The organism is Novosphingopyxis iocasae, assembly GCF_014334095.1.
Classification (GTDB): Bacteria; Pseudomonadota; Alphaproteobacteria; order Sphingomonadales; family Sphingomonadaceae; genus Novosphingopyxis; species Novosphingopyxis iocasae.
In genome coordinates this window covers 708,255-765,925 of record NZ_CP060495.1, presented here as the reverse complement: position 1 = coordinate 765,925, position 57,671 = coordinate 708,255, and the positions used below count along the sequence as shown (strand labels likewise).

The following is a 57,671-nucleotide window of genomic DNA, read 5'->3' as shown; positions in this document are numbered from 1 at the left end:
CAGCCAGGATTTCACCGTATTCGGTGGATCGCTGTCCGAACGTCATGCCGAGAAGATCTGCAAGATCATGGACATGGCGATGAAGGTCGGCGCGCCCGTCATCGGCCTGAACGACAGCGGCGGTGCGCGCATTCAGGAAGGCGTTGCGTCGCTGGGCGGTTATGCCGAGGTGTTCCAGCGCAATGTGCTGGCGAGCGGCGTGGTGCCGCAGCTTAGCCTCATCATGGGGCCATGCGCGGGCGGCGCGGTGTATTCGCCCGCGATGACCGACTTCATCTTCATGGTGAAGGATTCCAGCTACATGTTCGTCACCGGCCCGGACGTGGTGAAGACGGTGACGAACGAGGTGGTGACGCAGGAAGAGCTGGGCGGCGCCGTCACCCACACCACCAAGAGCTCGGTCGCCGATCTGGCATTCGAGAACGATATCGAGGCGCTGCTGTCCGCGCGCGACTTCATCGATTTCATGCCGCTATCGAACCGCGAGGAAGTGCCCGAGCGCCCCACCGCGGACCCGTTCGACCGTCTGGAGCCGAGCCTGGACCGGATCATCCCGGCCAATGCCAACCAGCCCTATGACATGCATGAAGTGATCCAGAAGACGCTCGACGAGGGCGATTTCTTTGAGGTGCAGCCCGCCCATGCCGGCAACATCATCTGCGGCTTCGGCCGGGTGGAGGGCCGCACGGTAGGCGTGGTCGCCAACCAGCCGATGGTGCTGGCCGGCGTGCTCGACATCGCCAGCGCCAAGAAGGCCGCGCGTTTCGTGCGCTATTGCGATGCCTTCAACATCCCGATCCTGACCTTCGTCGACGTCCCCGGATTCCTGCCCGGCGTGGCGCAGGAGCATAACGGCATCATCAAGCACGGTGCCAAGCTGCTCTTCGCTTATGCCGAAGCGACCGTGCCGAAGATCACCGTCATCACGCGCAAGGCCTATGGCGGCGCCTATGACGTGATGGCCTCCAAGCATCTGCGCGGCGATTTGAACTACGCCTGGCCCACCGCCGAGATCGCCGTGATGGGCGCCAAGGGCGCGGTGGAGATCATCTTCCGCAACCAGAGCGAAGAAGAAATCGCCGAGCGCACCAAGGAATATGAAGACCGCTTCGCCAACCCCTTCGTGGCGGCCAGCAAGGGCTTCATCGACGAGGTGATTATGCCGCACTCCACCCGCGTGCGCATCGCCATGGGCCTAAGGAAGCTGCGGACCAAGCAGCTCGAAAACCCGTGGAAGAAGCACGATAACATTCCGCTTTGATGCGCCTTCGCTGAAAAAATGAAGCGCCCCACCCACATCTTCTTCGACGTCAACGAGACGCTGATCGACATCGCGCCGCTGCGCGATGCGGTGGCGGAGCGGCTCGGCGGCGGGGCCGGGCAGGGGCGGCGCTGGTTCAATGCGCTTGTCAGCTATTCGCAGGCGGAGACGCTTGCGGGGGCCGAGCATGCCTTTTCCGATATTGCCGCGGCAGTGCTCGCGATGCTGGTAGCGGAAGATGGCGCTGCGCTGTCGCTGGATGAGGCCAAGGCGGTCGTTTCGGATGGACTCGGCGCATCCGATGCCTGGCCCGATGTCGCACCGGGGCTGGCGCGGCTGAAGCAGGCGGACTTCGAGCTCATCGCGCTCACCAATTCGGGCGAGGACGGTCTGGAGGACCGGCTCGCCAAGGCCGGGATTGCGCGGCATTTCGACGCGATGCTTAGCGTGCAGCCGTCCGGTGCCTATAAGCCCGATCGCCGCTGCTACCAACGCGGGCTCGCCGAGACCGGCGCATTGGCGGAACAATCGCTGATGGTCGCCTGCCATCCCTGGGATCTGATGGGCGCGCGCCACGCCGGCATGGACATTGGCTTCGTGCAGCGCCCCGGCTGCGCCTGGTATCCGCTGGAGCGTTCGGCCGCTTTCCACGTTCAAACCATCGAAAAGCTGGCCGATGCGCTGGCCCAAGGAGAGTCCTCATGAAACTCGGCCGCCTCAACCATGTCGGCGTTGCAACGCCCTCGATTGCGGACAGCATCGCTTATTATCGTGAAACGATGGGCGCGGTGGCGATTACCGAGCCGTTCGACCTGCCAGAACAGGGCGTAAAGGTGTGCTTCGTCGATACGCCGGACGGCACGGGCGAAGTGGGCAAGGGCACGCAGATCGAGCTGATCGAGCCTTGTGAAGATGCTTCGCCCATCAACGGTTTTCTCGCCAAAAATCCGCTCGGCGGGCAGCATCATGTCTGTTTCGAGGTGGAGGATATCGACACCGCCCGCGCTCATTTCGAAGGGCAGGGCAAGCGCATCCTCGGCCCCACGCGCATCGGCGCGCACGGCACGCCGATCTTTTTCCTGCATCCCAAGGACATGATGGGCCAGCTCACAGAGATCATGGAGACGCCGAAGGGCGATCATTGATCGGTCTGCGGAGGCGCGGCTTGATCCGATTATAGAACCGCGTCATTGCGAGGCGAAGCCGAAGCAATCCAGAGCCGCCCGCAGTGCTGCATCTGCTCTGGATTGCTTCGTCGCCTGGCGGCTCCTCGCAATGACGGAGCGTGCCGGGCGTAAGTAGTGCTGGTTTCGAGTAGCTCAGGACGAGCGGATAGGGTGATAGCATGACCGACAAACCGACCTATGCCGATTGGCAGGAACAGGCCTCCAAAGAGGTCAAGGGCCGCGATCTGACGCGCGAGACGCCCGAGGGCATCGTCGTGAAGCCGCTCTACACCAGCGAAGACGCGATCGATCCGGGCCTGCCGGGCTTCGAACCGTTCACCCGCGGGCCCTATGCCTCCATGTACACAGGGCGCCCCTGGACGATCCGGCAATATGCGGGCTTTTCCACTGCCGAGGAGTCCAACGCCTTCTATCGTCGCAACCTCGCGGCGGGTCAGAAAGGCCTTTCGGTCGCCTTCGATCTCGCCACGCACCGCGGCTATGACAGCGATCATCCGCGCGTGACCGGCGATGTCGGCAAGGCGGGCGTGGCGATCGACACGCTGGCGGACATGAAGATCCTGTTCAACGAGATCCCGCTCGACAAGATGTCGGTGTCGATGACCATGAACGGCGCGGTGTTGCCCGTGCTGGCTTTCTACATCGTTGCCGCCGAAGAGCAGGGCGTGGAGCAGAAGCAGCTCTCCGGGACCATTCAGAACGACATTCTGAAGGAGTTCATGGTCCGCAATACCTATATCTATCCGCCGCAGCCGAGCATGCGGATCGTCGCCGACATCATCGGCTATACCGCCGAGCATATGCCGCGCTTCAACTCGATCTCGATTTCGGGATATCACATGCACGAAGCCGGAGCGACGGCGGTGCAGGAGCTGGCCTATACCCTGGCCGACGGCATGGAATATGTCCGCGCGGCGATGGACAAGGGCCTGCCGGTGGACAGCTTCGCCCCGCGCCTCAGCTTCTTCTTCGGCATCGGCATGAACTTCTTCATGGAAGTCGCCAAGCTGCGCGCCGCGCGTACCCTGTGGCACGATATCATGGGCGATTTCGGGGCGGAAAATCCGAAGTCCAAGATGCTGCGCACCCATTGCCAGACCAGCGGCGTCTCGCTCACCGAGCAGGATCCATACAATAATGTCGTACGCACCACGATCGAGGCAATGGCCGCCACGCTCGGCGGCACGCAGAGCCTGCACACCAACAGCTTCGACGAGGCGGTGGCGCTGCCCACCGATCGCTCCGCCCGCATCGCGCGCAACACGCAGCTGATCCTGCAGGAAGAAGCCGGCATCACCGATGTCGCCGATCCGCTGGGCGGCAGCTATTATGTCGAAAGCCTCACCCAGGCGCTCGTCGACAAGGCCAAGGAGTTGATCGACGAAGTCGAGGCGGCAGGCGGCATGACCAAGGCAGTGGCCGAGGGCCTGCCCAAGCGCCATATCGAAGAGGCGGCCGCGGCCAAGGCGGCGGCGGTCGATCGCGGCGAGCAGGTGATCGTCGGCGTCAACAAATACCGCCTTCCCGAAGAAGAGGAGATGGAAATCCTCGACATCGACAATGCGCGTGTCCGCCGCGATCAGATCAAGCGGCTCGAGGAAACGAAGAACGAGCGCGACGAGGCGGCAGCCACCGAAGCTTTGGCAAACCTGCGCGCCGGGGCACAGGGCGATGCCAATCTGCTGGCGCTATGCGTCGAAGCGGCGCGCGCACGCTGCACGCTGGGTGAAATGTCGGCGGCGATGGAAGATGTGTTCGGCCGGTTCGATACCGTACCGCAGCCCGTGAGCGGCGTTTATGGCGGCGCCTATACCGGAGATCCGCGCTGGACCCGCGCTGGCGAGGGCGTCGAGGCGGTGGAGCGCCGCCTGGGCCGCAAACCGCGCATGATGGTCGCCAAAATGGGCCAGGACGGGCACGATCGCGGCGCCAATTTGGTCGCCTCCGCCTTTGCCGATCTGGGCTTCGAGATCGTCAGCGGTCCATTGTTTCAGACCCCCGGCGAGGCGGCGGATTGGGCTGTGGAAAAGGATGTGGATATCGTGGGGGCAAGTTCGCTCGCCGCTGGCCACAAGACGCTGATCCCGGAGCTGATCGAAAAGCTCGGTGAAGCGGGCCGTTCGGATATCAAGGTGATCGCCGGCGGCGTCATCCCGCCGCAGGATTACGAATATCTGCGCGACAAGGGCGTCCAGGCGATCTTCGGCCCCGGCACCAATCTGGTCGACGCCGCGGGCGAGGTTTTGCAGCTGCTGGGGCACAACCTGCCGCCGTTGGAGGAAGCTGCGGAATAGCCTTTCCTCCCGCAGCATATGCGGGTCAGGGAAAGTATGGAACAATACACAGACGGCATGGGTTGGATCATTACCGCCAAGGCGGAATTCTGGCGCGCTTTTCTCCGCGCCAGCCATCTCATCTGGAGACCTGTTCCATGTACGCTATTCAATGGCCGAAGGGCTTCGTGCCCGGTTTCGTCGATAATTTCGCCTCGAACGAGATGATCGTCGCCGGCCTCTCCGTCGCCGACATCTGGCCGCTGCTCAGCCAGCCCCACGAATGGCCGGGCTATTATGACAACGCCGCGGATGTTCGCATTCATGACGGGGGCGGTCCCGAACTCCAGCTGGGCGACAGCTTCCACTTCAAGACTTTCGGTTTCCCCGTCGAATGCAAAGTGGTGGAATGCGTCGAGGCTCATCAGGGAGAGCCCGCGCGGATCGCGTGGTACGGCGAATCCGGCGAAGGCGACGATCGACTTGAAGTGCACCACGCCTGGTTGATCGAGAACCTGGACGCGGACCGCGTACGGATTCTGACGCAGGAAACGCAGAACGGCAATCCCGCGAAAGAACTGGCAAGCTCCAAGCCCAATGAGATGATCGACGGGCATCAGAATTGGATCAACGGGCTGGTGGCCACCGCCAAGTCCAGAAAAAGCTGAGACACCATTGAACCCGGCGGGGTCGCGCGATGCGAGTACGCACGCGTGGCCTGCCAGCTTTGAAGAACTGCGCCCGAGCTGCGAGCCCGAACAGTGCGATGCAAAACCTCCTTCCAGAGGGGTTTTCGGAAGGCGAAGGCTTCGCTATCGCAAGCCCATGACCGATATCCGCACCGACTGGACTCGCGACGAGATCGCCGCGCTTTTTGACCTGCCGTTCACCGAGCTCCTCTATCAGGCCGCCACCGTTCACCGGGAAAACCATGCGCCGGGAGAGGTGCAGCTGTGCACGCTGCTTTCGATCAAGACCGGCGGTTGCCCGGAGGATTGCGGGTATTGCAGCCAGTCGGTCCATGCCGATAGCGGCGTGAAGGCCACCAAGCTGATGGAGCCGCAAGCGGTTCTCCAGCGCGCGGCGCAGGCGAAGGATCAGGGCTCGCAGCGCCTTTGCATGGGCGCGGCGTGGCGGAACCCCAAGGACCGGGACATGCCCAAGATCGTCGAGATCGTGAAGGGCGTGCGGGACATGGGCATGGAAACCTGCATGACGTTGGGCATGTTGACACCCAAACAGGCGGACATGCTCGCCGAGGCGGGGCTCGATTATTACAACCACAATATCGACAGCAGCCCGGAATATTATGAGACGGCGATCTCGACGCGCTCGATGGACGAGCGGCTCGAGACGCTGGACCATGTGCGCGGCGCCGGGATCAACGTCTGTTCGGGGGGTATTGTCGGCATGGGCGAGACCCGCGCCGACCGCGTGGGCTTCCTCCATACGCTGGCGACGCTGGAGCGGCATCCCGAAAGCGTGCCTGTGAATGCGCTGGTGCCGGTGAAAGGCACCGTGCTTGGCGATATGCTGGCCGACACGCCGCTCGCCAAGATCGACGACATCGAGTTCGTGCGCACCATCGCAGTGGCGCGCATCACCATGCCGCGCAGCATGGTACGCCTCAGTGCGGGCCGCGAGAGCATGTCCGAGGCAACGCAGGCTCTGTGCTTCACGGCCGGCGCGAACTCGATCTTTACCGGCGACAAGCTGCTGACGGCGGCCAATGCGGGCGACGATGCGGATGCCGCGATGCTCGCGAAACTGGGTCTGAAGGCGATGACGAGCGAGGAGCCGATGCGCGCGCAGCGTGCGTGCGGCAGCGTGGCGACGGAGGCGGCGGAGTAAAAATCGAGCTCCGTCCCAGGATGACGAAACAATAGGCCGCAAAGACGGTCCGAAAGAGGAAGCCTGATGTTTAAGAAAATCCTGATCGCCAATCGCGGCGAGATTGCCTGCCGCGTCATTCGCACTGCCAAGAAAATGGGCATCGCCACCGTCGCGGTCTATTCGGATGCGGACGCGCGCAGCCCGCATGTCGAGCTGGCGGACGAGGCGGTTCATCTGGGCCCGCCGCCCGCGGCCGAATCCTATCTGCTCGCCGACAAAATCATTCAGGCGGCCAAGGACACAGGCGCGGACGCGATCCATCCCGGCTACGGCTTTCTGTCCGAGCGTGAGAGCTTTGCAAAAGCTTGCGCGGAGGCGGACATCGCTTTCATTGGCCCGCCGGCGGGCGCCATTGCGGCGATGGGCGACAAAATCGAATCCAAGAAGCTCGCTCGCGAGGCCGGGGTGAACACCGTGCCCGGCTCCGAGGGCGCGATCGACACCACCGAAGACGCGCTGAAATGGGCGAACGACATCGGCTATCCGGTGATGATGAAGGCCAGCGCCGGCGGTGGCGGCAAAGGCATGCGCCTCGCCTGGAACGACACCGATGTGAAGGAAGGCTTCGAGGCGACCAAGCGCGAGGGGCTTGCCAGTTTCGGCGACGACCGCGTGTTCATCGAGAAATTCATCGAACAGCCGCGGCACATTGAAATTCAGGTGCTCGGCGATAAGCAGGGCAATATCGTTTACTTACACGAGCGCGAATGCTCGATCCAGCGCCGCCATCAGAAGGTGGTGGAAGAGGCCCCGTCGCCCTTCGTCTCGCCCGAAATGCGAAAGAAGATGGGCGAGCAGGCCGTGGCGCTCGCCAAGGCGGTAGATTATCACAGCGCGGGCACGGTGGAGCTGATCGTCTCCGGCGCCGACACCACGGGCGAGGGCTTCTACTTCCTGGAGATGAACACGCGGCTGCAGGTCGAGCATCCGGTGACCGAATATATCACCCACGTGGACCTTGTGGAGCAGATGATCCGTGTCGCCGCGGGCGAGAGCCTGCCGTTCACGCAGGACGAGATCCCGATGGATGGCTGGGCGATGGAAAGCCGCGTCTATGCGGAAGACCCCTATCGCGGCTTCCTGCCCTCGATCGGACGCCTCACCCGCTATGATCCGCCCGCCGCGGGCAAGCGCCAGGCGCCGTTCGTAACCGGGGACGAAGACGGCAGCGAAAATGTCCGCGTCGACGACGGCGTTGCCGAGGGCGGCGAGGTGTCGATGTTCTACGATCCGATGATCGCCAAGCTCATCACTTATGGCGATACGCGGATCGAGGCGATCGACCGCATGGTGGATGCGCTGGGCCGGTTCGAGATCAAGGGTCTTGGCCACAATATCGATTTTCTCTCCGCGCTTATGCAGCATGAGCGTTTCCGCTCCGGTGAGATCACCACCAATTTTATTGCCGAGGAATATCCGGACGGTTTCCAGGGCGCGCCGGCAAGCGAGGAACTGCTGCAGCGGCTTGCCGCCATTGCCGGTTTTGTCGCGACTGCCCATGCCGATCGCAATCTGCTGATCGACGGTCAGCTCGGCGCCAAGCAGCAGCCCCCCGCCGAATGGCAGGTACGCATCGGCGACGATTTTTACGATGTCGCCATGTCCGAGAACGAGGTGGCCGTGAACGGCGAGCCCACAGGGCTGTCCATGGCTTATGCGCCGGGCGACCGGATGGTGGAGGCCGAGTTCGGCGATGACTGCATCGTTGTATCGATCGAACCGACGCGCGCGGGCTTCCGTCTGAACACACTCGGCGCCAGCCACGATCTGCGCGTGCTGCCCGCTCATGCTGCGCAGCATGCACAGCACATGATCGACAAGGTGCCGCCGGATACGTCCAAACTGCTGCTGTGCCCGATGCCGGGCCTTCTGGTCTCGCTGCATGTGGCCGAGGGCGATGCCGTGGAACCTGGCCAGCCGCTGGCCACGGTGGAAGCGATGAAGATGGAAAACATCCTGCGCGCCGAAAAGTCCGGCACCATTGCCAAGATCAACGCGGGCGAAGGCGACAGCCTGGCGGTGGACGAGGTGATCCTGGAGCTGGAGTAAACTTCGCCCCGATTGCTGGCGCCCGCGACCGTTCCGGCTGAGTACGTCGATCACGCTTGGCCATGCTTGTCGAAGCCCGCTTTTCCGCTCTAATGGCGGCGGAGCGAAAACAGCCTTTGTCGACTGCCTACTCACAGCAATTGCTTGGGGCGGGCGCGGGGCGAACGGGTGAGGGGATTTGAGAGCGATGTCGAGCGTTGCAGAAGAAGCTGCGGGATCCGGCACCCCCGCAGAAGCCGATCCGAAAACCATCCGCCTGGTCATCGGTGCGTCCTCGGCGGGTACCATTTTCGAGTGGTATGATTTCTTCATCTACGGCACGCTCGCGGCCAGTGGCATCATCGGCCGCGTGTTCTTCCCAAGCGGCAATGAGACGTTGCAAACGCTGCTCGCCTGGGCGGGCTTTGCCGTCGGGTTCGGCTTTCGCCCGCTCGGCGCCATTCTGTTCGGCTTTCTCGGGGACCGGGTGGGACGCAAGGCCACTTTCCTTGTCACCATCACCGTCATGGGTCTGGCCACTGCGGGCGTCGGCCTGATCCCGTCCGCAGGCACCATCGGCTATGCCGCGCCGATCCTGATCATCCTGATGCGCATCGCGCAAGGCCTGGCGCTGGGCGGCGAATATGGCGGCGCGGCGGTTTATGTTGCCGAACACGCCCCGCCCGAACGGCGCGGCTTCTACACCAGCTTCATCCAGGCCAGCGTGCCGGGCGGCTTCATTCTCAGCCTGATCGTGGTGCTGGGCGTAAAGGCGGCCATGCCAGCGGAAATATGGGACGCTTGGGGCTGGCGCGTTCCTTTCATCCTCTCGCTGCTCCTGTTGGCAATTTCGTTGTGGATGCGGCTTAAACTGTCCGAAAGCCCGGTCTTTAAAAAAATGAAGGCCTCCAACGAACTGTCCGGCAATCCCTTCGTCGAAAGCTTCACTTATCCCGGCAACAAGCGCCGCATATTCGTGGCGCTGTTCGGGCTGTCCGCAGGGCTTACCGTCATCTGGTACACCGCCTATTTCTCCAGCCTGAGCTTCCTGAAAGGTCCGATGCGGATCGAGGGTACGGCAGCTGAAATCATTGTCGGTGTCGGCGCGACCCTTGGCCTCTTCTGGTTCCTTCTATTTGGGCGCCTGTCGGACCGGATCGGACGCAAGAAACCCATCGTTTGGGGCTTCGGACTGACGCTCATCCTGCTGTTCCCCATCTTCTGGGGTATCGGCGCTGTCGCCAACCCGCAGCTAAGCGACAGTTTCGACCGAGCACCGATCGTGGTGAGCGGCCCGGCCTGCGACTATAATGCGTTCGCGTCAGAGCAGGCCAGCCCATGCGGCCAGTTGCTGGCAGACCTATCGGCCCGCGGCGTGGAATATACGATCCAGCCCGCCGAAACTTTGTCGCTCGCCATCGGCGGTGAGCAGATCGTGTCGTTCGACAAGGCCAGCATCGATGCCGGACTGGCCGGTGCGGGCTATAATTTCGAGCCGGTTGTACCGGAACCGTTGGCGATCGTTGTCATCATCCTGATGCTCGTGCTGCTGGGCGGTCTGTCCGGCGCGACTTATGGTCCGATGGCAGCCCTGCTAAGCGAAATGTTTCCGCCGAAAATCCGCTACAGTTCGATGTCGATCCCCTATCATTTCGGCACCGGCTATTTCGGCGGTTTCCTGCCACTGATCGCCGCAGCCATTATCGCGACGACAGGCGATCCCTATTCCGGATTGTGGTACACCTGGGCTGTGGTGCTGATGGCGTTCCTCGTGACGCTCTTCGGACTGCCGAATGAACAACCCGATTGGTCAGCCGAGCGGAAAGCCTGACTAGCGACGGCTTCAGCGCCGTTCGCTGGCCAGCTTTTAAGAAGCGTTGTATTTTTGTCGCGACGATGCGCCAATTTTCTCAAAGCGGGCGCTATACGCTTTACACCGAAACCGCGCACCTCCAGGGGTGAACCATTGGTGAACGCTGGGTTCAGAATTCCCGCGCTCATCGGGTTTAGAGATAATTTGGGTCTCAGAGAGGAAAATTAAATGCGTATGAAGTCCGTGTTTAAGCTTGGTGCGGCTCCGCTCGTACTGAGCGTTGGATTGCTTGCCTCGCCGGCATTTGCACAGACTCAGGATGATGATCTTGCAGTCGAAACGGATGAGACGACGGTAACGCCCGCTGGGGAAAGCAACGGCGCCGGTCCCGTGGAAGCTATTGTTGTTACGGGTACGCGTATCGTGCGCCCGAACCTGGATAGCGCCAATCCGATCACTTCTTTGTCACTGGCGGATGTGCAGTCCACTGGCGAGGTCAATCTTGGTGACGCGCTGAACGATCTGCCTTCGCTGCGTTCGACCTTCAGCCAGCAGAACTCCACTCGTTTCATCGGCACGGTCGGTCTAAATCTTATCGATCTTCGCGGCCTCGGCACGAACCGCACCCTGGTGCTGGTAAACGGTCGCCGTCACATTACTTCGCAGCCTGGTGTTCCTACCAGCGTTGACATTAACACCATTCCGAGTGCGCTCGTTGAGCGTATCGACATTTCGACCGGTGGTAACAGCGCTGTTTACGGTGCCGATGCTGTCGCAGGCGTCGTGAACTTCGTCCTGAAGCAGGACTACGACGGCATCGAAGGTCGTGTGCAGGGTGGTGCGGCCGATTACGGTGGCCGCGGTACTTACGCAGCTTCGCTCATCGCCGGCAAGAATTTCGCAGACGGTCGCGGTAACATCGCTATCGCCGGTGAATATAGCTACACTGACGTACTTTATAACACCGATCGTAACGAACTGACCGGTGCGTTCACCGGCCGTCGCCAGTTTCAGCTCGTTGAGAACACCATCGGCGAGCCGGCTTCCGGCAACGGCGTGCCGGACCGGGTTTTTGTGACCGGCGTACGGAATAACAACGTCTCGGAAGGTGGTCTGTACACGTCGTTTTGCCCGCCCGGTTCTGGGGCTCGTCAGAGCTTCAACTGTACTGGCGGAACGGACGTAAACGGAAATCCCGTCGGTGCCACTTTCGTGTTCCTTCCGGGCGGCTCGCTGATCCGTAATCCTGTCACCACCGACTTCCGGAATGTTGGCTCGTCCAACTCAATCGGCGGACTTGGATCAACGCTTCTGCTGACCGGTATGCTCAATCCGCAGGTTGAGCGTAAGATCGTCAACGTTCTCGCTCATTATGAATTTTCGCCGGCGTTCCGACCGTTCGTCGAAGCGAAATATGTTCGGGTCGATGCGCTTCAGGAAGGTCAGCCGACCTTCCATTTCAACACCTTCTCGATCAACAACCCGTTCTTGAGCAACCAGGCGCGCACGGTGCTTCAGCAATCGCTGGCACCAGGGGCCACCAGCTTTAGCGCTTTCCGCTTCAACATCGATTTCGGTGGCCGCGGCGAGAAGCACAAGCGCGAGATTTACCGCGTCGTTACGGGTGTGAACGGCACCTTTAATGATGACTGGAATTATGAGGTTGCGTTCAACTACGGCCGTCTGGACACCTTCTATAAAACGGAAGGTAACATCATCAGCCAGAAGTTCGCTAACGCCAGAAATGCCGTGCGCGACGCGCAGGGTAACATCGTCTGTGCCATCAATCTTGATGCTTCTGCAGCCAATGATGATCCAGGCTGTGTGCCGGTCAATCTTTTCGGCTTTGGAGCGCCCTCGCAGGCAGCACTCGATTATTTCGGGTACACGTCCACGCGTGAGCAAAATGCCGAGCAATATCAGGTAACCGGTTATGTGAGCGGCGATCTTTCGCAGCTGTTCGAACTTCCCGGCGGCCCGATCGGCTTCGCTATTGGCGGTGAATATCGTAAAGAAACCGCTTATGCGGCTTACGATGAAGTTACCCGCAGCGGCGCGACCTTCCTCAACGCAATTCCGATCTTCGATCCCGCCGACCTCGAAGTGTACGAAGCTTACGGCGAAGTTCGCGTTCCCATTCTCGCAGACATGCCGTTTGCTCGTGAGCTGACGCTTGAGGGTGCGTTCCGAATTTCCGACTACAACCTCGGTACGGTTGGAACGGTTGAGACCTACAATGCTGGTGTCATCTATTCGCCGTTCCGTGGTCTGCGTTTGCGTGGTAGTTATGCACGTTCGGTGCGTGCTCCGACGCAAGACGATTTGCTGTCGGCACCCAGCCAGACCTTCCTTAACGGTCTGCAAGATCCGTGTGACTCGCGCTTCATCAATGATAATCCCAACCGCGTGGCAAACTGCGCCGCGGATGGAGTACCGACCACGGTCACTCTTCCGAATGGATCGGTTGTTCCGTTCACGAACATTCCCGCTTCGGGTGTTCGCGGACTGAGCGGCAGCAACCCCAATCTTGACGCGGAAGTTTCTGACAGCTTCACGGCCGGCTTCGTGTTCGTGCCAGATGCCGTTCCCGGCCTGTCACTTTCGGTGGATTATTATAATATCAAGATTGATAACGTGATTTTCTCGCTCGGCGCGCAGACAATCATTAATCAGTGCTACGACAATGCTAGCGGTATTAATAACCAGTATTGTGCATCGATTTTCCGTCGTGCGGATGGTACGTTCCAGGGTCAGTCTGATCGTCAGCTCGGCGGTCAAACCGTAAACTATACGCTCGCTCCCAGCGATCGTTCGTTCATCTCGGGACCGTTCAACTTCGCCAAGCAGAAGACGTCGGGCATCGATTTTGATCTGAACTACAACCGTGACTTGGGTGGTGTCGCCATCAGTGCTCGCGGCTTGCTGTCCTATGTCATCAATCGCGACAATTTCACCGACATTGATGATCCGAACTTCATCAATCAGCAGCTCCTCGAGCTGGGTGATCCGGAATTCGCCGGGAACCTTATTCTCGGACTCGATTTCGGCATGCCGCGTCTGACGTACAATATGCGTTACATTGGCGAGCAGTACGTAGCCTCGTACGAAACGTTCAATTCGCTGCAGGGTCGTCCTCCCGAGAATCCGGATTACTCCTATCCGAGCCAGTATCCTGAGACGTTTTACCACAATATCCGTCTCGATCTGGAAGTTGACGATACCTATGGCTTCTACATGGGCGTGGACAACTTGCTCGACACTCTGCCGCCGCTCGGCCTCGATGGCACGGGTAGTGGTAGCGGGCAGTATGACAATATCGGGCGCTTCCTCTACGCGGGTGCCCGGTTCAAGCTCTGATCTAATGGTTTAAAAAGGAAAAGGGCGGCTTCTAGCCGCCCTTTTTTTACGTTTTGTAGACTCTTTGAAAACGCCTCCCGAGCGATGTGAGAATCTCGTATGGGGAGCGACCCGATAGTTCGCTGATCGTTTCAAGCTCGAAGCAAACATCGAGATAATCGCCTTCTCGAAGAGTGTGATTTTCGGGAAGCTGGACGATCGTGAGGTCCATGGACACGCGTCCGATGACCGTCAGGGGCTCACCAGCCATCTGAAACTTGCCGGAATTCGACAATGATCGGGGGTATCCGTCAGCGTAGCCGATCTCGACGATCGCTGCACTCATGGGCTGTGAAGCGGTGAATGTCGCATTGTAACCAACGCGGTCCCCTGCAGCCAATGTTCTGATCTGGCAAACCCTGGCTTGGGGGAACACCACGTTGCGAATGGCAGAGACAAGCTCAGCGCGGGGAGTTCCTCCGTACAGGGCAATGCCAGGACGGGTCAGATCAAATTGAAATCTGCTTCCAAGCGCGATGGCAGCACTATTGGCCAAGCTTTTTCGAGAGGTGGGAAAAGAACTCGAAAACTCGAGAAAATTGGAAAGTTGGACGTCATTCTGTTGAGAGCGCTCGTCAGCAGAGGCCAAATGGCTCATGACTACATCGATCTGAAGGCCGAAAGAACGAATGGTTTCGATATCATGGGCCTCAATACCCAGCCGGTTCATTCCGGTGTCGATCATCAAATCGCACACGCCGCCGCCGCTCTCTTTCCAAAGTTTTGCCTGTTGAAGGCTGTTTAGGACCGGCTTCGCACCAAGCTGCTGTGCAAAAAGCACGTCTTGCTGCTGAACACCGTTCAAGACGGAAATTTGCTCCGCGGGAACGGTGCCCCTGAGCTCCAGCGCTTCCGCCCAGTGTGCAACGAAGAAATCTCGGCAGCCTGCACGATATAATCGGCTCGATACCTGGTTCGAACCTAGCCCGTACGCATCGGCTTTAACTGCCGCTCCAGTTTGTGACGTGCCGCACAGGCCGGAAAGCATCTGCCAATTATGTTCGATAGCACCGAGATCGATATTCAGTCGGAGAGGTGGAGAGAATTCGTTAACGCTAGTATTAGGCTTTTGCTTGGTTGATTGCTCACGATCCATATTTCTATGATGCCTTGTATACTTTCGCTACTTGGGGTGGTCGATCTGGAGCCGTCCCGACGTGCGGTCTATGCGACCGCCACAAACTGGGAATATCTCTCGTAGCCCAGATGCGCCAACGTTTGTTGCAGTGCATGACGATCTGGTGTTAGGTTTGGGTTTCAGTTTAAGGAGCGTTCGCGATGGCTCTCAAAAATTCCGATGGCCCAATCACCATCAAAAAGTACGCCAATCGGCGGCTATATGACACGTCCAGCTCCAAATATATCACGCTTGATCATCTTGCCGATCTGATCCGGCGGGACGTGGAGTTTGTGGTGATCGACGCAAAGTCTGGGGACGATATCACGCATACCGTGCTCACCCAGATTATCATGGAGGAGGAGAGCAGCGGGCAGGGGCTTTTGCCGACCAATTTTCTGAAGGAGATCATCTCCTTCTATGGCGGCTCCATGCAGGGGATGATCCCGGATTATCTGGAAAATTCCATGCGCCAGTTCCGCGAGAACCAGCGCCAGCTCGACGATGCGCTGGAGAGTGCGGTGGCTAAGGGGCCGTTCGGTGAGATCGCCCGCAAGAACCTGCAGATGATGAAGGCCGCGCGCGATGTGTTTGTGCCTGCACCGGGCGCTGCGGCGCCGACGGGGGAGAGCAGCCGCGGCGAGATGGATGAGCTGAAGCGGCAGGTGGCTGAACTTCAAGCCAAGCTCGACCGGCTTTCGCCCGAGGATTGATCGCACCGCCTTGGCCAACTCCAGAAAAAAGACATCGAAGCGCGCGGGCCTTCCCAGCCGCGAGCAGATCCTCGAATTTATCGAGAGCAGCGACACACCTGCGGGCAAGCGGGAGATCGTCAAGGCGTTCGGTCTCAGCGGTCAGGACAAGATCGCGTTGAAGACGCTGCTGAAGGATATGACCGACGAAGGGCTGGTGGCGATGGCACCCGGCCGCGCCTTCCACAAAATGGGCGGGCTACCCAAGGTGACCGTGCTGCGTGTTACCGATGTCGACGGCAATCAGCCGATCGGCGTGCCCGAAAGCTGGGAGGCGGACGGTGTTCCCGCACCGAAACTGCGCATTATCGAGCGTGGCCGTAACGGCGCGCTGGGCGTGGGCGACCGCGTTTTGGCGCGTACCGAGGCGCGCGGAAACGGCCATATCGCGCATGTCATGAAGAAATTGGCGCGCGGTAGTGAACAGCTATTGGGCGTGGTCGAGAAGGACGGCGAGCGCTTCATGCTGCGCAGCACGGACAAGAAGGCGCGCCGCGATACGCCGATCTCCGATCTCGGCAATGCCGAGCCCGGCCAGCTGGTGGTCGCGGAGAAAGGTGGGCGCGGCAACCGCATCACCGCGCGGGTGATCGAGGTGCTGGGCGATCCGTTCGCGCCCAAAAGCTTCAGCCTGATCGCGATCGCCAAATACGGCATTCCCAATGTGTTTCCGGACGCCGCGATCGAAGAGGCGCAGCGCGTTGCCGAACTGCCGGTGGCGGCAGAAGGGCGCGAAGATCTTCGTCACCTGCCCATCCTCGCCATCGATCCGCGCGACGCGCGCGATCATGACGATGCGCTATGGGCGGCGCCGGACGGCGATCCGGCGAACGAAGGGGGCTTCAAGGCAGTCGTCGCGATCGCCGATGTGTCCTTCTATGTGCGGCCCGGCGGCGAACTGGACCGCGAGGCGCGGCGGCGGGGCAACAGCGTCTATTTCCCGGACCGTGTGGTCCCGATGCTGCCGCACGAGCTGAGCTCGGACAAATGTTCGCTGAAGGCGGGCGAGGACCGCGCCGCCATGGCGTGCCACCTCGTCATCAACAGCAAGGGCGAGGTTACCGGCCACCGCTTCACACGCGCCACGGTTCGGCTTGCAGCGAACATCGCTTATGAGGATGCGCAGGCGATCGTCGACGGCAAGGATCGGCCGTCCGGCTCGCAGATATCCGAGGAGGACAAGCGTTCCTTCGACAAGCTGAAAGCGGACGGCGATCTGGCGAAGGCTCTGGAATCGCTCTGGGCCTGCTGGAAACTACTGTTCAAGGCGCGGGAAAAGCGCGCGCCGCTCGATCTCGATCTGCCCGAACGGCAGGTGCATCTGGACGATCGGGGGCGCATTGCCGAGGTGACGGTGCGTGAGCGTCTCGATGCCCACCGCCTTGTCGAGGATTATATGATCGCGGCCAATGTCGCGGCGGCCAAGGCGCTGGAGGCGAAAAAATCCCCGGTGATGTACCGCGCGCATCTTCCGCCATCGCGCGAAAAGCTGGTGGCGCTGAAGGATTATCTGAAAACGTTCGACATGGAGTTCGCCCTGGGTCAGGTGGTGACGCCGGGTGTATTCAATCGGCTGATCGAGCGCGTCGATAATGACGAAGTTCTGCCGCAGGTGATGGAGCAGATCCTGCGCACGCAGACGCAGGCTTATTATGGTGCGGAGAAGACCGGCCACTTTGGCTTGGCACTCGGCTCCTACGCGCACTTCACCTCGCCCATCCGGCGCTATGCGGATCTGCTTGTCCACCGCGCATTGGTGGATGCCTATGATCTGGAAATGCCGGCGCCGAACAACCGTTCGATCCAGCGCGGCACAGGCCTTACCGAAAAGGACGCCTCCGATCTCGGCCATATCGCCGAGGTCATCAGCCGCACCGAGCGGCGCGCGATGGAGGCGGAGCGCGATACCATGGACCGCTACGTCGCGGCCTATCTGGCGTCCCATGTCGGCGAACTCGTCGACGCGCGGATCACCGGCGTGCTCGATTTCGGCTTTTTCGCGATGGTCGAGGGGCTTGGCGGGGACGGGCTTGTTCCGGTTTCCACTCTGGGCGCGGAGCATTTCGCCTATGACGAGGCCGCGCGCACGCTGACCGGGCAGGACAGTGACACCGTCTACAAGAGCGGCATGAAATTGAAGCTGCGCCTTGCCGAGGCGAACCCAGTGTCGGGCGGGCTTCGGTTCGAGGTGCCGGACGTGGAAATCCCTGGGCGGGCGCCTGGCAAGCCGGTGCGTCGGGACCGGCGCGGACGTCCCTCCAGCGTGCCGCGCATGAGCAAGCGGCCGCAAAGCGGGCGGAAGAAAACGTCCGTTGGAAAGGGCGGCGCCAAGCCGAAAGGGAAGGGCAAAAAGAAGCGCTGATCGCTTTGGCCGGAACGGAGGCGGGTTCGTTGGGTTGATCGATGCAAAGGAGATTGCATGACCCATCCCGTTCCCGGCACCGCCGCCCCCAGCCTCGACCTGCCGCTGACCATCCAGGCGAAATTCGAACTTTCCGCCCAGACCCCGGATCGCTTCACGATGCTCGTCTTCTATCGCGGATCGCATTGCCCGATATGCAAGAAGCAGCTGGAAGAGCTCGGCAGCCGGTTAGACGAGTTCACCGAACGCGGCATTTCGCCTTTCGCCATCTCGATGGACGATGAAGAGCGCGCGATGAAGGTGGATGCCGATTGGGACACCGGCAACCTGCCGCTCGCTTATGATATGAGCGAAGAGAAAGCGCGCGAATGGGGGCTGTATATCAGCTCCGCGCGCGAAGGTTCGGAAGAGCCGGCGGTATTTTCCGAGCCCGGCATCGCGCTGATCCGGCCTGACGGCAGCATCTATATGATGCAGCATCAAAGCGTGCCATTCGCGCGCCCCAGCTTCGATGCGATCCTGAAGGGAATCGATTTCGTGATTGAAGAGAACTATCCGCCGCGCGGCACGAAAGCCTGACGAAGACGGGGGCGGCCGCTCAGCTCAGCCTGTCGATATCCTCATGGCTCAGTCCGCCTGGGATCACCATGACGGGGCAGGGCAGGCTGCCCATCGCGGCGCCGGTGAAGTGGCTTACGAGCGGCCCCGGCCCGCCATGCGCCGAAGCGCCGAGCACCAGGGCGGCAATGTCGCCGCGTTCGCTTAAAAGCTCCCGCACCACATCGGGCCCGCGGCCTTCCTTCACCGTGATCGAGGGGCGCAGGCCCGATTCCTCAAGGATGGTGCCTGCCGCGCTGACCACAAGCGCTTCGGCCCGGGCCTTGCTCTCTTCCTCGATGGTTTGCTGCACGCCAGCCCAAGCAACGAAGTCCTGCGGTTCGACCAGCGCAAGGATATGCACCGCGCCCCCGGTCTTTGCGGCGCGCCGCGTGGCGAAGCGCAGCGCGAGCAGCGCTTCATCCGTTTCATCGATCACCACCAGATAGGTGCGCATGGCGATGGTGCCCCTCCCATTTGTTGTCCGGAAAGCTGCGCCAAAATCCCGATCCATGCAAGCTCGGGCGGCTAAACCCTCTTGGACGCAGCGTCACCCTTTGGCATAGACCCTCCACACGCCAGCGATAGGAACGAATCTTCCATGCCCATCGAACTTAAAATGCCCGCTCTCTCGCCGACGATGGAAGAAGGCACGCTCGCCAAATGGCTGGTGAAAGAAGGCGACACTGTCAGCTCCGGCGACATCATGGCGGAGATCGAGACCGATAAGGCGACGATGGAGTTCGAGGCAGTGGACGAAGGCACCATTGCCAAGATTCTGATCGAGGAAGGGACCGACGAAGTGAAGGTCGGCGCGGTCATCGCGATCCTGGCCGAAGAAGGCGAAGATCTGGAAGAGGCGGCCAAGGCGGCTTCAGGCGGCGGCGCGGCGAAGAGCGAAGAAGCCAAGACCGCGCAGGAGCCCGGCAAGGAACCGTCCGACCCCAACAAGACCGGGGATGAGGATAAAAAGGCGGAGCGCTCCAAGACCCAGGCCGAGGATCACGGCAAGCCCACCGATCAGGCTGTAGCCGACGACGGCACCAAGGCTCCTGCTGCGCCGACCGATGACAGCGGAGAGCGGATCAAGGCGAGCCCACTCGCGCGCCGGATCGCCGCGCAAAAGGGCCTCGATCTGACCGCGATCGAAGGCAGCGGACCCAAGGGTCGTATCGTGAAGGCCGATGTGGCCGATGCCAAGCCGACGGCGAAATCCGCCGAGGCGCCCGCAGCGAAGGCCGAAGAAGCGAAGGTTGCTGCCGCCGCGGAAGGCGACTTCCAGACGGATATTCCGCACGAGGCGGAAAACCTGTCCAACATGCGCAAGACGATCGCGCGCCGCCTGACCGAGGCGAAGCAGACGATCCCGCACATCTACCTCACCGTCGACGTCCAGCTCGACAAGCTCCTGAAGCTGCGTTCCGATCTCAACAAGGCGCTCGAACCGCAGGGCATCAAGCTCTCTGTCAACGACATGCTGATCAAGGCGCTCGCAAAGGCGCTTATCCAGGTGCCCAAATGCAATGTCAGCTATGCCGGCAACCAGCTGATCAAATATAGCCGCGCAGACATCAGCGTCGCGGTCAGCACTCCCACAGGCCTCATCACGCCGATCGTAACGGGCGCGGAAACGAAGGCGCTCGGCGCGATCAGCCAAGAGGTGAAGGAGCTTGCCGGCCGCGCCAAGGAAGGCAAGCTGAAGCCGGAAGAATATCAGGGCGGCACCGCGTCCATCTCCAACATGGGCATGTTCGGCATCAAGCAGTTCGATGCCGTCATCAACCCGCCGCAGGGTATGATCCTTGCCGTCGGCGCGGGCGAGAAGCGCCCCTATATCGTCGACGATGCGCTGTCCGTCGCCACGGTGATGAGCGCCACCGGCAGCTTCGATCACCGCGCCATCGACGGTGCGGACGGTGCCGAGCTGATGCAGGCGTTCAAGCAGATCGTGGAAAACCCGCTGGCGATGGTGGCCTGAATTGGATGAGAGACCGCGCGATCCCGCGATCCGTGTCACGGCGATGCCGGCGGACGCCAACGCCTATGGGGACATTTTCGGCGGCTGGTTGATGAGCCTGATGGACAGTGCCGCCGGGCTCGTCGCCGCGCGGCATGCCCGTGGGCGCGCCGTCACCATTGCGATGGACGGCATGCAGTTTTACGCGCCGGTCAAGGTGGGCGATGAGGTTTCGGTCTATGCCGATCTCACCCATGTCGGGACCAGCAGCATGAAGATCGACGTGGAAGCTTGGCGGCGCCACCGCCATGCGGACCGCCACGTCAAGGTCACCGAAGCGCAATTTACCTTCGTCGCCGTCGACGACGAGGGACGGCCGCGCCCTATCGCGCAAGAGCCCATCTCCCAGGAGGACGTCACAGCATGAGCACCACTTACGATCTCGCCATCATCGGTTCGGGCCCGGGCGGCTATGTCGCCGCGATCCGCGCCGCGCAGCTGGGCATGAAGGTTGCCATTATCGAGCGCGAGAAGCTGGGCGGCATCTGCCTCAACTGGGGCTGCATCCCGACGAAGGCACTGCTGCGCACGTCCGAAATCCACCATTATATGACCCATGCCGAACAATATGGGTTGAAGGCGGAAAAGCCGGGATTCGATCTGGAAAAGATCGTGGATCGCAGTCGCAAAGTGGCTGGCCAGTTGAACGGCGGCGTCACCCATCTGATGAAGAAGAACAAGATCGACGTCGTGAACGGGGTCGGCACCATCACCGCCAAAGGCAAGATCGCGGTGAAGGGCGAGGACGGCAAGTCTACCGATGTGAGCGCGAAGACGATCATGATTGCCACCGGTGCCCGCGCGCGCGACCTGCCGTTCGCGAAGGCGGATGGCGAGCGCGTCTGGACCTATCGTCATGCGATGGTGCCCAAGGAAATGCCGAAAAAGCTGCTCGTGATCGGCTCGGGCGCGATCGGCGTCGAATTCGCCAGCTTCTACAGCGATATGGGCGCGGACGTGACGATCGTCGAAATGCTCGACCGTATCCTGCCGGTGGAAGACGCCGACGTCTCCGCCTTCATGACCAAGGCGTTGAAGAAGCAGGGCATGGATATCCGCACCGGCGCGGGGGTGGAAAAGATCGAAAGCTCCAAATCCGGCGTGAAGGCGACGATCAAGGACGCCAAGGGCAAGAGCACGACCGAAGAGTTCAGCCACGTCATCGTCGCCATCGGCATCGTGCCGAACACCGAGAATATCGGCCTCGAACAACTCGGCGTCGAAACCGAGAAGGGGCACATCAAGACGGACGGCTATGGCCGCACCAATATCGACGACATCCTCGCCATCGGAGATGTGACCGGCGCCCCATGGCTGGCGCACAAGGCGAGCCATGAAGGCGTCGTCGCGGTCGAGAAGCTGGCGGGCAAGGATGTGCACGCCTTCGACAAATCGAACATCCCGGGCTGCACCTATTCGCGCCCGCAGGTGGCCAGCGTGGGCCTGACCGAAGCCAAGGCCAAAGAGGCCGGACATGAGGTGAAGGTCGGCAACTTCCCCTTCATTGGCAACGGCAAGGCGATTGCGCTGGGCGATCCCGAAGGCTTTGTGAAAACGGTGTTCGACGCCAAGACCGGCGAGCTGCTGGGTGCGCATATGATCGGCGCGGAAGTGACCGAGCTGATCCAGGGTTATGTCGTCGCGCGCCAGCTGGAAACCACCGAGGAAGAGCTGATGCATACCGTGTTTGCGCATCCGACGCTCAGCGAGATGATGCACGAAAGCGTGCTCGACGCGTACGACCGCGCGATCCATTACTGACCGATTATCGCAGGCATACCGTGGCTAGCCTGAATGCCGGACCCGAAATGAACTGAAAGCGGCCCGGTCCGTTCACCTTGCGTAACGAACAGGGAACTATCAGTATGAGCCGCGTCACTCAGGTACAGAATTTCGCGCGCGCAGGGTATCTTGCGCGCGCGATTGTTTATTTTCTCATCGGCTATATCGCGCTGACAACCGGGCGCGGATCGGGCGCTACCGACATTCTAAGCCAGATCGAGGAGATGCCGGCTGGTCATGTCGTCTTGGCCTTGGTGGGGCTCGGTCTGCTCGGTTACGGCGTCTTCCGCATCTACGGCGCGGCTATCGATATCGAGGGCGGCGGAACGACGCCCAAGGGCATCGCAAAGCGCCTGGGGCATGTCGCCAGCGGGTTGGGGCATCTGTTCCTTGCCTATGTTGCCATCAAGACTGCGTTCGGGGCGGGCAGCGGCGGCTCCGGATCGGGCGGCGGTGGGCAGGAGGAAGCCGCGAGCATGGTGCTTGGGTTCCCCGGCGGCTGGATCGTTCTCGCGTTCATCGGCCTGTGTTTTATCGGCGCCGGGTTCGAGCAGGCGAAAAAGGCCTATACCGGCAAATTCATGGGCAAGCTTGATGCGGACACGCCTCATTTCGTAAAATATCTCGGCCATGCCGGTTATGCGGCCCGTGCGGTCGTGTTCCTCATCATCGGCTGGTTCACCGTAAAGGCTGCACTTGCCGAGCAGGGCAGCCAGGTTCGCGGCGTCGGCGGCGCGATCAGTTCCCTGCAGGACAATGGCTGGCTGTTCACGCTGGTCGCGATCGGCTTCCTGCTCTTCGGCCTCTTCAGCCTGGCCATGGCGCGCTATCGCACGATCCGTAACGAGGATGTGCTGGAGCGGCTGAAACGAGAGGCCAAGAAGCATTCCTGATCCTGCTCCGTTCCTGCTTTGGCGCGCGCGATTTCAATGCTATGATCGCGCAATAAAGCAGGAACGGGAGAGGTTTCATGTTTTTCGCAATTGCCATGCTGCTCAGTGCGCAGGATCCGGTGATTACCACCAATCAGGCCTATAATGATTGTCTGATGAAGCTGACGGTCAGCAGTCTCGATGAGAAAAGAAGCGAAAAAGAGTTCGTTGCCGCGGCCAATGACGTTTGCGCCAGCCAGAGGGATGCCTACCGCGCTGCGGTCGTTAAGTCGGAACGCGAATTCGGGTCCAGTCAGGCTGATGCCGCCAGCTATGCCGATGAGGAAATTGCGAACATCCTCGCAATGATGAAGAACAATTACGCCAACTACAGCGAAAGCAACACGCGGCCCGTGCTTCGTTAGCGTTTCCCGGCTGCGGTCCTCGGGTAAAGACAGGTTTCGTCGTCCGGCATCGGTTCGTTCCGGTGAGCGAATACAGCCTCCATCGCGCTGCTGAGTGACATTGGCGGCGGACGGCCCATTTACCCTCTGTAAATCCCCAGAAATTCATGCGTATGGCTGGCGAACTTATGCTCGCTTCCTATCTCCGCACCGTCGCGGTCGCCCGGCCGTATCAAAAATCAAACTGACGAAGGACCTTTCATGACCGATTACAGCACGAAGCTTGCCCTCTATATCGGCGGCGAATGGCTGGGTTCCGAAGGGCGAGAGACCGTGCATCCGCTCAACCCCGCGACGGGCGAGCGGATTGGTGATCTTCCGGTTGCGACCAAGGCCGATCTCGACCGTGCGCTGGACGCCGCGCAGGAAGGCTTTGCGCAATGGCGCGATACGCCCGGTGCCAAGCGCGCTGCCGTGCTGCGCAAAACCGCGGCTTTGCTGCGCGAGCGTGCCGATCATATCGCAAAAATTGCCACTACCGAACAGGGCAAGCCGCTGACCGAGGCGAAGGGCGAACTGGGCGCGACGGCTAATCTCCTGGAATTTCATGCCGGTGAAGCGGAGCGTATTTATGGCCGGGTGCTCCCGCGCCCCACTGGCACCCGTTCACTCGTGCTCCATCAACCGATCGGCCCGGTGGCGGCGTTCTGCGCGTGGAACTTCCCGATCCTCAATCCGGTGCGCAAGCTTGCCCCGGCCATCGCAGCGGGCTGCTCCATCATCCTGAAGCCGAGCGAGGAAACCGCGGCCAGCGCGATCGAGGTGATGCACTGTTTCCGCGATGCCGGGCTGCCCGGCAAGGTGGCGCAGATGATGTTCGGCGTGCCCGATGAAATCTCCCGCCATCTGCTGGCATCGCCGGTGACACGCAAACTCAGCTTCACCGGATCGGTGCCCGTCGGCAAGCATCTTATGAAGCTCGCAGCGGACACGGTGATGCGCTCAACGATGGAGCTTGGCGGACATGGGCCGGTGCTTGTGTTCGATGATTGCGATCTCGACAAAACGCTCGACATGCTGGTGCCGCACAAGTTTCGCAACGCCGGTCAAGTGTGCGTGTCGCCCACGCGCTTTCATGTGCAGGAGGGCATTTACGAAAAGTTCGCGGCAGGCTTTGCCGAGCGCACTAAGGCGCTGAAGGTCGGCGCTGGTATGGATGAGAGCACCCAGATGGGGCCGATGGCCAATCCCCGGCGGCCCGAAGCGATCGAAGAGATGGTCGAGAATGCTCGCAGCGAGGGCGCAAAGATCGTCACCGGCGGATCACGCGGCGGCTCCGACGGCGGCTTCTTCTTCGAACCGACGGTGATGACCGACGTGCCGATGTCGGCGCGGGTCATGAACGAAGAGCCGTTCGGCCCGCTCGCACTCATCCGGCCCTTCGGTACGGACGAGGAAGCAATCGCGGAGGCCAATCGGCTCCCCTACGCGCTGGCGGCATATTGCTTCACCGAAAATGGTCGGCGTCAGAACCGGCTGGGCGATGAGATCGAGGCAGGCATGATTGCGGTGAACCAGCTCGCACTCAGTTGGCCTGACAGTCCGTTCGGCGGGATGAAGGACAGTGGTTTCGGTTCGGAAGACGGCCCGGAAGGAGTGGCCGCGCACCTGATCACGAAAACCTTCCACATGAAGTGAGCAGTTATTGGGCGGGGTTTCTGCGACAGGGGCCCCGCCTGCCGCTATCATCAGTTGACGCGGCGCTTGTCGAGTTTGCGGGCCAGCGTACGCCGATGCATGCCGAGCCGCCGCGCTGTCTCACTGATGTTGAAATCGGTTTCGGCGAGCACCTCGTTGATCCGCTCCCACTCCATTGTCTTGATCGACGTGGGCCGCCCTTCGATGGGGGCGTCCGCATTACCGGCCTGCTGGCCGAACGCAGCCTCGATCTCGTCCGTATTGGCAGGCTTGGCGAGGTAGGATGTGGCACCCAGCTTGATCGCCTGCACCGCGGTGGCGATGCTCGCATAGCCGGTCAGCACGATGATGATCATTTCGGGATCATGCGCGTGCAGCGTTTCCACGCAGTTGAGACCCGAGGCCTGCGCCAGTTTCAAGTCGACGACTGCGTAACGCGGCGTGCGATCGGCGAGAACGGCATCGACCTCCGCAGGGCTGGCCGCAAGCACCGCCTCATATCCGCGCCGTTCGAAGGAGCGGGCAAGGGTGCGCGCGAAGACGGCGTCATCCTCAACGATCAGCAGCAGCGGCTTGTCCGGCATCCTCATTCCCCAATCGAATGGCATCAAGCGGAAGGCGAAGGCGTACCTGCGCGCCCGTTCCGCGCCGCACGTTGCGCGCGTCGAGCGATCCGCCGAGCTTTCGCGCTACATTGCCCACCAGGAAAAGCCCCATCCCGCGGCCTGGTTCCGCTTTTGAACTGTTATAAGGTTTGCCCAGCGCGGCCAGCTGAGCAGGCAGGAAGCCCGGCCCCCGATCGCGGACCGTCAGACACAGTCCTTCCGCCTCGCGCGACAGCCTAACGAGGATATGATCCGGTGAAACCTCTGCGGCATTGTCCAACAGGTTGAACACCGCCTGTTGCAGCACGAGGTCCGACGCGATCGGCACGTCCGGTCCGAATGCATCTTCATAATGCAGATCGGAAAATCCGCGCGCCTCAGCCCAGTCGGTGACCATGCGGTCAAACAGGATACGCACGGTGGTCGCAGCGGACTGTTCTCCGCGCGCATCGCCCGACGAGAGCAGGATGTTGGTGACGATGGCTTTGCAGCGCTGCACCTCTACCTGCATATCGACCACATCGCGCAGCAGCTCGGGATCCGAGCGGACGGCATCGATATTCCGCCAGTCGCCCAGAAGAACGCTGATCGAGGCGAGGGGGGTGCCCAGCTCATGCGCCGCGCCGCTGGCGAGCATGCCGATGCGCACGATGTGATCTTCCTCGATCGCCTGCCGCCGGATTGCCGCGAGATGAGCATCCTGCGCGCGCAGATTGCTGTTGATGCGCGTGACGAACATGACGAGCAGCACCGCCACCAGCGCAAAACATACCCACATGCCCTGAATGTGGAGCGAGAAGAGATCGGTGTGGAAAGAGACCGGCAGAGTGATCGGCCGGTAGAATAGCGTCAGGATGGCAAAGGCCACGCTGGTCGCGAGCACGAGCGCCCAGCTCGACCAGCGATCGAGCAGCACCGACCCCAGAACGACTTGCAACAGGAAGAGCGAGACGAACGGATTGGTCGCACCGCCGCTGAAATAGAGCTGGGCGGAAAGGGCCGCGACATCCAGCAAGAGTGCGCCGAACAGGGCACCGTTACGGATCGATGCGCCGCGGCGCACCAACGGCAAGCTGACGAGGTTCAGGATCACCAGGCCCACCAGCACGGTCAGCATAGGTGCCAGCGGCAGCGTAATATGAAATACGAAATGGGTAAGAAGAATGGTGGCCAGCTGTCCGGCCACGGCGAGCCAGCGCAGCTGGATGAGCTGCATCAGGTTCTCGCGGCCCGCGCTGTCCGTTTCCCCTGGCTCGGCCACGGGCAGTGGCAGCTTGTTCACGGGCGCTCGCCACGCTGGGAAATGCGGCGCGAGCGGATCAGAAAAATGAGGGCTGCTGCGGCCATGATGGCAAGGATATACCATGTGATGGCATAAACGAGATGATTGTTGGGGAAGGAGACGACGGTGAGCCCGCCGATCGGTTGGTCCGATCCGCCGGTCCCTGATTTCGGCTCTGCTTCGGCATCGATGAAATAGGAGGCAACGCCGCTCAGCCCGCGTTCCGCGGCGATGGCGGCCACATCGCGCGAGTACCAGCGATCTGCCGCCGGATCATTGTCCCGCAGAAACCCGCCGCCGGGTTCGCTTATCCGGAGAAGACCGGTGACGCTCTGCTCGCCGGCGGGCACGGAGGGCTTCTCACGCTTTGACACGAAACCGCGATTGATCAGGATGATCCGGCCATCGTCGATTTGCAGCGGCGAGAGCACCCAATAGCCCGATCCCTTCTCGGTCGCGGCCAGAGTGAGCGTGGTGGCGTCCGGCAAGTAGCGGCCGCGTGCGGTGACGCGCAGATAGGCATCATCCTTTGTCGCGCTGTCCGGTGCCGGCACGGGCGGTGCGTGAATGCGCGTATCGACCTGCGCGATCAGCGCTTCCTTCCACGCCAGACGCTTCACCTGCCAAGTGCCGAGCGCCAGCAGACCACCGATCACGAGCAGGCCTGCCAGCAGCGCGAGCGCCGGGCCGAAACGCCGGATCACATGTCGCTCATCGCCTGCATCGGCATCATGTTGGCGTTCATATGATACATGACCCAAAGCGATCCGCTGAACGCGATGATCACGATGACTACCGTGAAGATCAGCGCCATGATGGACCAGCCGCCCTCGGCCCGCCGGTTCATATGCAGGAAGTAGACCATGTGGACCACCATCTGGACGGCCGCAAAAATAAGGATGATCAGCGCGGTCGCCTGCGTCGTCAGCGGCCGCGTCATCACCAGCCAGAACGGTATCGCGGTGAGGACCACCGACAGACCGAAGCCGATCATATAGCCCTTGCGCGAGCCGTGGCCTTCCTCATGCTCAAGCCCGTGGGCGTGATCATGCGCGTCATGGCCTTGCGCGCTCTTGGTGGTGTCGTGCGTGCTCATCGCAGCATCCCCATCAGATAAACAAAGGTAAAGACGCCGATCCAGATGACGTCGAGGAAGTGCCAGAACAGGCTGAGGCACATCAGGCGGCGCTGATTGGCCGCGATCAGTCCTTTTTTCTGCACCTGCACCATCAGCGTCACCAGCCATATGACGCCGAAGGTGACGTGCAAGCCGTGGGTGCCGACCAGGATGAAGAAGCTGGACAGAAAAGCGCTGCGCTGCGGCGTCGCGCCTTCCATGATGAGATGCGTAAATTCGTACATCTCAATGCCCAAGAAGGCGAGGCCGAACAGGCCGGTGATCGCAAGCCAGGCCTGCATCCGGCCACGCCGCCCCTCCACCATCTCGAGCATGGCAAAGCCATAGGTGATCGAGGAGAACAGCAGCATCGCCGTGTTCAGCGCGATCAGCGGCAGCTCGAACAGTTCCTTCGGTCCCGGCCCGCCTGCATAGCTGGTGCCCAGCACGCCATAGGTAGCGAACAGCATGGCGAAGATCAGGCAATCGCTCATCAGGTACAGCCAGAAGCCGAGCATCGTGCTCGAACCTTCCGGGTGATGCGGCTCTTCCGGCAGGTGGAAGGTGTCGCGATCGTAATCGCCGGTCACGCTGCTCATGCCGCCGCTCCCGCCAGCTGCCGGGTTCGGAGCGTTTCTTGCGCCACGACCTCTTCCTTAGGGATGTAGAAATCCCGCTTGTAGTTGAACGTATGGCCGATCGAGACCGCCAGGATGCCCAGGAAGCTTAGGCCGGCGAGCCACCAGACATACCAGATCATGCCAACGCCGAAGGCCACGCTGAGGGCGGCCAGCACCATGCCGGCGGCGGTGTTGGCAGGCATATGGATTGCCGCGAACCCGCTTTCAGGGCGCTTGTAACCCCGCGCCTTCATGTCCCACCATGCATCGCTGTCATGCACCACCGGCGTGAATGCGAAATTATAGTCCGGCGGCGGCGAGGAGGTGGCCCATTCCAGCGTGCGCCCGTTCCACGGATCGCCGGTGACATCGGCCAGCTGCTTGCGATTGCGAATGCTGACGAAGAACTGCATCAGCATGGCCGCGATACCCAGCGCGATCAGGAAGGCGCCGAAGCCAGCGATCAGGAACCAGATTTGCAGGCTTGGGTCCTCGAAGGTGCGCAGGCGGCGCGTCACTCCCATCAGGCCAAGCACGTAGAGCGGCATGAAGGCGAAGTAGAAGCCGGTTACCCACAGCCAGAAGCTGCGCTTCCCCCAAGTCACATCCAGCTTGAAACCGAAGGCTTTGGGCCACCAGTAATTGATGGCGGCAAACGCCCCGAACAATACGCCGCCGATGATCACATTGTGGAAATGCGCCACCAGGAACAGCGAGTTGTGCAGCACGAAGTCGGCCGGGGGAACGGCGAGCAGCACACCGGTCATTCCGCCCAGCGTGAAGGTGATCATGAAGGCGATTGCCCACATCATCGGCAGCTCGAACCGCACGCGGCCGCGATACATCGTGAACAGCCAGTTGAAGATCTTGGCCCCCGTCGGGATCGAGATGATCATGGTGGTGATCCCGAAGAAGCTGTTCACGCTGGCGCCCGAACCCATGGTGAAGAAGTGGTGCAACCAGACGAGATAGGCCAGAATGGTGATCACCAGCGTGGCATAAACCATCGACGTGTAGCCGAAGAGGCGCTTTCCGGAGAAGGTCGATACCACCTCGCTGAACACGCCGAACATCGGCAGGATCAGGATGTAGACCTCCGGATGGCCCCAGATCCAGATGAGGTTCACATACATCATCGGGTTGCCGCCGAGCGTGTTCGTGAAGAAGGCGGTGCCGATATAGCGATCGAGGCTGAGCAGCGCGAGCACGGCAGTCAGCACCGGGAAGGCGGCCACGATCAGGACGTTGGTGCACAGCGCCGTCCAGCAGAAGATCGGCATCTTCATGAAGCGCATGCCCGGCGCGCGCATCTTCACGATGGTCGCGATCAGGTTCACGCCGGATAGAAGCGTGCCGACGCCCGCTATCTGCAAGGCCCATATATAATAGTCGACGCCCACGCCCGGGCTGAAGGCAATGCCGGACAAAGGCGGCATGGCGAGCCAACCGGTCTGCGCGAATTCGCCCACGAACAGGCTCATCATGATGACCACGGCGCCCGCGGCGGTCATCCAGAAGCTGAAATTGTTGAGGAAGGGGAAGGACACGTCGCGCGCGCCGATCTGCAGCGGCACGACATAGTTCATGAGGCCCGTGACGATCGGCATCGCCACGAAGAAGATCATAATCACGCCGTGCGCGGTGAAGATCTGGTCATAGTGATGCGCGTTGAGATAGCCCTCGGACCCGCCGAAAGCCATCGCCTGCTGAAGCCGCATCATGATCGCGTCGGCAAATCCGCGCAGCAGCATGATGATGCCCAGCACCATGTACATGATACCGATTTTCTTATGGTCCACCGTGGTGAACCATTCCTTCCACAGATAGCCCCAGACCTTGTAATAGGTGAGGGCCGCGAGCAGCACGCCGCCCGCCAGTGCGACTACTAGGAAGGTGACGACCACGATCGGTTCGTGCAGCGGCAGTGATTCCAGCGTGAAACGGCCGAAGATGGGGCTGACGTTCAGGGGGGAGAGGGTTTCAGGCTGAGCCATATTAGTTGTTCCGCTGGGAGGGAATATCGAGGGCGCCGGGGGCCGAACGGCTGCGTTGGTCCACATCGGCGGGGGATTGCGGTGGTTCTTCACCGGCATCGGCGCTGTTGAGCGGGCGCTGCGGCTGGTGCCCTTGGGGCATGGACATGCCGTGCTCGTCGTCGATGCTGGACGGGTCGGCCCGGTCCATCTTCATCATCTCGCTCATGCAAACCGAGCCGGGCTCGACGCAGTGGTTCACGACCAAATTGAACAGGTCAGGTGCCACTCGGCCATAGCGCATGACAGGCACGTTCTCCGTGGGCTTGGCGAGCTGCAGATAGCTGGCGCGGGTCAGCGCGTCACCGTCGGCCTGATTCATCGCCACCCACTGGTCGAACTGGGCCGGCTCCATGCCATGAAAGCGAAAGCGCATGCCGGAAAAGCCCGCGCCGCTGTAATTGCTGGAGAAGCCGTCATAATTACCCGGCTCGTTGATCACCGCATGCAGCTGCGTTTCCATCGACGGCATGGTGTAGATCATCCCCACCAGCGTGGGCACGTAGAACGCGTTCATGACGGATGAGGAGGTGAGGCGGAACTTGATGGGGCGGTCCACCGGCGCGGCCAGCTCGTTCACCGTGGCAAAGCCATATTCCGGATAGATGAACAGCCATTTCCAGTCGAGCGAGACCACCTGAACCTCAAGCGGCTTGACGTTCGCCGGGACCGGTTCTCCCTTGGTAATCCGCTCGATAGGCCGATAGGGATCGAGGAGGTGCGTACCCGTCCAGGTGGCCGCGCCAAGGCAAATCACGATCAACAGCGGCGCGGACCAGATCACCAGCTCCAGCTTGGTCGAATGGTCCCAATCCGGATCGTAACGCGCCTCCTTGTTATTCGCGCGGTATTTCCAGGCAAAGATACCGACCAGCGCGATCACCGGGATCACGATCAGAAGCATCAGGGCTAGTGCGAAAACCAGCAGGTTGCGCTGCTGCACCGCCACATCGCCCATCGGGTTCAGCACCACCATGTCACATCCGGACAAGAGCGCGGCCAGGCCGATCGCGGGAACGAAACGAAGCATGGCGCCAGCGAAGCGCGCAGAAGTGGGAAGTCTTGCCATGACGCCTTATCTATCAATTCATGGTGCGGTGCCACATTGGACATTTTGTCCAATCCCAAAAGTTTTTGCGCTAATGCATAGAGCGCGTCTACCGATGGATTCTCCACTTCGCGGGACAACAAGACCATGACAGCCGAGACCGGCCTGAACGCAGCGCCCGATCGCCCGCTCAACGCTTCTCAAAGCGCCGAGCGCGACGCCCGCGCGATCAACACGCGCCATAGCCATATCGCGCCGAGCGAAATTGCCATCGGCGTCATTATCGGCAGGACGTCGGAATTTTTTGATTTCTTCGTTTATGCGATCGCCTCGGTGCTGGTTTTCCCGTCGCTGGTCTTCCCGTTTGTCGATCCACTTACGGGCACGCTCTACAGCTTCATCATCTTTGCATTGGCGTTCGTAGCACGGCCTTTGGGCTCGCTGATCTTCCTGCGGATCGACGAGATGTTGGGGCGTGGGACCAAGCTGACGATTGCCTTGTTCCTGCTTGGCGGGTCCACCGTGGCGATCGGATTTCTGCCCGGATATGAGACGATCGGCCTGTGGGCGGCGGTGTTGCTCGCGATCTTTCGCATAGGGCAGGGCGCGGCGCTGGGTGGTGCTTGGGACGGCCTGGCCTCGCTGCTCGCGCTCAATGCGCCCGAGAACAAACGCGGTTGGTACGCCATGATCCCGCAGCTTGGTGCGCCGCTCGGCCTGATCGTGGCGAGCGGGCTGTTCGCCTATCTTCTGGTTTCCCTGTCGACCGAGAATTTCCTGAGCTTCGGCTGGCGCTATCCCTTCTTCGTCGCCTTTGCGATCAACGTGGTCGCGCTGTTTGCACGGCTGCGCATGGTTTCGACGCCGGATTATACCGCGCTGTTCGAGAGCAAGGATCTGCAGCCCTCGCGCGTGGCCGACACGCTGCGCAGCGACTGGCGCAGCATCGTGATCGGCGCGTTCGCGCCGTTGGCGAGCTTCGCGCTGTTCCATATGGTCACGGTGTTTCCGCTGTCCTGGGTCGCGCTTTTCACGCCCGAGAAGCCCGCGCAGTTCCTCCTGATCGAGATGGTCGGGGGTTTCGTAGGGCTGGGCGCGATCGTCGTCTCCGGCTGGGCCGCGGATCGTTATGGCCGGCGCTATGTTCTGGGCATATCCGCAGCCGGGATCGCGGCATTCAGTGGTTTCGCGCCGCAGCTGCTCGATGGCGGCAATGTCGGCGAGTTCATCTTCATGATCCTGGGCTTTGCGCTTCTCGGCATCGCGTTCGGCCAATCGTCCGGCACGGTCGCCTCCAACTTCGCGACTGCGCGGCGCTACACCGCCTCTGCCCTGACGTCGGACCTCGCCTGGCTGGTCGGCGCCGGTTTTGCCCCGCTGGTCGCTCTCGTCATCGCGAGCCGCTTCGGCCTGATCGCCGCCGGTGCCTATTTGCTGTCCGGCGCCCTCGCCACGCTGATCGCCCTCGGAATCAACAAGGAACTCGGCCGTCGCATGGCGTGAGTGTCTGGACAATCTGGAGAAATCGCTAGACCGGGGAGCGGTCGCCTGATTTTAGCTAAATTTAGCGCGACGCGACCGGTATGGCGCATCGGGAGCGTATTCAATCACACTCAACTCGACAGATTTCAAAAAGAATTTTCGGAGGTCCCTGGCTGTGGAGTTTCAGGCCAGCCAGAGGCTGCGCGAGTTATCAACCACACGCAGTCAAGGGCATGATCTTGGCATGTTCCAACTGGCCAACACCGCGCCATCGATATTCATACTCTACTTCAACTTGGCCCTAATCCTCAATTTCGGCTTCTCCCGTTTATTTATCGCGTTCGCCGAATTGGCTGTGGCTGCCCATCGGTCGTTTGCGTCGATCCGGTGATAGGCACCAGGCGCTGTTCTTAATCATGGTGGATGTCGCACATCACTCCTGAAATACCAGTATGGTTGCCTCTGCCCAGCGATACGCTACCGTCGGTCCTCATGCCGCCATTACTGTTCCTTCGCATCGCCGCGCTTCCGATTGCGCTAGCGTTGACTGCCTGTGCTTCGGACGACGTGGGAGAACCGCCCGCCGAGGAGGCCGTCACCGTGACCGCGCAGCCTGTGATCTATCGTCCGGAACAGCGTGAGGTTGAAGCGATCGGGACCGCCCGGGCGCAGGATTCAGCCGAAATCTATCCCGAAACCGACGGGCGCGTGACCGCGGTTCTCTTCCAGGGCGGCGATTACGTGCGGTCCGGGGATCCGCTTGTCCGGCTTGATTCCCGCGAAGAAACGCTTGCGGTGGAACTGGCGAAAAATGCGGTGCGGGAGGCTGAGCAGCTGCTTGGTCGTTATCGGCGGATCGAGGATACCGGGGCGCTTTCGGAAAGCCAGATCGAGCAGGGCGAGACCGCGCTCGTCAGCGCGCAAATCCAGTTGCGACAAGCACGGCTCGCCTTGGCCAATCGCACCGTCCGTGCGCCTTTTTCCGGCAATATCGGTTTTACCGAAGTCGATGTGGGTGACCGCATCACCACGTCCACGCTGATTGCGCAGCTCGATCGGCGATCGGTTTTGTTCGTCGACTTCCAAGCGCCCGAGAGCGTCTATGACGCGATGACACCGGGCCGGGCGATCAGCATCACACCCTATTCGATGCCGGGGCGTACTTTCGAGGCGGAGGTGCGCGACCGCAATACCACGATCTCCACCGAGGAGCGGACCTTCACTGTTCGCGCGCGCGTGCCCAATACGGGCGACGCACTGCGCCCGGGCATGAGCTTCCGGATCAATCTTGATCTGGCCGGACGCGAACTGCCCGCGGTGCCCGAAGAAGCGATTATCTGGGGCAGTGACGGTGCGCATCTGTTCCGCGTTGTCGATGGCACCGCGCGGCGTTTGCCGCTCACGATCGTGGCGCGCCGCGAAGGATTGGCGCTGGTAGATGCGCAGCTGCCGCGCGGCGCGACCATTATCGCAAAGGGCGCGCAAAAGGTCCGCGACGGCAGCAAAGTGGAAATTGTGGAGACGCATTCGGCTCTCACGGTCCGCGCGAATAAAGAAGGGGCCGCTGCCCGTTCCGGACGCGGGCGCGCGGCGCCTTGATGCAGGAAAAGTCCGATCTTCCGATGCTCGCAGTCAAGCGGCCGCTGTTCATCTTCGTCCTCAATCTGCTCATCGTGATCGCGGGGCTTGCTGCCCTGTTCGGGATCGAAGTGCGCGAACTGCCCGATATAGACCGGCCGGTGGTATCGGTCACCGCGACCTTCCCCGGAGCGGCGCCCGAAACCATGGACAGCGAGGTCACCTCGATCCTGGAAGACGCGGCGGCGCGTGTCACCGGCGTGCGCGAGATCAGTTCTTCGAGCGAGGAGAACAATAGCCGCATTCGGGTGGAATTCAGCCCGGGGACCGATCTCGATACCGCAGCCAGCGACGTGCGCGAAGCGGTGAACCGGGTGCAGCGCGATCTGCCGGAGCGCGTAGAACAGCTCAGGATCGTCAAGGCGGATAACGACGCGTGGCCGATCATGCGGCTCGCCGTGTCCAGCCGCGTTCTTGGGGAAGCCGAACTTACCGAGATCATCGATAACGACGTAATCCCCGAATTGCTGACCGCCGAGGGTGTGGCCAGTATTGACCAGTTCGGCTCGCGCCAGCGGCAGATGCGCGTGGCGGTGGCCCCCGTGCGGCTGGGACGCTTCGGCCTAACCGTCGGCGATGTGTCCGAAGCCTTGCAGAACGCCCCGTTCGACGTTCCCGTCGGCAGCTTTCGATCAGACGCGCAGGAACTGGTGGTCCGGGCCGAGGCCAATGCGGCGACGCCTGCACTGATCAAGGACGTGGCGATCAACCGCAATGTCCGCATCGGCGATGTCGCAGAGGTCTATTTCGCGCCTGCCGATGCCACCAATTTCGTGCGTCTGAACGGGGAGCAGATCATCGGGCTGGGCGTCGTGCGGCAGGCAAGCAGCAACACGATCGAGATATCCGATGCCATCCGCGCGTCCGTCGACCGGTTGAACAAACGCTTCGACGACCTCAGCATCTCGGTCATCTCCGACGACGCGGAATTCGTGCGCGTCTCGGTGAAGGAGGTACTCATCACCCTCGGCTTCACTGTTGCCATCGTGATCCTGACGATCCTCCTGTTCTTCCGACAATGGCGCGCCACCATTATCCCGAGCGCCACGATACCGGTCGCGCTGATCGGCGTGCTGGCGGGAATCTGGTTGCTCGGTTTCTCGATCAACCTGCTGACACTGCTGGCGCTGGTCCTCGCAACCGGTCTGATCGTTGACGACGCGATTGTGGTGCTGGAAAACGCACAGCGCCTTCAGGGCAAGGGGCTCGGTCGGAAAGCGGCGGCGGTGATCGGGACCCGGCAGGTGTTCTTCGCCGTGGTCGCGACAACGGCGGTGCTGGTTTCGGTGTTCGTCCCGATCAGTTTCCTGCCGTCCGAGGCGGGGCGGTTGTTCCGCGAATTCGGCTTCGTCCTCGCGCTGTCGGTCATCATCAGCTCGTTCGTCGCGCTATCGCTGGTGCCTGCGCTCGCCGCACGGCTGTATCTCGTGCCCCGCGACGAGGATGGAGAGATCACCGAAGAAGGCCGGGTCGCTCGCGCCATTGGAAGCTTCGGAGAAAAGCTGAACGGCTATTATGAGCGCGTCCTCGAACGCTGCCTCGATCATCCCAAGGCAGCCGTCGGCATCGCCGTGCTGGCTGCGGGGGCGGCGGGGCTTCTCTACTCCACGCTGGATAACGAACTGGTGCCCGACGAAGACCGTGGCAGCGTGATCGTCGATGCCAGCGGGCCGGACGGCGTGGGAATCGACTTCATGCAGGGCGAAATGGACGCGGTTGAGCGCGTGCTGCAACCGCTGATCGATTCCGGCGAGATCGTCTCCAGCTTCTCGATCGTCGGGCGCTACGATCCCAACCGTATCCGCGTCGATGCAACGCTGGCCGACTGGGATAAGCGCGAACGCAGCCAGAGCGAGATCGTAGACTCGCTGCGCGAACCGCTGAAGCGTATTCCGGGCTCGCGGGCCAGCGCGCGTGGGCAGGGATCGCTCAACGTCGGCGGCGGTGGCGGGGACCGGATCGAGGTGGCGCTGACAGGCAGCGATTACGATCAAATCTACGAATCCGCGTTGAAGCTTTCCGAGGCGATCGACACCCGTTCCGACATACTGTCGCAGAGCGATATCAGCTATCAGCCGACCCAGCCGCAACTCGCGATCCAGATCGACCGCGAGCGCGCCGCCGATCTTGGCGTCGATCTCAACGAACTGGCGTTGACGTTGCGCGCGATGGTGGGCGGAAACGAGGTGGTCGATCTGAATGTCGACGATCAGGCGATCCCGATCATGCTCAGCGCCGAGAGCGTTTCGATCACCAATCCGTCCGATCTCTCCAATCTCTCGGTGCGCACGCGCTCGGGCGGACTCGTTCCCCTCTCCGCCGTCACACGCATCCGCGAGGAAGGCATCGCGGCCGAACTGGACCGGACCGAGCAGCGCCGCGCAATCGAAGTGGAGGCGAATGTCGATCCGTCCGTACCGCTCGCCGATGCGGTGACGGAGATCGAGCGCTTGGCGGACGAAACGGTCGCTAGCGACATCGACTTGGTGCTGCAGGGAGAGGCGCAGACGCTGGAAGAGACGTCGAACGATCTGCTGCTGACCTATGTCTTCGCCTTCCTGATCGTGTTCCTCGTCCTGGTGGCGCAATTCGAAAGCCTGACGAGCGCGCTCGTGGTGCTCCTAACCGTACCCTTCGCGCTGGCGGCGGCAATCTTCGCACTTTTCCTTTCGGGCATTTCGCTCAACATCTATTCGCAGATCGGACTGGTCATGCTGATCGGGCTGATGGCCAAGAATGGCATCCTGATCGTGGAGTTCGCGGATCAATTGCGCCTCGAAGGACGCTCGCTGCGGCAGGCAACCCAGGAAGCCGCAGCCATCCGCCTGCGCCCGATCATGATGACGCTGATCTCCACCGTATTGGGCGCGGTGCCGCTGATCATCGCCAGCGGCGCGGGCGCCGAGGCGCGCCAGTCGATCGGCTGGGTGATCTTCGGCGGCCTCGGCCTTGCCGGGCTGTTCACCCTGTTCCTGACGCCCGCCATCTACCTGCTCGTCGCACGGTTCAGCGAGCCGCGTTCGCAAGACCTCTCGCGCCTACGCGAGGAACTGGAAGAGGCCAAAGATCGCGGCATGATGCAGGAAGGCGGCGCTGCAGCATGAAGCCTTTCCTTCTATCGTTCGCCATGGCTGCGGGTCTTAGTGCCTGCGCCGCTCCGGATCGGCCCGTGCTGTCCGCGCCGGCAATGTCGCTACCGGACGATTTTGCCGCCGCCTATCGTCCTCCGGCCGGGGAGGGGGAGTTATGGTGGAAGGGATTTAACGATCCCGAGTTGAACCGATTGGTCGAGCGAGCACTCGCGCAAAATTTAGGCATCGCTGGCAGCCGCGAAAGGCTGCGATCCGCCCTCGCGCTGCTCGATGCCGAACGATCGGATCGGCGCCTGCAGGTGGACGGCTTCGGTGAAGCCGGTATCGATGCGGGGCTGGGCGATGGCGGCAGCGATCTGCGCGCCGCCGCGGGCCTGCTCGGTTCCTTCAATCCGGACATCAACGGGCGTCTGTCTGCCGAGATCGAACGGCAGCTCTCTCTTACCCGCGGCGCGGCCTATCAGATCGCCGATGCGCGCCGTCTGGTCGCCGCGTCGGTGGCGCTCGCTTATATCGAATTGAAGCGCAGTGAGGAGCGGCTGGACCTGCTCGCCCAGTCGAGCGATCTGCAGGAGCGCACGCTCAATATCGTGACGCTGCGCTACGAGGCGGGCCTGTCCGCCAATCTTGACGTGCGCCGGGCCGCTGCCGATCTTGCACGGACGCAGGCACAGCGCGGGCTGATCGAGCTGTCCCGTGCCGATGCGCTCAACAGCCTCTCGGTGCTGGTCGGGGAACCGGCGTCCGATCCTCTACTCCTACCGGACGATGACGGCGGAATCCCGCAATTTGCAGGCGGTCCGCCGCGCGGAATGCCCGCCGATCTGGCGCGCCGCCGCCCTGATCTGCTTGTCGCCGAAGCGGATCTTGCCGCCGCCGCTGCGGCCATTGGCATCGAACGTGCGGATCTTTATCCAAGCCTCGTCATTCCGGGGCAGATCGGGCTCGATGCGCTGGGTCCGCTCGATATCCTTTCGTCCGTTCTGGGCACGCTCACCGCCGCCCTGGACATCCCAATCTTCGATGGTGGCCGCCGCCGCGCCGAGGTGCGGTCCGCCGAGGCGCTGGCCGAGGCCAGCCTGTACGATTACCGTCAGACGCTGCTGCAGATCCTCGCCGAAGTGGAAACGTCGCTGGTGGCCATTCAGAGCTACAAGGATCGGCTTGATGCGCTGGCCGACGCCATCGATCAGAGCGAGGTGGCGTACAATCAGTCGAACGCGCTGTACCGGGAGGGGCTGACCAGCCTGTTCGAAGTATTGGATGTGCAACGTCAGCTGATTTCCAGCCGCCAGGACTATGTCGATGCACAGGCCCAACTGGCGAGCGCAATCGTGCGCATGTACAGCGCCGTCGGCGCCCCGACGGATAGGCCGCGAGACGAGGGATTACCCATCGCTGTAGAAGTGCCTATGGAATGATAAACGCGCCGCGCAGACGTATTTTAATGGCCCCGCTCGCCTTTAAAGAGATCAGGTGAAGGCCGATACTTCGGATCTTCGCCCTAAGCGCAGCACGCTTTCGATGCGCTGAGGTTCAAATGCGCCGGGCGGTGTTCTTACCCACTATCGTGAAGCGGACGATCTGACTAAGGCCCGCGCCATGTTCGCCCCGCTCGTCTCGGTCCGTACGCTGCTTTTGGCCATCTTCGTCATCATGGCAGGCAGCGGTTTCCTCTCGACCCTGATCGCAATCCGACTGGAAACGGCAGGATCGAAAGCTATTACGATCGGTCTGGTCGCCGCGGCCTATTTCGCCGGTCTCACCGTTGGATCGGTACGCGTTCCGGCCATCATCGCCCGGGTGGGCCATATCCGTTCCTTTGCCGCCTTCGTTTCCATTTTTTCGGCAAGCGGACTTTCCTATTCCATTCAGATGAGCGCACCCTTCTGGGGTATTCTGCGCTTTGTCGACGGGTTCATGATGGCGGGCGTATTCGTCTGCCTGGAAAGCTGGCTCAACCGGCAGGCGACGGCAAAAACGCGTAGCGCCATCCTCGCCGCTTATATGATCGCGCTGTACGGCGGTCAGGCGATCGGCCAGTTCCTTTTGACCCTTGGGTCCGAACGGCCCAGTATGCCCTTCGTCATCGCGGCCATCCTGCTCTCGCTTTCGGTCGTTCCGGTGGTTCTTACCAAAATCGATCAACCGAAGATCGAATATGTCGAGCCCTTTTCGGTAAGGCGGCTTTACTCCGCCTCGCCCCTGGGCGTGGTGGGCGTACTGGTTACTGGTGCGATCCTGGGCGCTTTCTATGCGCTCGGCGCCATTTACATTCAGCGGCTGGGCATGGGACTTGCTGGTGTGGCTCTGTTCACTTCCTGCGTGATCGGCGGCGGGGTTGCGCTACAATGGCCGCTCGGCCTGCTGTCAGATCGTATCGACCGTCGCTCGGTCATCGTGGGCTGCCTCCTGATGGTACTCGCCGTGAGTGCCGCTCTGGTGTTGTTCGCGCAGCCGGACGCGCGCCTGTTCATACTGGGCGCGCTGTTCGGCGGCTTTGCCTTCGCGCTCTATCCGCTGTGCGTCGCCCACGCGAACGATTATCTAACCGAAGAGCAGCGCGTGGGCGCAAGCAGCGGCCTGGTTCTCGCTTATTCGGCAGGCGCGGTGGTGGGGCCGCTGATCGGTTCGGCCGGCATGCAACTCATCGGCATACAGGGCCTGTTCGCAACCGTTGCGCTCTTCGCGATGTTTGGCGCGATTTTCGGATCGTGGCGCGTAATTGTCGGCCGTGCCGCCCGCGTGGCGAACCGGCAGACCTTCCAACCGCTCACCCGCACCACGCCCATGATGGCGGTGCCGGAGCCGGAAGAGGACTGAACTTCGTTTCGCAGCACACGCGCGCAGACCGATGCTCTCGGCAAGCGCTCAGCGGTGGTTGAAAGTAATTATTTCCGCACAACGCTCGGCCAGCTTTTGGCGGGATGGCATTTTTGCCCGTGTGGGCTATCTGCCCGAAAGGAGGTTCATAGTTCGCCGCTAACGGGAAGGCCCTGGTCCGAATTTCTTACCATAAGGGCTCGAGACAGCAAAAGGCTTGTCGTTAAGCTTCTGAATACTCTGACGGTGTAGCCAAAGGCTATGTCTCTTTCTGTTCGAGGCCTTCTGATCGCGTTTCCGATCGTGGCGCTGATCATCGGGGGCATGGCATTTTTAACCTATCGGGCCGCGATCGGTGACTTTCGCGCTGAGGCGACGGCTGAACTCCTGGCATCGAATAAAACGACGGCGACGGCATTGCGCCGGGAGCTTTCGTTGGTCGCCGAAACCCAAAGGCGGGCTAATGCCATCATAACGGAACGCCTGGCAGCGGCGGGCTCCAGTAATTTCGAAGAGATTTTTGCAAGATCACCCGACGGAGCTTTCCATACACGGGATAGCCTCTGGGAAGGCCAGGATCTGGACGGGGCGGTCCGGCTACGCGGGTTCGGGGGGTTTGTCGCGCCGCCTGCCCCATCGGGCCTGCGCCGCCGAACGGTCATGGCGGCTTTCGATACCTTGAAAGCGATGGCCAGCGGACTGCCACGCGAGATCGAGAGTTTGTATTTCTTCTCCCCGGTCAACGACCTCCTGATCTACGCCCCTCAGCGCCCGGATCGGCTGACCTTTTATCGTACGGCGCCCGCAGACTTCGATTTCCAGGACGCAGAGTTCAGCGAGATCATGTCGCCCCGCAATAATCCTGAAGGAGCCTTCCGCTGCACAAGTCTCCAAACCCCGATTTACGACGATTCGGGGCAAAATTGGACGACGGGCTGCATGTTGCCGATCCGCGTGGATGGGCAGTACCTCGGCGCCTGGGGCATCAGTATCCCGCTGCGTAAGTTCACCGAAAAGCTTCGCCCGCCCCCGCCTGGCGCGATGACCGTGATTGCGAGCCGTGACGGAAAGCTGATCCACCGTACCGGCTTGGCTGCCGGCGATGCGGACGGACTGGCGGCCAATATCGACATGGCTTCGTCCAGCGACCCGATGATGCGGAAGCTGGCCGCATATGTCGCCGTAGCACCAAGAGAGCGCTTCGGTTATTCGGAGAAGCTCAACGCTTATGTAAGCGCCGAGAGATTAGAAGCGCCCGATTGGATCGTTTTGACGATTCTGCCGGAACAAGCGCTGAGTGACCGGGCGTTCTCGATTGCGCGCCGGGTGATAGGCGTCGCTCTTGGCGGTGTCGTTTTGCTTGGCCTCATTCTGACTGCGGTGTTTCACCGAGCCGTAGCAAACCGAATTGCTGCCTTGGCCCAGCGAGCAGATGGCATCGCGGCAGCTGGGGATCTCGCACTTTCCGCTCAGGACGGAGATGAGATCGATCATTTGCAGCAAGCCTTCGACAAGATGGAAGAACGCCTCGAGCAGGCACGGTCGCGCGAGAGCCGTTCGTTCGACGCACTGGTGGATGCGGCCCGGGGTTATGCGATGGCACTGTATGATAGGCATGGCCGCCTGGTGAGAGCGAACGCGGGTGCGATCGCATTGTTCGGTGCGGAAGGCGTCGAGGCTTTTGGCGCGGGGAAGAACGGACTGGAGCTTGGTCGTTCAGACCTGGCGGCGGTAAAAGAAGGGGCGATTGTCGAACGCGAACTGGCTGACGGCGGAACGGCCTGGCTGGAAGAAACGCTCATTCCGTTAACGGACGAAGAAGGCAAGGCGTTCGGAACGGCCTATATTGCGCACGATCTCACCGCGTTTCGCGAAGCCCAGCGGGAGACCGAGAAGACGCTGCTCTATCTGGAAATGGCCCAGTCAAGCGCACAGGCAGGTCATTTCGCACTTGACCCCCGGACCATGAAGATCAGCCTTTCGGTCTGGTTGCAGGAAAGGTTGGGGCTCGAGCAACCTAGCCTATGGCTATCCGACGTCCCGGCGCTGATCGACGAAAGCGTTCGCGAAGAAACAATGGCCGCCATCGCCGATGCGATAGCGGCAAAAACGGAGTTTGCTTTCGAAACATTGGCGATCGGAGCCGACGGGCATCGTTTCTCTGCGCAGTTGCGTGGAACGGCCGTGTTCGAGCAGATTGGGGCCGACGAACAACCGGCACTGATCGGCTATCACGGGATTTTGCAGGATGTCTCGGATCAGAAAGCTGCGGCGCAGGCGCTGGAGCAGGCGCTCGACGAAGCGAAAAGAGAAGCGCGTGCCAGAAGCGACGTTCTGGCCGTTTTGTCGCACGAAATCCGCACGCCGATCTCGGGCATTATGGGGTTGATCGATCAGGTGCGGCGGGAACGCTCGGAAACCGAGCGCAGTCGAGCTCTGACGCTGATCGAACATTCGTCCGAAGCATTGCTTCAGACCCTCGACGCGACGGTAAACAGGACGCGGGCCGAGCGCGAAGCACCGCTGCAAACCAATGAGACCTTTTCGCCGGCCGAGTTGATTGAGCGGGTGGCCGAACTGTTTCGACCGCTCGCCCGCCGGAAAGGTCTTGCCATCGACACGACGGCCTCGATCGACGAACGCGTTGTCGGAGATTCGGGGCGAATTCAGCAAATTCTCGCTAACTTCGTTTCCAACGCGGTCAAGTTCACGTCGACGGGTGGTATCACCCTATCAGTCCATCCACCGGAAGAGGGCGGGGACCGATGGACTTTCATGGTTGCGGATACGGGTGGCGGAATTTCGCCGCAGCGCATGAAGACGATTTTCGAGCCCTTTGGCGGCAGCGGAGCAGATACGTTGGGGCGCAAGGTTGGCAGCGGATTGGGGCTGTCGATTACGCGCCAGCTGGCGACGGAGTTGGGCGGTACGGTTGAAGCGGCGACCAATGAAGGGGGTGGTACGCGCATGATCGTTCGCCTGCCTCTGCAGCGCGTTGACTCGGATGACGAAACACAGACGAGTTTGGGTACATTTGTCGCAAACCTCAGCCAGGCTTCGTTGGCGATCAAGGCCGAAGCTCTTGCAGAACAATGCGGCTTTACGGTTGCCGACGAACCAGAAGCCGACGAACCGGACGTCGTCGTCAGTGATGATCCGGAATTCCTCGCGCAGAGCGACGCCGACTGCAAAATCCTGATCGTCGAAGATGAAACTCCGCCCTTGATGGCAGGGATGTTCGCAGTCCGGGCGGCAGACCTGCTGGAAACATTGCCGAACCTGTTGGAGCAAGAGCGCGATGACTAGCCTTGCCGAGCTACCCGCCGAGCAGCGGGCGGATATCCTCGAAGCGCGCCTTGAGCGGAGCGAGCGGGCCTTGGAAGCCGCCGAGACCGCCCTCGAAGCACGGATGAAGGATCTGTTCCGCGCCAATCAGGAACTCAAGCTGCGCGAACAACAGCTGGCACAGAAGCTGGAGATTGAAAGTGCGCTTTTGCTGGGTGCACTTTCAACCGTTCAGATGGCAGCCGCTTATAGCGAAAAAGACCGGGGCTATTCGATTTCCGAAAGCGCTGCCCCTCTCCTCGGCCTTTCCGCTGGTGAAGAGGCTACGCTGGAAAAGATCGTCGGCGCCCTGCATCCGCTCGACCGGAAGCGGATCATGCGAGAAAGCATGCTCTTTTTCCGCAAGGCGCAAGCGGGCCTTACACATCGTTACGTTCATCGGATTATTCGGTACGACAATGGCGAAACCCGTTGGCTGAGTTGGTCGATTACCCGCAAGAAGGGCAATTCACTTCGGCCTTCCCATATGGTCGCAACCGTTCGGGACATCACCGAGGAACGGCATAACGAACGGCAGGTGAGGTCGCTTCAGCTTCGCGCCGAGCGCAGACTGACCGAACTCGGCAAATTGCAATCCGAACTCTCGGCCGCAAAAGAACGGGTGGACGCTGCGCTGGCTGGCCGCAATCGGTTCATTTCTGAGATGGCGCACGCGATAAGGACGCCGCTGGCCACTCTTTCGGGCGCACTGGAATTGCTTCGTCAGAAGGTCGATGGGACCTCCGAAGACGATTTGAAGCTGGCGCGCGAGGCGGCCGATCAGCTTGGAGAGATGGCCACCAAACTGATCGAGGAAGCCGGACGGGACGGCGATCCCGATACGGCGGGGCGTGAGGGAAGCTCGGCCTTGGCGAACATGAGTTCGACTATAGCACTGCCTGATCGCCCCCGTGTGCTCGTCGCCGAAGATACGGAAAGCAATCGCTATGTAGCGGAGCGCCTGCTCGCCGAGCTGGGATGCGACGTATCCTCGGTGGAAAATGGCGCAGCGGCTGTGGAGGCCGTTCGGAGGGAAGCCTTCGATCTTGTGCTTATGGACGTGATGATGCCGATCATGAACGGCGAGCAGGCGACGCAGGCCATCCGCGCTCTCGGTGGCCCCGCATCGCGCACTCCAATTATCGGCGTTACGGCGCACAGCCTTCAATCGGAGCGCGAACGTCTGCTGTCTTCCGGCATGACGGCCTGCCTCTCCAAACCGGTCAAACGCGAAACGCTGGAGACGGCGATACAGACGGCGCTGATTGCCGGGAGAGATGTGGGGCAGGGCGCGGTGCGCTTCGACCACGACCTGTTTCGCCGTGCCTTTATGGATTTGCCGCCAAGCTATCGTCTGCGCATGCGAGAAGCCGCGAAGAAGGACATTACCAAATATGCCGCGAACGTTCTTTCCGCCGTCGAAACCGATGATGATATTGGCTTGTCCAAGGCGTCCCACTCGCTGAACGGCGTGTCACTGAACATCGGTGCGGTAGAGATCGTCGAAGAGTTGGCCGCCTATCGGGAGAAAAGGCCTGCGCCGGATGCATCGACCGAAGGCTTCAGAAGGGCGGTCGCCGCCAGCCTGTTGGCTGTCGACGACCTTTATGATGCGTTGGTGGAGCAAGCTTAATAAGCGCCCCGGCCGCTAAGCACGGCCGGCACCGTCATTGCCATCAACCTCAGGTCCCTGACGAAGGACTGGCGGCGCAGATAGGCCCGGTCCATGATCGCCTGACGGTGGAAGGGAATTTCGGCGCGGCCTTTGACCTGCCAACTGCAGGTGATTCCCGGCTTTCCGCCCAGACGTTCCCACTGGCGGCCGCGATATTGCGCCACTTCGCCAGGCAAGGCGGGGCGGGGACCTACGATCGACATCGAACCGGTCAGCACGTTGAACAGCTGGGGCAGCTCGTCGATCGACAGGCGGCGGATGGTTTTACCGACCCGTGTGATGCGGGGATCGTCTTGCATCTTGAAGCAGGTACCTTGGCGATCGGATTGGGCCAGCAGAGCCGCGCGGCGTTTTTCGGCATCGGTGTACATGGACCGAAATTTGATCATGGAGAAAGTGCGCCCGTTCGATCCGATCCGGTTCTGACGGAAGAATACTGGGCCGGAGTCCTCAAGCTTGATCGCCAATGCGGTAACCAGAAACACGGGGAGCAGGGCGATCAGGGCCAGCATCGCGATAATGGTATCGCTCGCACGTTTGGCACCGCGTCCTGCCAGTTCTGCAATACCGCGCTGGTTCGCTGCCTCGATCGCAGCGTAAACCAGGAAAATCGCGTTCCCCAGAAGATAGCGTTTGGCCATGCGCCGGGGCTCCATTGCCAGACGCCAAGCCCATTCGCAACGCACGGCACGCACTGGGGCAGGTGCACGCGCTATGCGCCCGGAATAGTAATCGAAGAGTCCGCCGACGCCCAGCACGACGGGAACTTCGAGGCGATGACGGTTTCGTGCGATCCACTCTTCTTGCAACGGAACACCGAGGCCGACGAATAGTATGGCCGCGCCGGATCGATTGATCCGCTCGACCAGTGCCTCTTCCTCTGCGGGATCGAAAAAGCCGTGCTGCGTGCCGCTGATCCTGAGGGAGGGCCAGTTGGCGCAGGCCCACGCAGCGGCTGCGTCGGCGACGCCGGGGATTCCCCCGAGAAAAAAGAGGCCGGCACCGTCGATCGCCGCGCGTTCGCAAATGCGTGGAAAAAGATCGGTGCCATTCAGGTTTTCCGGTTTCTCGCATCCGGACCATTTGGCGGCAATCTCGATCCCGATCCCGTCGGGCAGAAGAACGTCACTCTCTTTCAGAAGCCGGCGATAGGACGATTTGGAACGGGCCATATTGACGCAGTGCGCGTTCACGAAATTGACCGTCATCGCGTTGCCCCACCGGGCCTTTCCCACGATATAGGCCGCGGCGCGCTCCGGTGCGGTGCTAGAGAGGTTCAGACCAAAGAGGTTGATGGTCTTAAAATCGGAATGGTCCCGAACATCGGTTCGCATGAAAGCGATGGGAGAAGCGGCACTGCGCAGGGTGGAAACAGGGACGAATTTCATGGCGATGCTCCTTTCGATGGGTCACCGCTCACAGCGCAATCGTCGTGCCAAACCGTCTAAGTCACTGTTATTTCATGGATTCAACAGGTGGAGCTGAATCTGCGAATTGCGCTCTGAGGTCAGTTTCGCAATTTGCAGCATCATCGGTTCGCATTTTGCGTGCCCACAGACGCAAGCTGCGAATTCTACCTCGGCCCACTCCCATAAACCCCTGAAAACGAAAACCTTTCCGGTTTGGCACGCACTTTGAAACGTCTCGGGAAAATCAAACCCGAGGATCGCATGTTCGCTTTTCGCACCACTATCGGTCAGTTCGCTTCCACACCCCTCCTGCGCGGTTTGGTGGCGTTCGGATCGGCCGAGGCGGCCACGCGGATCGTACGCCTTGCCGCGCTGCTCATCGTAGCGCGCAAGGTTACGCCGGAAATTCTGGGTACCGCTGCGATGGCGCTGACGCTGTTCGAGCTCGTCCGCGTTCTCGCCAATGTCGGCATCGGCCAGCGCCTGATCTTGGCTAAAGAGCATGAACTGCCCGGTCTGTGCGAGACCGCCTACAAACTGTTCTGGGCGGTCTGCACCGGCGTCGCGGCCATCCAACTCGCGGTCGCGGCAACCATGTTCTTTCTGTTCGATCTGGGCTCGGCAGCGATGTTGCTGGCGATCCTCTCGCTGGTGTATTTTGCGATGCCGCCCGGCCTGGTTCAGATCTTTCTGACCATGCGCGAAAACCGCATGGCCCGCGTGGCCCGCATTACGGCGACCCAGAACATGGCCGATAGTTTGCTGACGGTTGCGCTGGTCATCGTCTGGCCGGGCGCCTGGGCACTGGTCCTGCCGAAATTGCTGGCGGCCCCCATCTGGACCGTCCTGGCGCGGCGCAGTTCGCCATGGCGCCCGGATCGCTCACGCCAAAGCGCTCCGCTGGCAGAATTTGCGCTGTTCGGTCCGGCAATCCTCGCAACAGAGATGCTGGGGGCGGCCCGCCTGCAGGGTGATAAGCTGATCATCGGCGCCCTGCTGGGTACCGAGGCACTGGGCATTTACTACTTCGCCTTCAACGCGGGGCTGGGGATTACGCAGAGCTTCGTTTCCGCCTGCAATCTCGTGGTCTTTCCTCACCTGGCCAAAATGCGCGACGCCAACTTGCTGCCGGAATTTCGCAAGGCGTTTGCAGCCGGCCTCGCGCTGCTAGCCCCCGTCGTCGCCGCGCAGGCGCTGCTCGCCCCGATCTATGTGCCCGTCGTCTTCGGCAAAACCTGGGTTCCTGCCACGCCTTACATCGCATTGCTCGCTTGCGCCGCACTGCCGCTCTACGCCGGATCGCTGCTGGGTGCGCGGTACCGCGCTGCGGGTCGGCCCCAGTCGGAAACCATTGTGACCGCCTTGGCAAGCGCCGCCGCGCTGGCCGGCCTCTCAATCGGAGCCGCCTTCAGCCTGAGCTGGGCTTGCTTCGGATACGGCGCTGCCATGGCAGCGGTCTTTCTTCCCGCCATCGGTGCAAACCTCCTTGGCCGCACCGCTACCTTCACCCCCAAGCTGCAAGGATAATGACCATGACCAAGCCCATCTTTTCCGTCGTAATCGCCGCCCACAATGCCGAAAGCACCATTGGGCTGACGATCGACAGCGTTCTCTCCCAGAGCGAGCAGGATTTCGAACTGATTGTCGTGGACGACGGTTCGGAAGATCGGACCCTGCGCGTTGCGCTGGAGAAAGCGGACGCCGATCCGCGGATCAAGGTAACCTCTCAGTGCAATCAAGGCGTTTCCGCGGCGCGCAATCTGGGCGCGGCCTTGGCGCGCGGCCATTACCTCGCTTTTCTGGATGCGGACGACGTCTGGCATATCGACAAGCTGGCGATGCATCGCGCCGCCCACGAAGCCGACCCGGCTTTGGAAGCGAGCTACGCACGCATCGTCTTCTGCACGGAGGAAGAGGGCGAGCTGAAGGCCGGGCGCACCCGTTCAAGCGTGCAGGAAGGCCCCTGTCAGCTGGAAGACGTGCTGATCGAAAATGTCGTCTGCACGATGAGCAATCTCGTCATCGAACGTCAGTCGTTCCTGGAAATCGGCGGGTTCAAACGCACCATGCGTCACGCCGAAGATCAGGATCTGCTGGCTCGCTTCGTCGGCGAAGGCCGCCGCCTGTGCGGTATCCCCGAAACGCTGGTGGGCTATCGCATGAGCGCCGACGGCCTGAGCTGCGACTTCATTGCGATGCTGACGGCGTGGAAAGAACTCGTCGGTCGCTGGTCGGACAGGATCGACATGCGCCGCGCCGAGGCCCTCTACTGCCGTTACCTGGCGCGGCGGACCCTGCGCTCGGGCACCACCATGGCCGTGACCCGCGAGTTCGTTCGGCGCGGACTGACCAGCGATCACAAGGCATTCCTGTCCGGCGGGACCCGCGGCTTGATGACCGTCGGCGCTGCTATCGCCGGAAACGCGCTGCCGGCGCGTGCACGCACCGTGATTTTTTCCTGAACTTGATCCGTGAGGAGCCATCCGATGACTCGTCCCCGTATTTCCGTCGTCATGCCCGTCTACAATGTCGAAGCCTATATCGAGGAAGCCGTTCGGTCGGTGCTCGACCAGAGTTTCGAGGATTTCGAGCTGATCATCGTCGACGATGGCGGAACGGATAATTCCATTCCGATTGCTCGCACCTTCGCCGATCCGCGCATCCGCATCGTGAGCCAGCCCAATCGCGGGCTTGCCGGAGCGCGCAACACCGGGATCGGCGAGGCGCAGGCCCCTTATATCGCGCTGCTGGATTCCGATGACCGCTGGCACCGCGACAAACTGCTCCTCCATTACATTCACCTGCAGGCGAATCCGAAGGTCGGGGTCAGCTACTCGGGCTCACGCCTGATCGACGAGCATGGCGAAATCATGAAGGTGGCCATGCGTCCGAAACTGACCGATGTCGATGCGGCCGACATCCTGTGCCGCAATCCCGTCGGCAACGGCAGCGCCCCCGTCTTCCGGCGTGAGGCGCTGGATCGCGCCGCCTTCCGGCATCCGGAAGAAGCGGACCGCATGTGCTGGTTCGACGAAGACTTCCGCCAGTCAGAAGATATCGAATTATGGGTTCGCCTGTCCTCGGTTCACGATGTGCAGTTCGAAGGCATCGATGGGTTGTTGACCGATTACCGGATCATCGGCGGGGCTCTGTCGGCCAATGTCGTCAAGCAATATGTCAGCTGGAACCGGATGTTGGAAATTGCGGAGCGAAACTGCCCGGCCCTGGTCGAGCAGCACGGGGCCCGTGCGCGGGCCTATCAGCTCCGCTACCTCGCGCGCCGTTCGATCCAACTGGGCAACGCGAAACTTGCCAAGGACTTGCTGGACCGCGCATTGAAAGCGAAGCCGATGATCCTAGTAGAAGAGCCCAAGAAGTCGCTGATCACATATTGCGCGATCCAGATCGCTCGTCTGGCCGGGCCGCAGCAGTTCGAGCGAATGGCCCGTCCGTTCCTGAAGGCCGCAGCATGATCAGGATCGCCCATTTGCTGAACGACTTCGCCATGGGCGGTGTCACAAGGGCCCTGTCCCTGTTTACGGAAGAGCCGCGGATGACCAGCGCATCGCAGTCTTTTACGGTGCCGATGAGGCGCAAATTCGGTGATGCCCCGTCGCTGGATGCGGATCTCATCCTCATCCACGTTCCGCCATGCTGGAGCCGTCTGCCATATCTTGCAGCGCTTCGCCTTCGCAATCCGCAGGCAAGAATCGTGCAGGTGGAGCATAGCTATACGCGTTCGTTTGAACGGTATCGCGTGTCCTCTCGCAAACGCTTCCGGCTTTTGCTGCGATCGGCCGCGAAAATGGTGGACGAGGTGGTGGCGGTCTCGAAGGCTCAGGCCCAGTGGCTCGCCGAAACGGGCATACCCCGCCACAAGATTTCTACCATCTATCCGTGGAGCGGACGGTTCGAGCTGTTGCAGGTGCCGGAAAAACGCTTTCGCTCTCAGCGGCTGAACCTGTTGGCTTATGGCCGGTTTTCCCGAGAAAAGAATTTCGACTCCCTGATCGCGGCGATGGGTCAATTCCATCCTTCGGCAGTGGACTTGGTCCTGTTCGGGTCCGGTCCGGAGCAGGAAAACTTGAACCAGCTTGCGCGCGATTGCCCCAATGTGCGCATCAAGGCGGCATGCACCGATCCTGCCCCGTGGCTCGCGCAATGCAGCGCGGTCATCATGCCCTCCCACCATGAGGCGTTCGGTCTAGTGGCAACGGAAGCGCGGATGGCCGCGCGGCCGATCTTGGTTGCCGACGTCGATGGTTTGCCTGAACAGGCCGAGGCTGGAGGCGGCGTCGTCGCCAAGCTCGGCTCGCATACAGAAATTGCCGACGCCATCCGCGAATTCTTGAATTTCGATCTTCTGCGTCTCGGCAGGGAAGCCCGCGAAGGTGTGATCGGACAACATGATGTCATCATCGATGATTGGTTGGATCTCGTGAACCGCGCCGCCAGCCACCGCCGCAACCCGAAGCTGAAGGCTGCCCGCGCAGAGACCGGCTCACGCCGAACTTTTGCAGCGCAGAACGATTGACCGTTTCGCCCAACCGAAGGATGGGACGGGCGCTTTATTCCTGCGGTGCCGGTTGATCCAAGTTGGTCGATACGAGCGCCTTGCCGATCAGGATCAAGCCCGGCCAGAATAGATAGGCAAGGATTTCCAGGTTCTCGCCGAAAGAATACAGCGCGAGGATCAGGATCATCGCAAGGCCCATACGTTGCAACGCGCCGAGCCTTGCGCGCCAGACCAGATTGCCAAGGGTGATCGCCATTGGCAGGCCCAGCGCGATCGCGCCCAGCAACCCTTTAACAAACAGCAGGCCGTACCAGCTGTGGTGGCTGCCGATCGGCATATATTCAACGAGATGCGGCCCGTTTTCGACGACCCCGTGGCCGAACCAATAAGCTTCATCTTCCCAGCGATCGAGCGCGATCCGGCCCAAGGCCGCGCGAACCCGGCTGGAGTCCGCTCGCGCCGAAGAAAAATCGCTCGCCAGCTGATCTACAAACGCGAGCAGGTCCGTTCCGAAGAGCCCGATCAGCAAGAAGGCGGGCGCGACCAGCCACCAGATCCATCCACGGTCGACTTTGCCGCAGGCCCAGACCACGGGCGCAATCACCGCGAGCGCCACCAAAGCGAGCCGGGACTGCGATAGCACCGCGATCGCCAGAAAACCGGCAAGCCCCGCCGCGCGCCAAGCCAGGTTTTGCTCGCGCGCGGCAATGAATATGTAAACCAGCGCGACCATGCCCGCAGCCGGAGACCAGGGCGCGAAGAACTGCCAACGCGGCGTGCCCGCGCCCGGCTCGATCGTGTAGAGGATCGTTGCGAAATATTCCGGTCCCGGACCGCCAACCGCCTTCAACGGCGATACCCAGAGGGTTTCCGGCAGGCCGATGAACGGCGCAGCCAGGAAGAGCGGCAGAATGACTAGGGTCCACATGCCGAGGCGGCACGCCGCGCGCGCAATCACCGAAACGCGAATGTCGAGCACCGCGCCTGCCAACATGAACAGGGCTATCAGTGCCCATCCCTTGGCCCAGCCGATCGAGCTTTTGATTGTCTGCCCCGTGCCAAGCGAAAAATTCGCATGGCCGGCCCAGAGGATCAGCAGCAGGGCCGTCATCGCGGCCAGCCACAGCCAAACCGCCGCCGGAACGATCGCGATCGATTTGCGACCCAGATAAAGCTCGACGAACACCAGCGCCGCAAGCAGCCAGCCGATAACCGGTCCGGCGATGTAGAGCGCTCCGAAGAGCCACAGCAGCCAGGTGCCCGCAATCGCTCCGCCGATCAGGCGTTCGGGAGCAGTTTGCGGATGATCGGCTGGCGCAGCCATAGCAGCAGGAATCCCAGCAAGGTGAAAATCGTGGCGCCCACCGCTCCGAAGAGCGCCAGGATGGGTGATGGTGCCGACCGGACGCGCGGAAGGGAAGGGGATTCCAGAGTCTGAACGAGCGGATAGGATGCGAAAGGATCCGACTTGTTGGTATCGAGCCGCGCCAATGCGGAGCTGAACACGGCTTCGGCCACGCGAAGATCGCGGGTCAGGCGGGCAAGCTGGGAGGCTTGCTCGACCAGCCGTCCGGAATGGCTGCTCTGTTCGCCGATCTGGCGTCGCAATTCGGTCAGCGCGGCCCCGTGGCCGTTTCTGTCTGCGTCGCGTTCGGTCAGCGTCGCGAACAGGTTTTCGCGCGTATCGGACACCGCGATGTCGGCAAAGGCCAGCACCTGCGCACCGCCCATTCCCGCGATGGTGCGGCCGCGCGCTACCAATGCTTCGCGAAGCGCGTCGCGCTCGACCGACAGCTTTTCCATCTTTTCATGGCCGTCGCCCAGCGTGGCACCGGTCTCTGCATGCTGTGAAGACAAAGCGGTGTAACGTGAGAGCAACTCACGAAATTGGGGGTCGGCCTTCAGCCGCATGGCCGTACGCGCACGCGGCAACGAAATATCCAGGCTCGATGCCAGCCGTCCGGCACCCCCGCGGCTTTCCGCAAGCCGGACGCGACGTTCCCGCTCGCTAGCTTTCAGTTGGTCGAGCGCGCTCACACGCCCTGCGAATTGATCGAGCGAGACGAGGCCGGTTTCTCCCTGAAAATCCAGCAATGCTTTCTGTGCCTGATCCACTTTCGCTTCGAGCTCGGCGATCCGGGCGGCATCCGCATTCTCGCGCGCGATCGCTTCATCCGCGCGCAGCGTCTCCAATGCGCTGAGAAAGGCCTGCTGCAGCGCGATCATGCGCTTCTGCGCCTGAGCGGGATCGCCTGCCGGCATTTCGACCTCGATCAGATTGGTCTGATCGATGAGCTTTATTCCGGGCGAAGGAAAGGCGCCCTCTTCCTCCTGCGCGCGCTTTGCCGCGTCACGCAGAACGATGTCCGACGTCAGGAGGCGTTTGTAGTTTTCGGTCGGGCTGAGCGAGGGACTGGAAAAGGCCGAAGACGTGTTCGTGGTCGCTTGCCCGATGGATTCGAGGTGCAGCGATCCGCCGACCCCCGTGCCCGGCAGAATCAGCGTCATCTTGCTGTCGAAACGATCCGGCGCCACCAATATGTAAAAGAGGGTGAGGGTCCAGATGACGGCGAGCGGGCCGGCCAGCGCGACCAGATATCGGCGGTAGCGACCAACCGACGGCAAACCGTCACGGATGAAAGACCAGATGCGAAGCAGGACGCGCGGGGTTTCGGCCGCGCCGCGAGTTATAGGGGTGTGTTTCACAGGGCGCTGTCCAGCAGGATGGCGGGCGTTACCGTGCTGATGCCTTGGGAAATCAGCCCGACGGCTTCCGACAGGTTGGTCCAGCGGCTGTCGTAACAGGCGATGGCGTCGCCCGGCATCAAGTAGGGATCATAGGCATCCCGGTCCGCCCCACGCACCAACTTCTCGATATCGCGCTCTATCACCATGCTGCGCCCGTTGATCGGGTTGCGCGAAATCAGAACGGCTCTGCGGTCGGACTGCATGTAGCTTCCGCCGACACAGTTGGCCGCGACGAGGGCCTGCAAAAGCCGCGTGCCATAGGGGAGCGACGTGGTGTCCTTACCGATCGCAGCGCCGGCATTGTTGTTGGCGCTGCGCGTCAGGTTCGACATGTAGACGCGGATGCCCGGGGGCGTCAGCGGGGTCAGACGCGCAAGCTTGGCGTCGAAGCAGCTGCGGCTGGGCACCATGATACGATCGCCAGCGGTGACCGCGACATCCTGTGCCGACTGGCCATGGACCAGTCCGGAAAGGTCGAGCTCCACATAGGCCTGACCTCTGATCAAATACACGCGCTGCACATCCGCATCGGGACGCACGCCCCCGGCCGCCCGGATCGCCGCGGCGACCGAACGCGCGCCATTGGCATCGCCGCTCGAATCCCCTTCTTTCAGGCCGATCCGGCTATCGGCCGTGCGCTCACCTATACGCACGGCTTGGGCCTGAAACACCGCTCCGGTGACCGCGACCGGAACACCGCCTGATTCGATGAGCGCTACGTTCACCGCATTGCGCAGCGGTTTCACGATACCTTCCGCTACAAGCTTTTCGCGCAGGGATGTCGCGAAGGCGTCGAGTGAGCCGCCGCCTGCGCGGGTGGGGGAGATCCCGCGCAGGCGAACGGTGCCGTCGGTATCGACGACATAGGTTCCGGAGAGGCGATCGGCATCTCCGAGAATTCGAACGGAGAGACGGTCTCCGGGGGCGAGCGGAGCCGTTTGCGCCGCGAACTCATCGATCCGCGCATGGCGGTATGCCTCCAGCTCGCGCGGAGTCTGCGAGTTGCAGACGGAGGCACTGCTGGCCAATGGCGTATCGTCGGCCCATTTTCCGCTAGGATGACCGCTTCCGCTACTCGCGATCTGTTCCGCAGCATAAACGGCGCTGCGATGATTTACGGGTGCCGGACCGCTCACGCACCCGGCCAGAAGCGCGGCCAGGCATAGAAGCGATGACGAAGCCCGGGTAGGAATAGAGGTCACGATCAATCTCCGCATTGTACTGCGGATGCCTGTTCAAGCTCCGTGCCAACCGGGCCGCCGCGAGGGGGCCTGGGCGGTCCACGCAAAATGCGAGCGTTGATTTTCGCAAAATGCGTTAATCCTTTCGCAATCCGCAAAAGATATTCGCAGTTTGCAATCGATCTCTTGTCAGATCGGCGCTTTTTCCCCGGCCACTGGCGGGCGGCACGTTTCTTGCATGCAGGCTCAGGCCTAGGAAGAAGCAGGAGCCTATTGTGAAAGGAATTGTCTTTACGGAACTCGTCCGATTTCTCGATCTCACTGGAGGCCCGGTATTCGCTGAGAAGGTTTTGGCCCAAGCCGGACTCGAGCATGGCGGAGTCTACACGCGAGTCGGCCAGTATCCCTGGCAGGAAGCGGTCCGCGTCGTCGAGGCGGCCTCGCGCGAAAGCGGCGCCGATTTCGCCGCCTTATGCACCGATTTCGGCGCCTATCTGTTCGACCGCTTTACCGTGCTCTATGCCGAGATCGTCGGGCGATACGCGACTGCCGAGGCGCTTCTTTCTCATGTCGGAGATCATATCCATGAGGAGGTGAGGGTGCTCTATCCGGATGCCAATCCGCCAGAAGTAATGACCGTATCGAATGGCGATACGCTGCATGTCCACTATTCGTCCCACCGGCCTTTCGCCCATATCGCGCATGGCTTGGTGACCGGCGCGATGAAGCATTTCGGGGATGGTCGAAAATTGGAATGGATCACCGCAAATGAGGAAGGTTCCAGCGCCGAATTCGCGCTGACGGGATAGATTATGGCCAAGCCGAACATATTGATCATCGAAGACAGCCCATCACTTGCACTGGGTTATGCGGCGCAGCTTGAGGAAGCGGGCTATGCCGTCACCTTGGCTTCCACGCTTGCGGAAGCGCGCGAGGCGGTAGGCGAAAAAGTCTTCGCGGCAGCGCTCCTTGATTTGCAATTGCCTGACGGCGACGGTCTGTCGTTGCTCGAAGAGGGCGATGATACTTCCCCGGCTTTCATTGTCATCACGTCCGACGGTTCGCTCTCGCGGGCGATATCCGCCATGCGGCTGGGCGCGTTCGATTTTCTCGTAAAGCCGGTCGCGGGTACCCGGCTGCTCGCCACCGTCAGGTCGGCCGTAACACAGCGTCAGGACACTGGCCGAGGGGAGGCGAGGTCGGAAAGCCGCTCCACCGCCGACGGCTTCCACGGGTTCATCGGACAGTCGGCCGCGATGAAGGCAGTATTCCGCACGATCGAACAGGTCTCCGATTCAAGGGCGGCCGTATTTGTGACGGGGGAAAGCGGAACGGGCAAGGAAGTGACCGCCGAGGCGCTGCATGCATCCTCGCGGCGCAGTCGCAAGGCCTTCGTCGCGATTAATTGCGGCGCCATTCCCGAAAATCTGCTGGAAAGCGAGTTGTTCGGCCATGTCAAAGGTGCGTTTACCGGTGCCGTCGAAAATCGCATCGGCGCGGCGAAGGCAGCCGATGGCGGCACATTGTTTCTGGATGAAATCTGCGAGATGGAGCTCAAACTGCAGGTGAAGCTGTTGCGCTTTCTGCAGACAGGCATGATCCAACGTGTGGGCTCCTCCAAGGCTG

At 61.4% G+C, this 57,671-nt stretch carries 44 protein-coding genes (2 of these 44 cut by a window edge); 31 read left to right on the top strand and 13 right to left on the bottom strand.

Features of this window, described 5'->3' with window-relative positions; translation table 11 throughout:
* The 9 genes from H7X45_RS03595 to H7X45_RS03555 form a co-directional block, all read left to right on the top strand.
* On the top strand, positions 1–1,261 hold the 3' portion of the coding sequence (locus H7X45_RS03595; RefSeq protein ID WP_187336186.1) for an acyl-CoA carboxylase subunit beta. 266 nt of this gene lie to the left of the window's left edge; only the last 1,261 of its 1,527 coding nucleotides appear in the window; its start codon lies off the left edge, out of view; it ends in the stop codon at positions 1,259–1,261.
* Between the two features lie 18 nt (positions 1,262–1,279).
* Positions 1,280–1,966, top strand: a complete 687-nt coding sequence (locus H7X45_RS03590; protein ID WP_187336185.1) for a haloacid dehalogenase type II — start codon at positions 1,280–1,282, stop codon at positions 1,964–1,966.
* Entirely contained in the window at positions 1,963–2,406 is a 444-nt protein-coding gene (gene mce, locus H7X45_RS03585) for a methylmalonyl-CoA epimerase (RefSeq protein WP_187336184.1), read from the top strand. The genes H7X45_RS03590 and mce overlap by 4 nt, the downstream gene beginning before the upstream one ends.
* 200 nt (positions 2,407–2,606) lie before the next feature.
* Entirely contained in the window at positions 2,607–4,742 is a 2,136-nt protein-coding gene (gene scpA / locus H7X45_RS03580) for a methylmalonyl-CoA mutase (protein ID WP_187336183.1), read from the top strand.
* 137 nt (positions 4,743–4,879) lie between these two features.
* Positions 4,880–5,389, top strand: coding sequence for an SRPBCC family protein (locus H7X45_RS03575; RefSeq protein WP_187336182.1), 510 nt, complete (start codon positions 4,880–4,882; stop codon positions 5,387–5,389).
* 157 nt (positions 5,390–5,546) lie between these two features.
* A complete protein-coding gene (gene bioB / locus H7X45_RS03570) occupies positions 5,547–6,572 on the top strand; it encodes a biotin synthase BioB (RefSeq protein WP_187336181.1) in 1,026 nt (341 codons plus the stop codon).
* Positions 6,573–6,635: 63 nt separating this feature from the next.
* Complete coding sequence (locus tag H7X45_RS03565) at positions 6,636–8,663, top strand: acetyl-CoA carboxylase biotin carboxylase subunit (protein ID WP_187336961.1); 2,028 nt, start codon at positions 6,636–6,638, stop codon at positions 8,661–8,663.
* Positions 8,664–8,850: 187 nt separating this feature from the next.
* Entirely contained in the window at positions 8,851–10,473 is a 1,623-nt protein-coding gene (locus H7X45_RS03560) for an MFS transporter (protein ID WP_187336180.1), read from the top strand.
* 210 nt (positions 10,474–10,683) lie between these two features.
* Positions 10,684–13,812, top strand: a complete 3,129-nt coding sequence (locus H7X45_RS03555) for a TonB-dependent receptor domain-containing protein (RefSeq protein WP_187336179.1) — start codon at positions 10,684–10,686, stop codon at positions 13,810–13,812.
* A gap of 46 nt (positions 13,813–13,858) precedes the next feature.
* On the opposite strand, the gene alr is transcribed toward H7X45_RS03555, so the two are convergent.
* Entirely contained in the window at positions 13,859–14,947 is a 1,089-nt protein-coding gene (gene alr / locus H7X45_RS03550) for an alanine racemase (RefSeq protein ID WP_187336178.1), read from the bottom strand.
* A 182-nt stretch (positions 14,948–15,129) separates the two neighbouring features.
* Between alr and phaR the strand changes: the two genes are divergently transcribed.
* The 3 genes from phaR to H7X45_RS03535 are packed head-to-tail and all read left to right on the top strand — an operon-like array spanning position 15,130 to position 18,661.
* Positions 15,130–15,681, top strand: a complete 552-nt coding sequence (gene phaR / locus H7X45_RS03545) for a polyhydroxyalkanoate synthesis repressor PhaR (RefSeq protein WP_187336177.1) — start codon at positions 15,130–15,132, stop codon at positions 15,679–15,681.
* A gap of 10 nt (positions 15,682–15,691) precedes the next feature.
* On the top strand, positions 15,692–18,082 hold the full coding sequence (locus H7X45_RS03540; RefSeq protein WP_187336176.1) for a ribonuclease R family protein: 2,391 nt from the start codon (positions 15,692–15,694) through the stop codon (positions 18,080–18,082).
* A gap of 57 nt (positions 18,083–18,139) precedes the next feature.
* Positions 18,140–18,661, top strand: a complete 522-nt coding sequence (locus tag H7X45_RS03535) for a peroxiredoxin-like family protein (protein ID WP_187336175.1) — start codon at positions 18,140–18,142, stop codon at positions 18,659–18,661.
* Between the two features lie 19 nt (positions 18,662–18,680).
* Here H7X45_RS03535 and H7X45_RS03530 read toward each other — a convergent pair whose 3' ends face one another.
* Positions 18,681–19,136 carry a universal stress protein gene (locus H7X45_RS03530; RefSeq protein WP_187336174.1) on the bottom strand — a complete coding sequence of 152 codons (456 nt, stop codon included), beginning with the start codon at positions 19,134–19,136 and terminating at the stop codon, positions 18,681–18,683.
* Positions 19,137–19,280: 144 nt separating this feature from the next.
* Here H7X45_RS03530 and H7X45_RS03525 point away from each other — a divergent pair, with 144 nt between their 5' ends.
* From H7X45_RS03525 to H7X45_RS03500, 6 genes are all read left to right on the top strand, one after another.
* Complete coding sequence (locus H7X45_RS03525) at positions 19,281–20,657, top strand: pyruvate dehydrogenase complex dihydrolipoamide acetyltransferase (protein ID WP_187336173.1); 1,377 nt, start codon at positions 19,281–19,283, stop codon at positions 20,655–20,657.
* Positions 20,658–20,700: 43 nt separating this feature from the next.
* On the top strand, positions 20,701–21,063 hold the full coding sequence (locus H7X45_RS03520) for an acyl-CoA thioesterase (RefSeq protein WP_187336960.1): 363 nt from the start codon (positions 20,701–20,703) through the stop codon (positions 21,061–21,063).
* Positions 21,060–22,457 (top strand): dihydrolipoyl dehydrogenase, encoded by a 1,398-nt coding sequence (gene lpdA / locus H7X45_RS03515; protein WP_187336172.1) that lies wholly within the window; start codon positions 21,060–21,062, stop codon positions 22,455–22,457. The genes H7X45_RS03520 and lpdA overlap by 4 nt, the downstream gene beginning before the upstream one ends.
* A gap of 104 nt (positions 22,458–22,561) precedes the next feature.
* Complete coding sequence (locus H7X45_RS03510) at positions 22,562–23,371, top strand: DUF1206 domain-containing protein (protein WP_187336171.1); 810 nt, start codon at positions 22,562–22,564, stop codon at positions 23,369–23,371.
* Positions 23,372–23,448: 77 nt separating this feature from the next.
* Positions 23,449–23,775: a hypothetical protein gene (locus H7X45_RS03505; RefSeq protein ID WP_187336170.1), complete on the top strand. Its 327-nt coding sequence runs from the start codon at positions 23,449–23,451 to the stop codon at positions 23,773–23,775.
* Positions 23,776–24,015: 240 nt separating this feature from the next.
* Positions 24,016–25,452 carry an NAD-dependent succinate-semialdehyde dehydrogenase gene (locus H7X45_RS03500; RefSeq protein WP_187336169.1) on the top strand — a complete coding sequence of 479 codons (1,437 nt, stop codon included), beginning with the start codon at positions 24,016–24,018 and terminating at the stop codon, positions 25,450–25,452.
* A 50-nt stretch (positions 25,453–25,502) separates the two neighbouring features.
* Here the strand turns inward: H7X45_RS03500 and H7X45_RS03495 are convergent, their stop codons facing one another.
* Genes H7X45_RS03495 through cyoA form a run of 7 tightly spaced genes read right to left on the bottom strand, consistent with a single transcriptional unit; the run spans position 25,503 to position 32,178 of the window.
* Entirely contained in the window at positions 25,503–26,036 is a 534-nt protein-coding gene (locus H7X45_RS03495) for a response regulator transcription factor (protein ID WP_187336168.1), read from the bottom strand.
* A complete protein-coding gene (locus H7X45_RS03490; protein WP_246449638.1) occupies positions 26,005–27,339 on the bottom strand; it encodes an ATP-binding protein in 1,335 nt (444 codons plus the stop codon). The genes H7X45_RS03495 and H7X45_RS03490 overlap by 32 nt, the downstream gene beginning before the upstream one ends.
* The gene (locus tag H7X45_RS03485; protein WP_246449636.1) at positions 27,336–28,043 is read right to left on the bottom strand and encodes an SURF1 family protein; all 708 of its coding nucleotides are present in this window, start codon (positions 28,041–28,043) and stop codon (positions 27,336–27,338) included. Before H7X45_RS03485 ends, H7X45_RS03490 begins: the two co-directional genes overlap by 4 nt.
* Positions 28,040–28,435, bottom strand: coding sequence for a cytochrome o ubiquinol oxidase subunit IV (gene cyoD / locus H7X45_RS03480; RefSeq protein WP_187336166.1), 396 nt, complete (start codon positions 28,433–28,435; stop codon positions 28,040–28,042). The genes H7X45_RS03485 and cyoD overlap by 4 nt, the downstream gene beginning before the upstream one ends.
* The gene (gene cyoC / locus H7X45_RS03475) at positions 28,432–29,055 is read right to left on the bottom strand and encodes a cytochrome o ubiquinol oxidase subunit III (RefSeq protein WP_187336165.1); all 624 of its coding nucleotides are present in this window, start codon (positions 29,053–29,055) and stop codon (positions 28,432–28,434) included. Before cyoC ends, cyoD begins: the two co-directional genes overlap by 4 nt.
* The gene (cyoB, locus tag H7X45_RS03470; protein ID WP_187336164.1) at positions 29,052–31,070 is read right to left on the bottom strand and encodes a cytochrome o ubiquinol oxidase subunit I; all 2,019 of its coding nucleotides are present in this window, start codon (positions 31,068–31,070) and stop codon (positions 29,052–29,054) included. The genes cyoC and cyoB overlap by 4 nt, the downstream gene beginning before the upstream one ends.
* Before the next feature lies 1 nt (position 31,071).
* Complete coding sequence (gene cyoA / locus H7X45_RS03465; RefSeq protein ID WP_187336163.1) at positions 31,072–32,178, bottom strand: ubiquinol oxidase subunit II; 1,107 nt, start codon at positions 32,176–32,178, stop codon at positions 31,072–31,074.
* Between the two features lie 126 nt (positions 32,179–32,304).
* Here cyoA and H7X45_RS03460 point away from each other — a divergent pair, with 126 nt between their 5' ends.
* From H7X45_RS03460 to H7X45_RS03430, 7 genes are all read left to right on the top strand, one after another.
* Positions 32,305–33,660, top strand: a complete 1,356-nt coding sequence (locus tag H7X45_RS03460) for an MFS transporter (RefSeq protein ID WP_187336162.1) — start codon at positions 32,305–32,307, stop codon at positions 33,658–33,660.
* A 402-nt stretch (positions 33,661–34,062) separates the two neighbouring features.
* A complete protein-coding gene (locus H7X45_RS03455; protein ID WP_246449634.1) occupies positions 34,063–35,238 on the top strand; it encodes an efflux RND transporter periplasmic adaptor subunit in 1,176 nt (391 codons plus the stop codon).
* On the top strand, positions 35,238–38,381 hold the full coding sequence (locus tag H7X45_RS03450; protein WP_187336161.1) for an efflux RND transporter permease subunit: 3,144 nt from the start codon (positions 35,238–35,240) through the stop codon (positions 38,379–38,381). The genes H7X45_RS03455 and H7X45_RS03450 overlap by 1 nt, the downstream gene beginning before the upstream one ends.
* Complete coding sequence (locus H7X45_RS03445; protein ID WP_187336160.1) at positions 38,378–39,790, top strand: efflux transporter outer membrane subunit; 1,413 nt, start codon at positions 38,378–38,380, stop codon at positions 39,788–39,790. Before H7X45_RS03450 ends, H7X45_RS03445 begins: the two co-directional genes overlap by 4 nt.
* A gap of 181 nt (positions 39,791–39,971) precedes the next feature.
* Positions 39,972–41,192, top strand: coding sequence for an MFS transporter (locus tag H7X45_RS03440; RefSeq protein WP_187336159.1), 1,221 nt, complete (start codon positions 39,972–39,974; stop codon positions 41,190–41,192).
* Positions 41,193–41,453: 261 nt separating this feature from the next.
* The gene (locus H7X45_RS03435) at positions 41,454–44,498 is read left to right on the top strand and encodes an ATP-binding protein (protein ID WP_187336158.1); all 3,045 of its coding nucleotides are present in this window, start codon (positions 41,454–41,456) and stop codon (positions 44,496–44,498) included.
* The gene (locus H7X45_RS03430; protein ID WP_187336157.1) at positions 44,491–46,149 is read left to right on the top strand and encodes a response regulator; all 1,659 of its coding nucleotides are present in this window, start codon (positions 44,491–44,493) and stop codon (positions 46,147–46,149) included. Before H7X45_RS03435 ends, H7X45_RS03430 begins: the two co-directional genes overlap by 8 nt.
* Here the strand turns inward: H7X45_RS03430 and H7X45_RS03425 are convergent.
* A complete protein-coding gene (locus tag H7X45_RS03425) occupies positions 46,146–47,579 on the bottom strand; it encodes a WecB/TagA/CpsF family glycosyltransferase (RefSeq protein WP_246449631.1) in 1,434 nt (477 codons plus the stop codon). The two genes, H7X45_RS03430 and H7X45_RS03425, sit on opposite strands and share 4 nt — an antisense overlap.
* Positions 47,580–47,861: 282 nt before the next feature.
* Between H7X45_RS03425 and H7X45_RS03420 the strand changes: the two genes are divergently transcribed.
* Genes H7X45_RS03420 through H7X45_RS03405 form a run of 4 tightly spaced genes read left to right on the top strand, consistent with a single transcriptional unit; the run spans position 47,862 to position 52,134 of the window.
* On the top strand, positions 47,862–49,127 hold the full coding sequence (locus H7X45_RS03420; RefSeq protein ID WP_187336156.1) for an oligosaccharide flippase family protein: 1,266 nt from the start codon (positions 47,862–47,864) through the stop codon (positions 49,125–49,127).
* Between the two features lie 5 nt (positions 49,128–49,132).
* Positions 49,133–50,062 carry a glycosyltransferase family 2 protein gene (locus H7X45_RS03415; RefSeq protein WP_187336155.1) on the top strand — a complete coding sequence of 310 codons (930 nt, stop codon included), beginning with the start codon at positions 49,133–49,135 and terminating at the stop codon, positions 50,060–50,062.
* 24 nt (positions 50,063–50,086) lie between these two features.
* Positions 50,087–51,073 carry a glycosyltransferase family 2 protein gene (locus H7X45_RS03410; protein ID WP_187336154.1) on the top strand — a complete coding sequence of 329 codons (987 nt, stop codon included), beginning with the start codon at positions 50,087–50,089 and terminating at the stop codon, positions 51,071–51,073.
* A complete protein-coding gene (locus H7X45_RS03405; protein WP_187336153.1) occupies positions 51,070–52,134 on the top strand; it encodes a glycosyltransferase family 4 protein in 1,065 nt (354 codons plus the stop codon). The genes H7X45_RS03410 and H7X45_RS03405 overlap by 4 nt, the downstream gene beginning before the upstream one ends.
* A gap of 34 nt (positions 52,135–52,168) precedes the next feature.
* Here the strand turns inward: H7X45_RS03405 and H7X45_RS03400 are convergent, their stop codons facing one another.
* Genes H7X45_RS03400 through H7X45_RS03390 form a run of 3 tightly spaced genes read right to left on the bottom strand, consistent with a single transcriptional unit; the run spans position 52,169 to position 55,892 of the window.
* Entirely contained in the window at positions 52,169–53,440 is a 1,272-nt protein-coding gene (locus tag H7X45_RS03400; RefSeq protein WP_187336152.1) for an O-antigen ligase domain-containing protein, read from the bottom strand.
* Positions 53,395–54,822, bottom strand: a complete 1,428-nt coding sequence (locus H7X45_RS03395; RefSeq protein ID WP_246449629.1) for a GumC family protein — start codon at positions 54,820–54,822, stop codon at positions 53,395–53,397. Before H7X45_RS03395 ends, H7X45_RS03400 begins: the two co-directional genes overlap by 46 nt.
* Complete coding sequence (locus tag H7X45_RS03390; protein ID WP_246449626.1) at positions 54,819–55,892, bottom strand: polysaccharide biosynthesis/export family protein; 1,074 nt, start codon at positions 55,890–55,892, stop codon at positions 54,819–54,821. The genes H7X45_RS03395 and H7X45_RS03390 overlap by 4 nt, the downstream gene beginning before the upstream one ends.
* Positions 55,893–56,320: 428 nt before the next feature.
* On the opposite strand from H7X45_RS03390, the gene H7X45_RS03385 reads away from it, so the two are divergent.
* Positions 56,321–56,854, top strand: coding sequence for a heme NO-binding domain-containing protein (locus H7X45_RS03385; RefSeq protein WP_187336150.1), 534 nt, complete (start codon positions 56,321–56,323; stop codon positions 56,852–56,854).
* Between the two features lie 3 nt (positions 56,855–56,857).
* Positions 56,858–57,671, top strand: partial view of a sigma-54-dependent transcriptional regulator gene (locus H7X45_RS03380; protein WP_246449623.1) — the 5' portion only. 614 nt of this gene lie beyond the right edge of the window; only the first 814 of its 1,428 coding nucleotides appear in the window; it begins with the start codon at positions 56,858–56,860; the stop codon falls past the right edge of the window.

Bases quoted from the DNA above. Each gene is read 5' to 3' on its own strand.
- H7X45_RS03460 (WP_187336162.1), top strand. From the start codon at position 32,305: ATGACAGCCGAGACCGGCCTGAACGCAGCGCCCGATCGCCCGCTCAAC.
- H7X45_RS03535 (WP_187336175.1), top strand. From the start codon at position 18,140: ATGACCCATCCCGTTCCCGGCACCGCCGCCCCCAGCCTCGACCTGCCG.
- H7X45_RS03555 (WP_187336179.1), top strand. From the start codon at position 10,684: ATGCGTATGAAGTCCGTGTTTAAGCTTGGTGCGGCTCCGCTCGTACTG.
- H7X45_RS03575 (WP_187336182.1), top strand. From the start codon at position 4,880: ATGTACGCTATTCAATGGCCGAAGGGCTTCGTGCCCGGTTTCGTCGAT.
- H7X45_RS03525 (WP_187336173.1), top strand. From the start codon at position 19,281: ATGCCCATCGAACTTAAAATGCCCGCTCTCTCGCCGACGATGGAAGAA.
- H7X45_RS03530 (WP_187336174.1), bottom strand. From the start codon at position 19,136: ATGCGCACCTATCTGGTGGTGATCGATGAAACGGATGAAGCGCTGCTC.
- H7X45_RS03440 (WP_187336159.1), top strand. From the start codon at position 39,972: ATGTTCGCCCCGCTCGTCTCGGTCCGTACGCTGCTTTTGGCCATCTTC.
- lpdA (WP_187336172.1), top strand. From the start codon at position 21,060: ATGAGCACCACTTACGATCTCGCCATCATCGGTTCGGGCCCGGGCGGC.
- bioB (WP_187336181.1), top strand. From the start codon at position 5,547: ATGACCGATATCCGCACCGACTGGACTCGCGACGAGATCGCCGCGCTT.
- H7X45_RS03505 (WP_187336170.1), top strand. From the start codon at position 23,449: ATGTTTTTCGCAATTGCCATGCTGCTCAGTGCGCAGGATCCGGTGATT.
- H7X45_RS03400 (WP_187336152.1), bottom strand. From the start codon at position 53,440: ATGGCTGCGCCAGCCGATCATCCGCAAACTGCTCCCGAACGCCTGATC.
- alr (WP_187336178.1), bottom strand. From the start codon at position 14,947: ATGGATCGTGAGCAATCAACCAAGCAAAAGCCTAATACTAGCGTTAAC.
- cyoC (WP_187336165.1), bottom strand. From the start codon at position 29,055: ATGAGCAGCGTGACCGGCGATTACGATCGCGACACCTTCCACCTGCCG.
- H7X45_RS03405 (WP_187336153.1), top strand. From the start codon at position 51,070: ATGATCAGGATCGCCCATTTGCTGAACGACTTCGCCATGGGCGGTGTC.
- H7X45_RS03455 (WP_246449634.1), top strand. From the start codon at position 34,063: ATGTCGCACATCACTCCTGAAATACCAGTATGGTTGCCTCTGCCCAGC.
- H7X45_RS03430 (WP_187336157.1), top strand. From the start codon at position 44,491: ATGACTAGCCTTGCCGAGCTACCCGCCGAGCAGCGGGCGGATATCCTC.
- phaR (WP_187336177.1), top strand. From the start codon at position 15,130: ATGGCTCTCAAAAATTCCGATGGCCCAATCACCATCAAAAAGTACGCC.
- H7X45_RS03495 (WP_187336168.1), bottom strand. From the start codon at position 26,036: ATGCCGGACAAGCCGCTGCTGCTGATCGTTGAGGATGACGCCGTCTTC.
- H7X45_RS03510 (WP_187336171.1), top strand. From the start codon at position 22,562: ATGAGCCGCGTCACTCAGGTACAGAATTTCGCGCGCGCAGGGTATCTT.
- cyoB (WP_187336164.1), bottom strand. From the start codon at position 31,070: ATGGCTCAGCCTGAAACCCTCTCCCCCCTGAACGTCAGCCCCATCTTC.
- scpA (WP_187336183.1), top strand. From the start codon at position 2,607: ATGACCGACAAACCGACCTATGCCGATTGGCAGGAACAGGCCTCCAAA.
- H7X45_RS03560 (WP_187336180.1), top strand. From the start codon at position 8,851: ATGTCGAGCGTTGCAGAAGAAGCTGCGGGATCCGGCACCCCCGCAGAA.
- H7X45_RS03450 (WP_187336161.1), top strand. From the start codon at position 35,238: ATGCAGGAAAAGTCCGATCTTCCGATGCTCGCAGTCAAGCGGCCGCTG.
- cyoA (WP_187336163.1), bottom strand. From the start codon at position 32,178: ATGGCAAGACTTCCCACTTCTGCGCGCTTCGCTGGCGCCATGCTTCGT.
- cyoD (WP_187336166.1), bottom strand. From the start codon at position 28,435: ATGAGCACGCACGACACCACCAAGAGCGCGCAAGGCCATGACGCGCAT.
- H7X45_RS03520 (WP_187336960.1), top strand. From the start codon at position 20,701: ATGCCGGCGGACGCCAACGCCTATGGGGACATTTTCGGCGGCTGGTTG.
- H7X45_RS03415 (WP_187336155.1), top strand. From the start codon at position 49,133: ATGACCAAGCCCATCTTTTCCGTCGTAATCGCCGCCCACAATGCCGAA.
- H7X45_RS03445 (WP_187336160.1), top strand. From the start codon at position 38,378: ATGAAGCCTTTCCTTCTATCGTTCGCCATGGCTGCGGGTCTTAGTGCC.
- H7X45_RS03500 (WP_187336169.1), top strand. From the start codon at position 24,016: ATGACCGATTACAGCACGAAGCTTGCCCTCTATATCGGCGGCGAATGG.
- H7X45_RS03410 (WP_187336154.1), top strand. From the start codon at position 50,087: ATGACTCGTCCCCGTATTTCCGTCGTCATGCCCGTCTACAATGTCGAA.
- H7X45_RS03435 (WP_187336158.1), top strand. From the start codon at position 41,454: ATGTCTCTTTCTGTTCGAGGCCTTCTGATCGCGTTTCCGATCGTGGCG.
- H7X45_RS03590 (WP_187336185.1), top strand. From the start codon at position 1,280: ATGAAGCGCCCCACCCACATCTTCTTCGACGTCAACGAGACGCTGATC.
- mce (WP_187336184.1), top strand. From the start codon at position 1,963: ATGAAACTCGGCCGCCTCAACCATGTCGGCGTTGCAACGCCCTCGATT.
- H7X45_RS03425 (WP_246449631.1), bottom strand. From the start codon at position 47,579: ATGAAATTCGTCCCTGTTTCCACCCTGCGCAGTGCCGCTTCTCCCATC.
- H7X45_RS03420 (WP_187336156.1), top strand. From the start codon at position 47,862: ATGTTCGCTTTTCGCACCACTATCGGTCAGTTCGCTTCCACACCCCTC.